General features: G+C 67.0%; 47 protein-coding genes and 4 pseudogenes (2 of these 51 running past the window's edge). 27 read left to right on the forward strand and 24 right to left on the reverse strand.

All coding sequences use genetic code 11. From position 1 onward, the window contains the following. On the reverse strand, positions 1-62 hold the beginning of the coding sequence (locus tag DL991_RS26975; RefSeq protein WP_125787139.1) for a hypothetical protein. Its footprint begins 310 nt before the window's first position; 62 of the gene's 372 nt are visible here — the first part of the coding sequence; the start codon lies at positions 60-62; the stop codon falls past the left edge of the window. Positions 63-519: 457 nt separating this feature from the next. Between DL991_RS26975 and DL991_RS26985 the strand changes: the two are divergent. The 3 genes and pseudogenes from DL991_RS26985 to DL991_RS26990 form a co-directional block, all read left to right on the forward strand. Next, positions 520-699 (forward strand): annotated as a pseudogene (locus DL991_RS26985) (DUF5914 domain-containing protein); the annotation flags it as partial. A gap of 77 nt (positions 700-776) precedes the next feature. Then, positions 777-917 (forward strand): hypothetical protein, encoded by a 141-nt coding sequence (locus tag DL991_RS42690; RefSeq protein ID WP_158634452.1) that lies wholly within the window; start codon positions 777-779, stop codon positions 915-917. Between the two features lie 16 nt (positions 918-933). Then, positions 934-2,526, forward strand: a complete 1,593-nt coding sequence (locus DL991_RS26990) for an NAD(P)/FAD-dependent oxidoreductase (protein WP_125787140.1) — start codon at positions 934-936, stop codon at positions 2,524-2,526. On the opposite strand, the gene DL991_RS26995 is transcribed toward DL991_RS26990, so the two are convergent. Together DL991_RS26995 and DL991_RS27000 are read right to left on the reverse strand one after the other, a co-directional pair. Then, the gene (locus tag DL991_RS26995; protein WP_125787141.1) at positions 2,517-2,978 is read right to left on the reverse strand and encodes an SRPBCC family protein; all 462 of its coding nucleotides are present in this window, start codon (positions 2,976-2,978) and stop codon (positions 2,517-2,519) included. The two genes, DL991_RS26990 and DL991_RS26995, sit on opposite strands and share 10 nt — an antisense overlap. Before the next feature lie 122 nt (positions 2,979-3,100). After that, positions 3,101-3,505, reverse strand: a complete 405-nt coding sequence (locus tag DL991_RS27000; RefSeq protein ID WP_125787142.1) for a hypothetical protein — start codon at positions 3,503-3,505, stop codon at positions 3,101-3,103. Positions 3,506-3,845: 340 nt separating this feature from the next. Between DL991_RS27000 and DL991_RS27005 the strand changes: the two genes are divergently transcribed. Further along, on the forward strand, positions 3,846-5,144 hold the full coding sequence (locus tag DL991_RS27005; RefSeq protein WP_125787143.1) for a phytase: 1,299 nt from the start codon (positions 3,846-3,848) through the stop codon (positions 5,142-5,144). Positions 5,145-5,706: 562 nt separating this feature from the next. Here the strand turns inward: DL991_RS27005 and DL991_RS27010 are convergent. Next, complete coding sequence (locus DL991_RS27010) at positions 5,707-6,294, reverse strand: TetR/AcrR family transcriptional regulator (RefSeq protein ID WP_125787144.1); 588 nt, start codon at positions 6,292-6,294, stop codon at positions 5,707-5,709. Between the two features lie 94 nt (positions 6,295-6,388). Here DL991_RS27010 and DL991_RS27015 point away from each other — a divergent pair, with 94 nt between their 5' ends. The 7 genes from DL991_RS27015 to DL991_RS27045 all read left to right on the forward strand — a co-directional run bounded on the left by DL991_RS27015 (position 6,389) and on the right by DL991_RS27045 (position 12,714). After that, positions 6,389-7,615 (forward strand): amidohydrolase family protein, encoded by a 1,227-nt coding sequence (locus tag DL991_RS27015; RefSeq protein WP_125787145.1) that lies wholly within the window; start codon positions 6,389-6,391, stop codon positions 7,613-7,615. Continuing rightward, entirely contained in the window at positions 7,612-8,466 is an 855-nt protein-coding gene (locus DL991_RS27020) for an alpha/beta hydrolase (protein WP_125787146.1), read from the forward strand. The genes DL991_RS27015 and DL991_RS27020 overlap by 4 nt, the downstream gene beginning before the upstream one ends. Positions 8,467-8,493: 27 nt before the next feature. Further along, positions 8,494-9,777, forward strand: a complete 1,284-nt coding sequence (locus DL991_RS27025; protein WP_125787147.1) for an FAD-binding oxidoreductase — start codon at positions 8,494-8,496, stop codon at positions 9,775-9,777. A 29-nt stretch (positions 9,778-9,806) separates the two neighbouring features. Beyond that, positions 9,807-11,063 (forward strand): barstar family protein, encoded by a 1,257-nt coding sequence (locus DL991_RS27030; protein WP_233599017.1) that lies wholly within the window; start codon positions 9,807-9,809, stop codon positions 11,061-11,063. A 216-nt stretch (positions 11,064-11,279) separates the two neighbouring features. After that, entirely contained in the window at positions 11,280-12,065 is a 786-nt protein-coding gene (locus DL991_RS27035; RefSeq protein ID WP_125787148.1) for a hypothetical protein, read from the forward strand. Positions 12,066-12,265: 200 nt separating this feature from the next. Then, positions 12,266-12,463 (forward strand): hypothetical protein, encoded by a 198-nt coding sequence (locus DL991_RS27040; RefSeq protein ID WP_233599006.1) that lies wholly within the window; start codon positions 12,266-12,268, stop codon positions 12,461-12,463. Next, positions 12,451-12,714, forward strand: a complete 264-nt coding sequence (locus DL991_RS27045; protein WP_125787149.1) for a hypothetical protein — start codon at positions 12,451-12,453, stop codon at positions 12,712-12,714. The genes DL991_RS27040 and DL991_RS27045 overlap by 13 nt, the downstream gene beginning before the upstream one ends. 43 nt (positions 12,715-12,757) lie before the next feature. On the opposite strand, the gene DL991_RS27050 is transcribed toward DL991_RS27045, so the two are convergent. Together DL991_RS27050 and DL991_RS27055 are read right to left on the reverse strand one after the other, a co-directional pair. Then, positions 12,758-13,342, reverse strand: a complete 585-nt coding sequence (locus DL991_RS27050) for a MepB family protein (RefSeq protein ID WP_199754061.1) — start codon at positions 13,340-13,342, stop codon at positions 12,758-12,760. 228 nt (positions 13,343-13,570) lie between these two features. Then, a complete protein-coding gene (locus DL991_RS27055; protein WP_125787150.1) occupies positions 13,571-14,323 on the reverse strand; it encodes a hypothetical protein in 753 nt (250 codons plus the stop codon). Between the two features lie 243 nt (positions 14,324-14,566). Here DL991_RS27055 and DL991_RS27060 point away from each other — a divergent pair, with 243 nt between their 5' ends. After that, entirely contained in the window at positions 14,567-14,962 is a 396-nt protein-coding gene (locus tag DL991_RS27060; protein ID WP_125787151.1) for a hypothetical protein, read from the forward strand. A gap of 20 nt (positions 14,963-14,982) precedes the next feature. On the opposite strand, the gene DL991_RS27065 is transcribed toward DL991_RS27060, so the two are convergent. From DL991_RS27065 to DL991_RS27080, 4 genes are all read right to left on the reverse strand, one after another. Next, positions 14,983-16,053 carry a family 43 glycosylhydrolase gene (locus tag DL991_RS27065; protein WP_233599007.1) on the reverse strand — a complete coding sequence of 357 codons (1,071 nt, stop codon included), beginning with the start codon at positions 16,051-16,053 and terminating at the stop codon, positions 14,983-14,985. Between the two features lie 419 nt (positions 16,054-16,472). After that, positions 16,473-17,432: an NAD(P)-dependent oxidoreductase gene (locus tag DL991_RS27070; RefSeq protein WP_125787152.1), complete on the reverse strand. Its 960-nt coding sequence runs from the start codon at positions 17,430-17,432 to the stop codon at positions 16,473-16,475. Positions 17,433-17,684: 252 nt separating this feature from the next. After that, positions 17,685-18,155, reverse strand: a complete 471-nt coding sequence (locus tag DL991_RS27075) for a hypothetical protein (RefSeq protein WP_233599008.1) — start codon at positions 18,153-18,155, stop codon at positions 17,685-17,687. Between the two features lie 25 nt (positions 18,156-18,180). Further along, positions 18,181-19,524 carry an MFS transporter gene (locus DL991_RS27080; RefSeq protein ID WP_125787153.1) on the reverse strand — a complete coding sequence of 448 codons (1,344 nt, stop codon included), beginning with the start codon at positions 19,522-19,524 and terminating at the stop codon, positions 18,181-18,183. A gap of 305 nt (positions 19,525-19,829) precedes the next feature. Here DL991_RS27080 and DL991_RS43015 point away from each other — a divergent pair, with 305 nt between their 5' ends. Further along, positions 19,830-20,093 (forward strand): hypothetical protein, encoded by a 264-nt coding sequence (locus DL991_RS43015; protein ID WP_199754063.1) that lies wholly within the window; start codon positions 19,830-19,832, stop codon positions 20,091-20,093. 212 nt (positions 20,094-20,305) lie between these two features. Here DL991_RS43015 and DL991_RS27090 read toward each other — a convergent pair whose 3' ends face one another. Next, positions 20,306-21,103 carry a hypothetical protein gene (locus DL991_RS27090; RefSeq protein WP_233599009.1) on the reverse strand — a complete coding sequence of 266 codons (798 nt, stop codon included), beginning with the start codon at positions 21,101-21,103 and terminating at the stop codon, positions 20,306-20,308. Positions 21,104-21,502: 399 nt separating this feature from the next. Beyond that, positions 21,503-22,564 carry a polysaccharide lyase family 1 protein gene (locus DL991_RS27095; RefSeq protein WP_233599010.1) on the reverse strand — a complete coding sequence of 354 codons (1,062 nt, stop codon included), beginning with the start codon at positions 22,562-22,564 and terminating at the stop codon, positions 21,503-21,505. Between the two features lie 169 nt (positions 22,565-22,733). Between DL991_RS27095 and DL991_RS27100 the strand changes: the two genes are divergently transcribed. Next, the gene (locus DL991_RS27100) at positions 22,734-24,494 is read left to right on the forward strand and encodes a pectate lyase (protein ID WP_125787156.1); all 1,761 of its coding nucleotides are present in this window, start codon (positions 22,734-22,736) and stop codon (positions 24,492-24,494) included. A gap of 352 nt (positions 24,495-24,846) precedes the next feature. Here DL991_RS27100 and DL991_RS27105 read toward each other — a convergent pair whose 3' ends face one another. From DL991_RS27105 to DL991_RS27115, 3 genes are read right to left on the reverse strand one after another with little or no spacing between them, the layout of a single operon-like run. After that, the gene (locus DL991_RS27105) at positions 24,847-26,175 is read right to left on the reverse strand and encodes an MFS transporter (protein ID WP_125787157.1); all 1,329 of its coding nucleotides are present in this window, start codon (positions 26,173-26,175) and stop codon (positions 24,847-24,849) included. A 9-nt stretch (positions 26,176-26,184) separates the two neighbouring features. Beyond that, positions 26,185-28,350: an acetate--CoA ligase family protein gene (locus tag DL991_RS27110; protein WP_158634453.1), complete on the reverse strand. Its 2,166-nt coding sequence runs from the start codon at positions 28,348-28,350 to the stop codon at positions 26,185-26,187. After that, the gene (locus DL991_RS27115) at positions 28,347-29,183 is read right to left on the reverse strand and encodes an enoyl-CoA hydratase/isomerase family protein (protein ID WP_125787159.1); all 837 of its coding nucleotides are present in this window, start codon (positions 29,181-29,183) and stop codon (positions 28,347-28,349) included. The genes DL991_RS27110 and DL991_RS27115 overlap by 4 nt, the downstream gene beginning before the upstream one ends. 84 nt (positions 29,184-29,267) lie before the next feature. Here DL991_RS27115 and DL991_RS27120 point away from each other — a divergent pair, with 84 nt between their 5' ends. The 3 genes from DL991_RS27120 to DL991_RS27130 all read left to right on the forward strand — a co-directional run bounded on the left by DL991_RS27120 (position 29,268) and on the right by DL991_RS27130 (position 35,256). Continuing rightward, positions 29,268-29,963, forward strand: coding sequence for a GntR family transcriptional regulator (locus DL991_RS27120; RefSeq protein ID WP_125787160.1), 696 nt, complete (start codon positions 29,268-29,270; stop codon positions 29,961-29,963). A 43-nt stretch (positions 29,964-30,006) separates the two neighbouring features. Next, positions 30,007-30,795, forward strand: a complete 789-nt coding sequence (locus tag DL991_RS27125; RefSeq protein WP_125787161.1) for an LLM class flavin-dependent oxidoreductase — start codon at positions 30,007-30,009, stop codon at positions 30,793-30,795. A gap of 339 nt (positions 30,796-31,134) precedes the next feature. Further along, entirely contained in the window at positions 31,135-35,256 is a 4,122-nt protein-coding gene (locus tag DL991_RS27130; protein ID WP_158634454.1) for a hypothetical protein, read from the forward strand. Positions 35,257-35,617: 361 nt separating this feature from the next. Here the strand turns inward: DL991_RS27130 and DL991_RS27140 are convergent, their stop codons facing one another. Continuing rightward, positions 35,618-36,031 carry a hypothetical protein gene (locus DL991_RS27140; protein ID WP_125787163.1) on the reverse strand — a complete coding sequence of 138 codons (414 nt, stop codon included), beginning with the start codon at positions 36,029-36,031 and terminating at the stop codon, positions 35,618-35,620. Between the two features lie 148 nt (positions 36,032-36,179). On the opposite strand from DL991_RS27140, the gene DL991_RS27145 reads away from it, so the two are divergent. Beyond that, a complete protein-coding gene (locus DL991_RS27145) occupies positions 36,180-37,166 on the forward strand; it encodes a hypothetical protein (RefSeq protein WP_125787164.1) in 987 nt (328 codons plus the stop codon). Positions 37,167-37,318: 152 nt separating this feature from the next. On the opposite strand, the gene DL991_RS27150 is transcribed toward DL991_RS27145, so the two are convergent. Next, positions 37,319-38,695, reverse strand: coding sequence for a DUF4303 domain-containing protein (locus DL991_RS27150; protein WP_125787165.1), 1,377 nt, complete (start codon positions 38,693-38,695; stop codon positions 37,319-37,321). A gap of 107 nt (positions 38,696-38,802) precedes the next feature. On the opposite strand from DL991_RS27150, the gene DL991_RS27155 reads away from it, so the two are divergent. Together DL991_RS27155 and DL991_RS27160 are read left to right on the forward strand one after the other, a co-directional pair. Further along, complete coding sequence (locus DL991_RS27155) at positions 38,803-39,375, forward strand: TetR/AcrR family transcriptional regulator (protein WP_125787166.1); 573 nt, start codon at positions 38,803-38,805, stop codon at positions 39,373-39,375. After that, positions 39,372-40,529, forward strand: a complete 1,158-nt coding sequence (locus DL991_RS27160) for an NADH:flavin oxidoreductase (protein ID WP_125787167.1) — start codon at positions 39,372-39,374, stop codon at positions 40,527-40,529. Before DL991_RS27155 ends, DL991_RS27160 begins: the two co-directional genes overlap by 4 nt. 79 nt (positions 40,530-40,608) lie before the next feature. Here DL991_RS27160 and DL991_RS27165 read toward each other — a convergent pair whose 3' ends face one another. Next, complete coding sequence (locus DL991_RS27165) at positions 40,609-40,980, reverse strand: hypothetical protein (RefSeq protein ID WP_125787168.1); 372 nt, start codon at positions 40,978-40,980, stop codon at positions 40,609-40,611. A 254-nt stretch (positions 40,981-41,234) separates the two neighbouring features. On the opposite strand from DL991_RS27165, the gene DL991_RS42695 reads away from it, so the two are divergent. Then, a complete protein-coding gene (locus tag DL991_RS42695; RefSeq protein ID WP_158634455.1) occupies positions 41,235-41,456 on the forward strand; it encodes a hypothetical protein in 222 nt (73 codons plus the stop codon). A gap of 180 nt (positions 41,457-41,636) precedes the next feature. Here the strand turns inward: DL991_RS42695 and DL991_RS43795 are convergent, their stop codons facing one another. From DL991_RS43795 to DL991_RS27195, 5 genes and pseudogenes are all read right to left on the reverse strand, one after another. Continuing rightward, the gene (locus DL991_RS43795) at positions 41,637-42,122 is read right to left on the reverse strand and encodes a CHAT domain-containing protein (protein ID WP_158632677.1); all 486 of its coding nucleotides are present in this window, start codon (positions 42,120-42,122) and stop codon (positions 41,637-41,639) included. A gap of 49 nt (positions 42,123-42,171) precedes the next feature. Continuing rightward, positions 42,172-44,262 (reverse strand): annotated as a pseudogene (locus DL991_RS27180) (tetratricopeptide repeat protein); the annotation flags it as partial. A 73-nt stretch (positions 44,263-44,335) separates the two neighbouring features. Beyond that, positions 44,336-44,587, reverse strand: a complete 252-nt coding sequence (locus DL991_RS27185; protein ID WP_158634456.1) for an SUKH-3 domain-containing protein — start codon at positions 44,585-44,587, stop codon at positions 44,336-44,338. 127 nt (positions 44,588-44,714) lie between these two features. Beyond that, positions 44,715-45,197, reverse strand: a complete 483-nt coding sequence (locus DL991_RS27190; RefSeq protein ID WP_125787172.1) for an NUDIX hydrolase — start codon at positions 45,195-45,197, stop codon at positions 44,715-44,717. A gap of 699 nt (positions 45,198-45,896) precedes the next feature. Beyond that, positions 45,897-46,523: pseudogene (locus DL991_RS27195) on the reverse strand (helicase HerA domain-containing protein); the annotation flags it as partial. Between DL991_RS27195 and DL991_RS27200 the strand changes: the two are divergent. The 3 genes and pseudogenes from DL991_RS27200 to DL991_RS43025 all read left to right on the forward strand — a co-directional run. Next, positions 46,503-47,386: pseudogene (locus tag DL991_RS27200) on the forward strand (integrase); the annotation flags it as partial. The pseudogenes DL991_RS27195 and DL991_RS27200 sit on opposite strands and share 21 nt — an antisense overlap. Positions 47,387-47,641: 255 nt before the next feature. Then, on the forward strand, positions 47,642-48,418 hold the full coding sequence (locus tag DL991_RS27210) for a hypothetical protein (RefSeq protein ID WP_233599011.1): 777 nt from the start codon (positions 47,642-47,644) through the stop codon (positions 48,416-48,418). 191 nt (positions 48,419-48,609) lie between these two features. Then, positions 48,610-50,373 (forward strand): hypothetical protein, encoded by a 1,764-nt coding sequence (locus tag DL991_RS43025; protein WP_199746699.1) that lies wholly within the window; start codon positions 48,610-48,612, stop codon positions 50,371-50,373. An 83-nt stretch (positions 50,374-50,456) separates the two neighbouring features. On the opposite strand, the gene DL991_RS43800 is transcribed toward DL991_RS43025, so the two are convergent. Further along, positions 50,457-50,588, reverse strand: a complete 132-nt coding sequence (locus tag DL991_RS43800) for a hypothetical protein (RefSeq protein ID WP_255431400.1) — start codon at positions 50,586-50,588, stop codon at positions 50,457-50,459. 546 nt (positions 50,589-51,134) lie between these two features. On the opposite strand from DL991_RS43800, the gene DL991_RS27220 reads away from it, so the two are divergent. The 3 genes in view from DL991_RS27220 to DL991_RS27230 are tightly spaced (each overlapping or abutting the next) and all read left to right on the forward strand, a layout consistent with a single transcriptional unit that may run on beyond the window. Beyond that, a complete protein-coding gene (locus tag DL991_RS27220) occupies positions 51,135-51,527 on the forward strand; it encodes a hypothetical protein (RefSeq protein ID WP_125787174.1) in 393 nt (130 codons plus the stop codon). After that, positions 51,508-52,533 (forward strand): DUF6531 domain-containing protein, encoded by a 1,026-nt coding sequence (locus DL991_RS27225; protein WP_125787175.1) that lies wholly within the window; start codon positions 51,508-51,510, stop codon positions 52,531-52,533. The genes DL991_RS27220 and DL991_RS27225 overlap by 20 nt, the downstream gene beginning before the upstream one ends. Then, a protein-coding gene (locus tag DL991_RS27230) for an RHS repeat-associated core domain-containing protein (protein WP_125787176.1) crosses the window boundary here: on the forward strand, positions 52,530-57,671 show its 5' portion. Its footprint extends 864 nt past the window's final position; the window shows 5,142 of its 6,006 coding nt (coding positions 1-5,142); its start codon is at positions 52,530-52,532; the stop codon falls past the right edge of the window. The genes DL991_RS27225 and DL991_RS27230 overlap by 4 nt, the downstream gene beginning before the upstream one ends.

The following is a 57,671-nucleotide window of genomic DNA, read 5'->3' on the forward strand; positions in this document are numbered from 1 at the left end:
ATCGGGGTGAGGAAGACGGCGAGGGTCTGCACGAGGATCGCGACGCGCAACGGTTTCGGCATTGAGGTTCTCCTTCGGTGGACGTGTTCCCTGTCGGACGAGAGGGCCGCCGGAAACGTGACACCGATGGAAGCCGCGTGGCCCTTCGGTCAGGCGCGGCGGAAGCTGTGCACCAGGAACTGGGTCGTCGCGACCTGCTCGCCCGGGCCGAGCACGAACGACGGGCGTTTCAGGTGAAGGACCCCTTCCCTCCGCTCAGTCCCGAGTACCTGAAGGACCCCTTCCTGTACCTAGGCGCAAGGAAGGGGTCCTTCAGGTACTTCGAGCGGGGCTTACCGGACAGTCCGGATTTCGAGGCGGCCAGCCGGTTCAGCAGGCGGATCCGTCCGTGGTTGGGGACCGAGTGGATCGGGTGCCCGGCGAGGCCTCAGTACCCGAGGAGGGTTGCCACCGTGGGCCGTTGGGCGAGATCGCCGACTCCGAACAGCGGGCAGTCTTCGTGCCACAACGTGATGTCGCCGACTGGGCGTGCCGGTGATCGCCGATTTCACCTGCCCCGAACCCCGCACGGTGCTGATGACCATCGTCGACGGCGAAGGGCGCGGCAGCGTGGTCGAAACCGACGCAACCCCGCTCGGGAACGGCCCCGACGGACGGCCGTGCACCGCCGTGATCGAGGCGACGATAGCCACGTCCGACGCCTTGCGAGCGGGAGAAGTCGACCTCGCGTCGGGCTGACAGGTTTCCGCGATCACCCGGCAGGGTAAGCGCAGGCTGTGCGCATTGTGATCACCGGGGCGACCGGAAACGTCGGGACGGCGCTGCTCCACGCCCTCGAATCCGGCGACGACGACCTGAAGGGCGCCGCGAGCCCGCCGCTGGCCCGCGGCAGGCCCAGCCACCAATCGCAATCCTGACGATCGGGAGGCACGGATGAGCACGGAAGTCTTCGACGCGGTCGTCATCGGCGCCGGCCACAACGGCTTGGTCGCGGCGAACCTCCTGGCCGACCAAGGCTGGTCGGTCCTGGTGCTGGAGCAGGCGGAGAAGCCGGGCGGTGCGGTGCGGACCGGCGAAGTCACCTCGCCCGGGTTCCGGAACGACCTCTGCAGCGCGTTCTTCCCGCTCACCGCCGTATCGCCGGTGATGCGGGGACTGCGACTCGAGGACCACGGGTTGAGCTGGAGGCACGCTCCCGAAGTGCTCGCACACGTCTTGCCCGACGATCGGTGCGCGGTGCTGTCACGGGACATCGAGCGGACGGCGGCGTCGGCCGACGAGTTCGCGCCCGGCGACGGCGCCGCGTGGCGGAGCTTGTTCGCGCGGTGGCAGGACATTCGCGAGCCGCTGCTGAACGCGTTGTTCACTCCGTTCCCGCCGGTGCGCCCGGCTGTGCGGCTGCTGCGGCGGACGGGGACCGCGGAAGCGCTGCGGCTGGCCCGGATGCTCACGTTGCCCGCCCGCCGGTTGGGAGAAGAGCATTTCGACGGCGAGGGTGCTCGACTGCTGTTGGCCGGGAACGCCGCGCACAGCGATATTTCCGTGGACAACGCGGGCAGCGCGGTCTTCGGCTGGCTGCTCGCGATGATCGGGCAGGACGTCGGCTTTCCCGTACCGGTCGGTGGAGCCGGTGAGCTGATCACGGCACTGGTCCGACGGCTTGCCGCCCGCGGCGGCGAGGTCCGATGCCGTTGTCCTGTAACGGAAGTGCTCGTCGCGGGCGGACGGGCGATGGGCGTGCGAGACGGCGACGGGAACCCGATCCGGGCCCGCAAGGCGGTGCTCGCGGACGTCCCGGCACCGACGTTGTACGGCGAGATGGTCCCGTCGGATTGGCTTCCCTCGCGGCTGCTCGCCGATCTCGGCCGGTTCCAATGGGACAGCGCCACGGTGAAGGTGGATTGGGCGTTGTCCGGTCCTGTCCCGTGGACGGCAGAAGGCGCTCGCGGGGCGGGCACCATCCACCTCGGAGCGGATTTGGACGGTCTGTCGGCGTTCGGCGGCGACCTGGTCCGCGGCCGGAGCCCGCGGAATCCGTTCCTGCTGTTCGGGCAGATGACGACGAGTGACCCGCATCGGTCGCCGCCCGGTACCGAGGCGGCGTGGGCGTACACCCACGTTCCCCGCGGGCTGATGGAGAACCGGGAGGCGCTCGACCGGCAGGTCGCACGGATCGAAAAGACGGTCGAGGCGAACGCGCCGGGGTTCATCGACGTGATCCAGGGCCGGTACGTGCAGGGCCCGCTCGAACTGGCGGCCCACGATCCCGGCCTGGTCGGGGGCGCGATCAGCGGCGGGACCACGGCCATCCACCAGCAGCTGTTCTTCCGCCCCGTCCCCGGCCTCGGCCGCGCGGACACGCCGGTGGACCGGTTGTTCCTCGCGGGCGCGTCGGCGCATCCGGGAGGCGCGGTCCATGGCGGCCCCGGTGCCAACGCGGCCCGCGCCGCGCTGGCCAGGGCCGGAGTGCTCGGCAAGGGCTACGCGGCGGTGATCGCCGCGGCGAACCGGGCGGTCTACCGCTGAGTGCCCTTGCGGTCGGTGTACTTCCCGGTCGCCAGATCCGCCAATCGGGCGAGGGCCTCGGTGTTGCGTGGTTTGGCGACGAGCGCCTGAACCGCCTCGGGCAGCACCTTGCCGGGACCACGCACGACGCTTTCCCTCATCCGGACCTCGGTCTTGGCTTCGCCGCGGGGGAGGAGCGTGACCTCGACCGCCGCCGCGCCGAGCGGCCAGCCCCTCGCCTCCAGCGACAGGGAAACGCCGGGCTCGACCGCCTTCACGACCGTGACGTCCTGGATGTGCAAGGGCCACGGTCCGACGCTGTGGTGGATCCGCGAACCGACAGCAGGCCAGTCCTCGTCGACATCACGGATATGGGAGCTGCCGACGACCCAGCTCGCGTACGACCAGCCGTCGGCGAGCACGGCGAAAACGGCGTCCGGCGGCACGTCGACGACTCGGCTGACTTCACTCACGGCGTCCTCCTGTTCTGAGTGGCACCGCATGGGTACCCCGCCGGAGCGACTTGAAGCCTGTGAGCTGACTGAACGGCCAGTCACGCGAAACCGCCAGTTCGGTGCAGGTGGCCGTGAGTGGGCTAGATGTTCTTGCAGTAGTTGTACAGAAAGGTGCCACCGGGGGAGGGGTTGTCCTGGGTGATCCAGATGCAGCCGGTGTACACCGGTTTCCAGAGGCCTCCCCAGTTGGTGTTCGCGTGCAACCAGTGCCACTGGCCGTCGGCGGGGACAAGGCCGTAGCCGCTGCCGCCCGCGATCTGTGCTCCGGAGGAGTCGTAGAACGCGGTGACGGCCCAGACGTGTCGGGCATGGCCGCAGTAGGCGTGGAAGCCACCTGTGGAGCCCCAGTTGTCGAAGTTGAACTGCACGTTGGCCGTATGGCAGTCCGCCAGTACCGTCGCGCGGGTCTGGGTGGCGTTCGCCGGTGTCGCCCCGATGGTCAGACAGCCCGCGAAGAGGACGATCGCTGCGAAAAACTTGCGCATGGTCTGCCCCAACTCGTTGTTGTTCGGTTTTCGCTGAACTCGGAGCGTCCCACTCCGCGACCACGAGCGGTCGGACGGTTGTTCCGCCACAAGGGCGGTAGTTCCTGCCTTTGTGGCCACCTGTGTGCCGGCTGCTCTTCGAGGCTCATGCCGCAGTGATGGACGTCTACTGTCCACAAAGGACACAAGCCGGCCACCCGCACCGGGGGCGGGCGGGGGTCATCGTGAACAGGCCTTGTTCATGTCCTGGTCACCCGGGCGTGCCGCTACTTTCGGGTAACTTGTCACTCGGTGACTTCATAGTGGGCTGTCCGATTCGCTCCAGGGAAGGAACACTTTGATGGCTCAGGCCTCCAGAGCCCGCGTCGTCGTCGGCGGTCTCGTGCTGATCACGGCATTCGCCACGGTCCTACCCCCTTCGGCCGTGGCGGCTGATGCTCTGCCCAGTGTGAAGCCGACGACCGAAACCCCTGCCGTGTACGACGACGAAGCAGGCGGCAACGCGGACGCTGACGACCCGGCGATCTGGCGTAACCCCGCGGCTCCGGATCGCAGCCTCGTCGTCGCCACGGTCAAGGAGGGCGGTCTGCGCGTTTACGACCTCGACGGCCGCGAAGTGCAGTCGGTACCGGCGCCGAAAGCGCCCGGTCCGGACGATGCTCCCGGCCGGTTCAACAACGTCGACCTCGTGCACCGTATGAAGGTCGGCTCCGGTGTGAGCGACCTGGCCGTCGCCAGTGATCGCGGCCGTGACCGGCTGCGGATCTACCGCATCGACGGCGGCGACCCCGGTGCCCCTCTGTCCGACGTCACCGATCCCTCGGCACCGGCGATCTTCTCCTCGTCGCAGGAGGAGATCAACGAACAGCGCACCGCTTATGGCCTCGCCACGTGGACCGATCCCTCCAGCGGCCGCTCGTATGCGGTGGTCAGCCAGCGGGAACGTACCGCTCTCAGCCTGCTGGAGCTGACCGCGGGCGCCGGAGGCACGGTCACCTACCGCAAGGTGCGCACTGTCGCGTTGCCGTCCGCGTTCAGGCTGCCGAACGGCAAGTCGTGGACTCCGTGCGGTGAACCGGGTGAACTGCCCCAGGTCGAAGGTATGGTCGTCGATCCCGCGACCGGCACCCTCTATGCCGGGCAGGAGGATGTCGGTATCTGGCGGGTGGACGCCGACCTCGAAGGCACTCCGAAGCTCATCGACAAGGTCCGTGAATACGGCATCCCCGGAACCTATGACGAGGCGACCGAGGAATGCGTACCCGGACCCAACCCGGGTTACGGTGGCACGCGCCTGTCGGCCGACGTCGAAGGGCTCACTCTGCTCAAGCAGAAGGACGGTGACGGGTACCTGCTGGCTTCCAGCCAGGGGGACAACACCTTCGCCGCCTACGACCGCGAACTCGGCGACGACAACGAGTACGAAGGTGGCTTCCGGGTGACCGCCGCGTCGGCGACCCTCGACGGTACCGAGGAAAGCGACGGCGCCGCCGTCCTCAACGAGCCACTCGGAAGCAAGTACCCCAACGGCCTGCTCGTCGTCCAGGACGGTGACGACAAGCCGGGAGAGACGGGCCGGGACGCCACGAACTTCAAGTTCGTCGATCTCGGACACGTACTCGACGCCCTCGACGACTGACCGGACTCGCCCCGGCGGCGAGACCGCCAGTCCACGGCCGCCGCGCACAGTTTCGGTGCCACCGCCATAGCCAGGACCGATGGCTATGGCGGTGGCGAAGCCCGCGAGCAACGGCCGTGGCTGAGAAGAGACGACCGGGAATCCGCGATCCTGTCAGGACGACGACATGTCGCTGAACGCGAAGGCGTGCCTTCAGCTGGCTTGGCGGTTTCGCGCCGACTTGAGACTGTCCGGTTTCAAATCCGAATAGAGCGCATCGCGCGAGCGCTCATGACGATGAACGTGCGTTGACGAGGGAACCCCGACACCTCCCGTCGAGGCGTGAGCTCCCCGGACCCGGCCCGGCTCGAACGGGCAGCCACCCCCACCGTGCGACGGGCAGGACGCACCCTTACCGGGTAGATGCGCCTTGGGCGGGCTCGTTGTGATGGTAGGTCGAAGACGCTTGCCACAGCGACTGAATTCCCCTTGGTGATACACGTGCCTCCTCCCATCGCAGCCACATCGCTGCTCGGGAGTAGGCGTCGAAAGGGCTCATGTGTGGTGAAAGGCCGCTACCTGTTCAAGGTTCCGGGCATGTCCGTGGAATCTTGCTCATGCGCAGGATCAAGGCGACCGCGTCCTCCGAGTGGACCGCCGGCGTCAGGACCTCTTGGAGGAGCAGGCCACGAATCGCGGCGATGGTGACGGTGGCCATGGTCAGCGCTTCCTTGGCGTCGAGCCCTTCGCGTTCCGCGAGCGAGGCCAGCATCTTGGTCAGGTCGTCGAGCGAGCCGATGAACTCACGAAAGTCCTGTGGGCTGTACGCGGCCAGCCCTACGACGTGAAAGAAGCCGCGGACACGCGACAGCTGCTCCGGACGAGTGTAGGTCCGCCAGATCGCCACGACGAGGTCGTCGAAGGTGCTCTGCCGGGCGGCCTCGAAAAGCGCCTCGTTGTCCCGTGATCGCTGTGCCGTGAGCATGGCCGCCAAGACGCCCGAGAGCGACCCGAAGTGGTATCGCAGGAGAGCGTGGCTGGTCTCGGCCCGGGCGGCGATCTCACGGAGCGACACCTCCGGTGAGGGAAGTGTCTCGTCGAAGGCGTCGAGAAGCCGAGCCAGAAGGCGCTCGCGTGCGTCCCCTTTGCGTTCCGTGCTTGACAAGATCACTCCCACAGTTTATCCATTGGAAAAGAAGCACTGACGACGCCGTGTCGCCTCGCACATGGTCGCAGTCGGCTCGCAACGGTGGAGGGAACGACTCGTGGGACGTGTTCAGGTGGTCGGCGCGACGGTCGTCGACGGATCAGGTCGCGACCCGGTCAACGTTGGCGTCAGCGTCGAAGACGGGCATATCACCCAGGTCGGGGCAGCAGGCGCACGCGGCGAGCGCCTTGATGCCGACGGGCTGACGATGACGCCCGGCCTGATCGACGCTCACGTCCACTTGGGCTTGTCGAGCCCGATCGGGCCGCAGTTCTCGTTCCGGATAAGCGCCGCTGAGATCGCGGCGGACATCTTCGCCACGGCCGGCGCGACGCTCGATGCCGGCTTCACGACCGTTCGCGACACCGGCGGGGTCGACGGCGGCCTCGTCACGACGATCGCGAAGGGCAAGGTCAGGGGGCCACGCGTGCTGTCGTGCGGACCGGTTCAGTGCCAGATCGGCGGGCACGGCTACTACGGAGCCGATTGGGAACCCACCGAGCTGTGGAGCAGCCACCACCTACCCGGCCTGTGCGCCCTGTCCACGATGTCCGGCAACGCGGACGAGCTGCGAGCCAACGTGCGCGAGGCCTTCCGCCGCGGAGCCTCCTTCCTGAAGCTCTGCGTGACCGGCGGAGTGGTCGGCGCCCACGACCGGCTGACCGACACCCAGTTCACCGTCGAGGAGATCGCCGTCGCTGTCCAGGAAGCCGCGGCCCGGGGCACCTACGTGACGGTTCACGCCCACAACAACGACGGCATCCGGAACGCCGTCGAGGCCGGGGCGCGCTGTGTCGAGCACGGCACCGACCTCGATGAGTCCACGGCCACCCTGATGGCCACTCGCGAGGTCGCACTCGTGCCCACGTTCGCCGTCGTCGAGCAACTGCTGAACGACACCGCCGGAGCGGGCCTCGACGAGTCGACCCGCGATCGGGTGCTGGGTGTTCGTGAGCGGATGGCCGAAGCGCTCGCTGTCGCCAAGGAGGCCGGGGTGCGGATCGGGCTGGGTTCGGATCTCATCGGCCCGGCTCAGGGCCGCCGAGGCGAAGAGCTCAGGTTGCGCGCAGAACTCGAGACGCCGATGGAAGCTCTCGTGGCAGCCACCAAGACCAACGCCGAGATCCTCGGCCTGTCCGGCCAAGTCGGGGTCATCGCTCCCGGCGCGCAGGCCGACCTCGTGTTGTGGAACGGCAACCCGGTAGAAGACCCGGAGCTGTTCGCTGATCCCGCCAATGCCGTCCTCGTTCTCAAGGCCGGCCGAATTGTGAAGGACCTTCGATGAGCACCATATGGCAGGGCTGCCTCGCCGACACCGACTATTTCGAGCTGCGTTCCAGCGGAGGGCACGACTACGGCGTCTGGGTCACCACGCCACCGGGCTACGACCCCGCCACGACGCAAGCGCCTGTCGTGTACGTGCTCGACGGCAACTGGGCCGTGGGCCTGACGGCTCCGCTCATCGTCACCCAGAAAGACCCCCTGCAACAGATCCAGCCCTACATCCAAGTCAGCGTCGGCTATGCGGGCGAGGACGCACAGCATTGGGATCGCCTGCGCAACAGGGACCTCGTGCCACCCGGCGAGCCCATCGCCAAGGAACTCATCGATGCCGTGGAGGCGGGATTCCAAGCGGGCGCGAGGACACGCGAAGAATCCGACGCCTACCTCGCCGAACTGCGCGACACCCACGCCGACGAGTTCCTGGGCTTCCTCACCGCGGAACTGCACCCGCGGATCGAACGCGATTACGGCACGGCCGCGAGCGGTCACGGCCTCTTCGGCTACTCCTACGGCGGACTCTTCAGTCTCTACACCTGGCTCACCGGCAGCACGCTCTTCGACAGCATCGGAGCGGGCAGCCCCGGTGTCGTCAGTGAAGACAGTCAGATCTTCGCGCGGCTCGACGAAATGGGCGACAGCCAGCCTGCCGCCAAGCTTCACCTGACCATCAACGACCGAGAGCTTCTCGGAGACCTCGCCGTCTACCAGAGCCTCACGAAGACCGCGGCCACCGTCCTGCACCGCCTGACCGCTAGCGGCGCGGCCGTCACCAGCGCGGTGCTGCGCGAAACGCACGTGACCGGCTTGCAGGCTTCGTTCCTCAGCTACCTCAGGACCTGCCGTGCCCTGTAGACGCTGCTTCAGGAGAGAGGGCGACGTATGAGTGCCGATGTGGTCGTGATCGGGGCAGGGGTGATCGGTTCGTCGATCGCCCTTGAGCTCGCGCGGGCGGGGCACCGGGTGCTCGTGCTCGATCGAGCCCCAGGAGCCGGACAGGGGTCGACCTCGGCATCGAGTGCGATCGTTCGGTTCAACTTCTCCACCACCGCCGGGGTGGCGACGGCGTGGGAAGCGCATTTCGGCTGGCTCGACTGGGCCGGCCACCTCGGGCACGAGGTCGGCGACCTCGCGATGTTCCGCAAGACTGGGCTGGTCATGCTGGACGTCGAGGCGGCTCCGCGTACGTCGTGGCTTCCGTTGTTCGATGCGATCGGTGTTCCCTACGAGGAATGGGACAGCGCGACATTGGCCGAGCGCGTTCCAGGTATCGACGCCGGCCGTCATTGGCCGCCGAAGCGGCTCGACGACGAGGAATTCTGGGAGGACGCGAAACACTCGCTCGGTGGCGTGTACACCCCGGATGCCGGTTACGTCTCGGACCCGAGCCTCGCCGCCGTGAACCTCGCCTCCGCGGCCTCGGCGTGTGGGGCGGAGTTCCGCTTTCGCAGCACGGTGACAGCGGTGGAGAAGGCAGGCGGGCGCGTGACGTCGGTGCGACTGTCGGACGGCACCCGGATTCCCTGTGCCGTCGTGGTCAACGCGGCCGGTCCGTGGTCGGGCGCGGTGAATCGGCTGGCCGGCGTGGGTTCCGACTTCACGGTCGCTGTGCGCCCGATGAGGCAGGAAGTAGCGCACGTGCCGGTTCCGGAGGGCTATGCGGGGCCCGTGGTGGCGGACATGGATCTGGGCACCTATTTCCGCGGTGAAGGAGGAGGTGCTCTGCTCGTCGGCGGAACGGAACCGGAGTGTGATCCGATGCAGTGGACCGACGACCCCGACGCCGTCGACATCCACCCGACAGCCGCGGTCTTCGAGGCTCAGGTGACGCGGGCCGCGCGGCGGTTGCCCGACCTGGCGGTGCCCAACCGGGCGCGCGGCGTGGTGGGCGTCTATGACGTCGCCGACGATTGGACTCCGATCTACGACCGCACCGAACTCGAGGGCTTCTACCTCGCGATCGGAACGAGCGGCAACCAGTTCAAGAACGCGCCGGTCGTGGGGCAGCTGATGACGGAGCTGATCGACCAGGTGGAGAACGGCGTCGACCACGACGCGTCGCCCGTCCGGTTCCGGGCCCCGCACACCGGCCTGGAGATCGACCTGGGTGCGTTCTCTCGTAAGCGCGGCCGGAACACCGCGAACTCGGGCACGGTGCTGGGCTGAGTGTCTCCTGCCGGTAGGGTCGCGGCGTGATGACCAACCGCGGCACCGGGTTTTCACCGGTGCGGCGGTGGACGTGGCCGCATCCGATAGGCCCGCGTTGGCTCATTTGCGGCGAGATCGGTTTCGATGATGCCGAGGACGACGTCCCGTTGGCGGTGTGTGCCGAAATCGAAGGACTGTTCGTCGACCTGCCGCCCCGGCAGCGGGAGCGGTTCACGCTTGTCGGCTGCGCCCCGGAAGGAATGCTCGTCGATCTCCTCGGCCGGCTGCCTGCCGAAGCACTCGGTACCGAACAGGCGTGGCTGGGCAACATCTCCTTGAGTGCGCTTACGCCGCCGGGCACATCGCAGTCGTGGTGGGGAGAGGATCTGTGCGACGTCGTCGTACTCGCACAGCGACCGAATGCGACCGTGCCCGGAAAGATGGACATCGACCTCGGCGGATTCGTCCACGTCGGTCATCGCACGGATGCGGTGGTACGTCCCCGCGACGTCGACGAATTCGTCCTGGCGACCTGGGACGGGACCTCCTGCGGCACCTGCGGGGACATCACGGGTGTGTTCCGCGAGCAAGCAGCACCATCGGTGCGGCAGGTCCGGCTCCTCGGTTGCCGACCGGAACCTCCCCTGCTGGCCGCGCTCGATGCGGTGGGACAGCCGACTCGGGCAAGCCTGCGTCGGCGCCGCGTCCGCGCCTGGGTCCACGCGATCGCCACCGATGGTTCCGCCGTCGAGGTGGTCGGTGCCGCGGTGTCCGGAACGGTCGACTCGGTCGAGCCGTCACCACTCGGTGCCGGATTCCTGGACGTGACCGTCGAGGTGGACGCAGGGGAGCCCTTACCAAAGGGAACTCTCGACATCCTGGAGCACTGGCGCGCTGGACGGCCGACCCGGCCGAACCTGTGGGCCGACTACGATCGTGATCTGCGGCGCCAGTGGTCAGGAGTCGCGCTCGGTCACCTGACGGGCGCGCTGGACCGGCCTGCCGGAACCACCTACGACCTCGACGGCCGGTTCGTGACCGACGTCGAAGGGTTCTACTGCGCTATCGGCGAAGCGATCAACGGCCCGGGCGGGTACTTCGGCTGGACCCTCGACGGCCTGGACGACTGCCTCCGCGGACGGTTCGGCGCCCAGGCTCCGTTTCGACTGGTGTGGCACGACTCGGCCGTTGCCCGCGAGCACCTGGTCGGCGGTTACGACCGGCGTCGGCTGGCTCCGGCGATCACCCTGGAGGACTTGCTGGACCTACTCGCGGAGCACCGCATCGGGATCGATCTGCGCTGAGCCTCGGCGCGCTCCGTTCCGAACGATCTTTGTGCTGTGCGTTTCGTATGTGATCGGCTGCGAATACCGATCTGGTTCTCTGGCGCCAAAAGAGCTCGGTAAGCACGGAACCGGTTGAAGCGGTCCACCTCGTTTCGGAGTCGCATCACGACACCGGCGGGTATTGTCGTTGCGCATTGTGGGGGTGTGGGCGGGAGTGAGGTGACGTTGAGCGCGGTGACGGAGTTCGATGCGCTGCACAGCACGCTACGGAGGCGTGTCGAGGGTGGAGATGGCCATGGGGTGGTGGCTGATCTCGCCGCTGTGCTGGCGATGGCGCGGGCGGGGTTCGATGAGGATCCGGGCTTGTGGGTAATGCGGCTGCGTATGGCGCAGCGGGATGTCGAGCGTGTTCCGGCGAACGCGCGGCTGAAGGCGGACAGCGAGGACGCGACGCGCGCGATCATCGCGTACGCGCGGGCGGGGGCAGCCGATGTTCCCGCGCGACGGGAACTGCTCGGTACCACCCTGAACAACTACTCCATGCAGCTCGAAGCGGAGCAGCGGCTCGACGAGAGCATCGTCTTCGCGTCCGAGTGTCTTGACCTTTTGCGCACCGAGCCGGCAAGCAGCGAGCTCGCGCATGCGCGCACGCGTCTAGCGGAGCTTCGCCTCAGGGTCGGGGACCACACCGGGGCTCTCGCGCTTGCCGAGGAACTCGTCGACGCCGCGCACCGGAAGGGCGAGAATCCGGCGGAGGGTCCCAGTGGTTTGCCTTCGTGGTTGCGGCTCCGGGCGCGGGCGCACGCGGCGCTGGGCCGGGAAGTCGAGGCCCGCGCCGATTTCGAATCCTCGCTCGATTGGGAACGCGCTCGCGTTCGCGCCGGAAAGTTCCTCGCCCACCTCGATCTCGCCGACGCCCTCGACGAGTACGCCGAGCTCCTCAGCGGTCTGGGCGCGGCGGACGACGCTCGCGCGATGGCGGTGTCGGCGGCCGGGACACGCGAGAAGCGCCAGGACTGACGGGAATGTCGCTCCACCTGCCCTCCGGCCGGTGTGGCTTTCGCCGCCGCCTTGCTCTTTCCCGCTTTCGCCGGCGCGGATACCACGGCAGCGTAGTCCGCGGATGCCCATTCGCCGACGTGCTGGTGGCCGGCCGAAGCCATGCAGTGGTGGAGCATTTGGTCACGCGGGAACGATGCGGCTCGCGTGGCATGGAGGCGGTGATCACGGCGAAAGGTCTCACCGCGCTCAAGCAGGCCGCGCCCAGTCACGCCAAGGAGGTCCGGCGCCTTGTCATCGACCGGCTCACGCCCGAAGAACTCGACCAGTTCGCCGACATCGCCACCACGATCCTCGAGAACCCGCGAGCGGATCAGCCACCCGTCTGGCGGCGTAGGCTGGGCACGTGGACTCCGTAGCGGGCGCGGTCGACCGGATGGTCCAGCGTGGATGTGACCTCGTCGAGCTGATCGAGTTCCTCCGGGCACACGAAACGTTTCGGCTGTCTCCGCTGACCCTCATGCGGATCCTGGACGACGCGGCGGGGATCCCGTGGACGACCACACGGCAGGAGTTCGGATCGATGTTCGATCCCGACCTCCGCCCCCTCACCTCACAGACGGAGATCGAAGCCCGCTGGCAAGCCGTCCTCCATGCGCGACGGACCTGAGCTGCCCTGCCCGACGAACCTGGTGTTCGTCTCGCGAGGAGCACTACAGGTCTGGGCAATCCTCCCGCAGAAGCTGTCGCAGTAGATCCGGGGTGAACGGAATCCGGGGCTGTATCTGAACAAACCGTTCGACCTGCCATCGCTTGGTCCGAACCGCCTGCTTGGACTCCACCTGAACCCAAGGCGCGTAGACTCTCATCGCACGTTTGCCGCCCTTTCCCTCGGCCGACATGATGCCGCGACGCACCAGTTCCCGGCTGTTGAATATGAAGAGCCCGCGATGATCCTTGTTGAAGACCGCGATCACGGCCGAGCTGATCGAGTCACTGGTATCGAACGGTGCGATCTCACTGTCCGGATCGGCTCTCGTCCACATCGTCACGAACTGTCCGACCTTGGTGGGCGTTGTTTTGGCGACACGGAACGCGATACTCCGATCGTCGACAGCAAGTCGACATGCGCCGTATTCCGCACTCTCGACTTCCCGGACGGCGGGACGAGTCACTACGAGTCCTGAATCTTCGAACACTTCACGAACCGACTCGACCAGTTGAACGGGAACGTCGCCAAGTGCCGGATCGGTGGCCCATCGATGAGTGGTACCGTCGCCGGTCTCGTCGATGGTCACACCTGGAAGATCCTTCAAGAACACACTCCTTGGCAGAGAGCAAATTCGAGGCAGCCTCACGTATGGTGACATCGAGGCCGCGGGCACGTCTGATGCGGCGTCCTGTCGCCGTTCTGTCAAGGTTTCTTGCGCAGTTGCCGTTGCCGCGCAAGATCTTGGCACCGACTTGTTGCCCTGTTCGAGCTCCTCGGGTTTCACCGACGTGGCCGGGTGCTCTGGATTCTGGGCCTAACCGGCATCAGGGCGGAGGCCGTTGCGGGTTCGGTAGCGCTGTTCGAAGTCTGCCTGGAACGTGGCGGGGACCGCGTTGAGGGGGCGGCGTTCGATGAGGTGGTCGTCGGAGACGTAGAAGTTCCGGTCGCCGAAGTCGTCCGGTTCGCCGGGAGCAGGGGTGCCTGGCGGGTAGTGCAGCACCCAGCCGGTGTCCATCCGGAAGGCCTTGATCCCCTTGGTCGAGCCGCCGAGCTGCTCCCGTCGAAGGTGGTAGTGGACCATGGCGCGTGCGTTGCTCTCGCTGATCTTTCCCTGCCCCAGCCCCAATCCGGTCACGGTGAGGGCGCGGTCGGACCGGTCGACCCAGCCGTCGACCACCAGGTCGGCCGGCCACGCGACTCGCAGCGCGGTCTGTAGTGCAGTGGTGACCTGCCGTGCCAGTTCGGTGCAGCCTTCCGGGCCGCCCGCGAAGACGCTCCTGTTCCATTCAGGAAGGCCGTCGTCCGGCGGCGTCCATCCGGCCGCGACCAGGTTCTCGTGGTCGGCGGGCGACATTCGCCACCGCTCGTCGACGAACTCGTTGCTCACCAGCCCCGCGTAGATATCGGTGACGAGGTCGGGGTACTGCGGGTCCTGCTCCGCCGAGAATTGAACGAAGCGGTTGCCCTCCGCGTGCATGACCAGTTTCGCCGTCGGCGGCAACTCGTACAGCAGTTCGCCCAGGTTCACGGCGAATTCGGCCCAGTTCGGGCTCTCCGGGATGCTCACGGGTCAACTCTTCCTCGGTCGGGCAGTTCGGGGCGAACCGGCTCGGAGAGGTGACCTTGTCGAAGCACCCGCCCCGTACCGGCCGGGTCGTCAAAGACCCTACTGCGTCACCGTCGAGCTCGATGCCGGAGTCGCCACCCCGGCATCCGGTGCACCAGGGGAGATCTGGCCGAGGTCGAAAGCGTCGTCGCCGAGATGGAGGCGTCCGCCCGTCGCGGCGGCGGACACTGAAGGAGCCCGCCGATGAGGTTCGGCGAGCCGTTCTCACCCGGCTACCGGACGCGCACGCCGACCTTGCCGCTGACCGGCGTGATCGTGGCCGGCAAACCTGGCCGCGCGGTCACCCGGGGTGCTGTGGAGTTTCGTGCTCACCACCATCGTGCTGGTGATCAGCTTGACCGTCTTGCTGCGGCACGGGGTCGAAACACGGCAGCGAAAGCTGGAAGAGCCGGGATCCTGGGCCCGGCGGTCGTGTCCTCGATCGGCGGTGCACTCGGCCTGGTCACCGGCCGACCGGCTGTGGAGGCGGCGGTCCTGGCCGACGTGGGTGAACGGCGCGTTCATGGTGGTGGGCGTGATGAACGCGCCGTTCCCGACAAGCCGGGTGTGGTGAAAGCCCTTTCAGCGAACGCCTGGTGAGACGTCCGGATCAGGGGCGCTTAACTGAGGTAGAAGCCGCCGTCGTTGCGGAGGACCGTCGCCACGATCGGGAACCGGCTGCTGCCGTTCCACCAGTGGTAGACCGCGTGGTACTGGCCGTTGGCCGCCTGGAAGAAGTCCATACCGCCTGGGCCGGGGTGGTTGCCGGGCAGGCCGCGGTAGGGGTTGAGGCCCCCGGTGCCGGTGTACCCGAAGTACGGCCGCTCGGCCCCGTTCTGCCGTGGTGTGCAGCGCGTCGACGGGATCGGGCCGGTGCCGCACCTGGCGATGCCGGTCGAATACCGTGCGCTGTCCCAGTTGTTGCCGGAGTAGGCCAGGTACCAGTAACCGTCGGCGGACTTGAACATCGACGGGTTCTCGATCACGTGCGTGCCGCCGCTCATCCGGGTGGTCTCCCAGCCGATGTCGGTGCTCTTCAACGCGTCCCGGCGGGTGGCCCAGTCCGCCATGCCGTTGGAATGGGTGCGCACGACCGAGATGCCGGTCTCCGGGTACGAGGTGATCGCGTCGTCCCGGTAGGCGACGTACATGGCGCTGCCCGAGACGAACGGGTTCGCGTCGATGGCCCAGCGGCCGCTGCCCGGGCACGCCCACTCGACGGGATTGGTGAACGGCCCCCGTGCACTGCCCGAGACGGCGCGGCCGAGGCATTTCTGGCCGGTACCCCGCTTGGACGCGGTGTAGTACATGTAGTACGTGTCGCCGAAGCGGACGACGCCGGGCGCCCAGATGTTGCCCTCCGCCCAGCTACCCGGCCCGTTGGGCAGTGCATCGGCCGACGCGCAGGTGCCCACACCGACGGTGTTGCCGGAGCCGTGCACGAGCACCGGCACGAACAGTTTGCCGGTCACGCCGCACCGGGCGCCGACACCGGCGCCGACCGTGGTGCCGTAAGTGACGTACGTGCCGTCCTTCGCCTGGACGGTGTCCGGGTCGGCGAGTGGGAACTTCGACTCGGCGGCCGCGGTCGAGACACCGTCGGCCGCACCGGCCGTATTGACCGCCATGACAGCTGTCGCGGCGGTCGTGGCGAGCACGCCCGCCACAAGTAATCTGGTCCACTTGCGCATGCTGAATCCTTTACTGGGCAAGAAGAGTGGTGTCGGTCAGGAGGAGCACCCGGCCACCACGATCGAGGCGGCAAGCCCTGCCGCCTCGATGTCGAGCACGATTCACCGGGGTGACCGGTTGCTCTCCCGGTTACTTGTGGACGGACAAGTGCGCCAGTTGCAAACTATGTGACCCCAATCGCCAATGCGACTGAAAACGCCGAAACTGCCGGTCGATGGGTCCGTACGGCCTATCCCGGCGGTGCCGTTCGATCTGTCGCCCTGGTGTACGGGCCGCCACGCGTACGCAGACTGGGCCGACCCGCGCTTCGGCCACTACCAGCAGACGACACGCCCGTCCCGGCTCACGCCCTCGACGTTGCCTCGATGGGCAGGCAAACCGTCAGATCAGCGTCCGGTTGCGGATCAGGTTGTGGTCATCATGGCTCATGATGCCGGGGTGGCGTTCGGAGGGCTTCGGTGAGGTCGTCGGGCTCGACGCCGAGTTCTGCGCGGGCGATGTCCGGGTCGAGGGCCATGGTGGTGGCGTGCAGGTTGCTCCATTGTGTCGGGTCGAAACCGACGGTGAATCCGTGGCGGCGTTGTCTGATGCCTTCCGTGCGGATCAGAAGTCGGATGGCGCTTGGACGGAGCTTCCAGATGCGTTTCGGAGGGTGGCCGGCAGCGGTTGCGAGGCGGGTGAAGAGGTCGGCCCAGGGGATGTTCGCGGTGACGATCGGATAGTCGCCGTTGGCGCGACGGTCCAGCGCCGCTACGACTGCTTGCGCGACTTGGGTGACGGTGACGACGGCGGTGGTGCCGGGGTAGGCGAGTATGCCCGCGTTGCCGATGGACATGCTGTGCAGCATGGGTTCGAGAGGTGATTGCCGGCCGGGGGTCGTGCCTGCGACGTAAGGGAGTTCGAGAACGGCCACGGAAGTTTCCGCGTTGACCGCGGCGCGTGCGTGCTCAGCTTGTTCGATTCTGCTGGCGATGTAGGGGCTGAGTTCAGCCAGGCGGAGTGCCGGCTGTTCGCGCTGCAAGGTCGCGTAGAAACTGCCGAGGATGACAGCGCGGTCACACTGCGCCCGGCAGCCGGCGGTGAGCAACCTGACCACGGGTGCGACGTTGGTGTCATGGAAGAACGCGGTGATGTCGACGCCGCGCGGTGCGGCGACGGCGGCGGCCGATGCGACGACGATGCCCGTGTGCCCGGCGACGATCGTGTCGAGCCGATCTTCGGACAGATCGGTGAGGTCGCCGAGTTGGACTGTCACGGCGGCGGGGAGGTTCGTGGGTGGCGTGCGGACCAGCACCGTGACGTCGTGCCCGCGTGCCAGTAGTTCACGCACGATGTGCTGTCCGATGAAGCCGGTTCCGCCTACCGCCAGGACCTTCATGGGACTGTCCTTTCATCGGTCGCGGTGAGTGCGCTGAGAGGCGTTGTCGTCATGCCGGGCATCGGGTGGGTTTGTCCTCGGTCGTCAGCGCCCGGACGATCGTGACGCCGCCCAACCCGGTTTCCTCGACGACTTCCCGCAGGGCCGCCTTCGGGGAGGTAAGCGGCGACACGGATTCTCGGCGGGACGGTGATCAGCGGAACGATCCCTCCTTCGTCTGAGCACGGCCTGAGCTCGTCCTCTCAGCCGGGATCACCGCGGTGGCCGGTACTTCCGGGTGAACCGGACGCCGTTGAAGGTGTGGGTGCAGCATGGGCAGGTCGGCTCCAGATCGCCGGCACCCAGTTCGGGGTTGACGACCTGCAACCGGTTGTCGTCGTCCACGTAGAGGCCGCTGTAGTAACTGGCTTCGCCGATCCGCACGTATTCGCGTCGTTCGTGCGGCTGCCGAGCGACCAGCCAATGGATCGGGTCGGCGGAGTCGAGCCGGGCGGCGGCCTCGTCGCGCACCTCGTCCCAGTCCGCGCCGATCTTGCCGAGCAGGAACCGGAACAACGGCGTGTAGTCCAGGCCCCGGCGTTCCCGTCGTCCCATGGACCCGCGCGTCAGGTCGGAGACGCGTTCGGTTTTCGTGTTGCGCTGATGTCGGTAGTCGCCGCCGTGGTCGTGGTGGACGGACCTGGCCCGGGTGTTCACGCGGCGGTACAGCGGCTCCTTCACCACGCCGGCCTCCACAAGGTGCTCACCGTCACCGGCTGTCGGAATTCAGGTCGGTGCCCCGGGTTTCGGTGCTGAGGAGCAGAGCGACGAGGGTGACGGCGATCGTGCCGACAAGGTACAGCACGACCGCCGTGGGGCCCTGTTTTTCGGCCAGCCACACGGCGATGAGGGGCGCGGGCGCGCCGGCGATGATCGAAGAGCCTTGGAACACCAGGGAAGCACCGGCGAAACGGCGGCGGGTCGGGAAGAGTTCGGCGATCCAGGCGGCTTCCGGTCCGGCCAGGAGTCCGTGCAATGCCGCGCCGACACCGACGCCGAGATAGAGCAGAGGCAGATTGCCGGCTTGGACGACGGCGAAGAAGACCGGTGCCCACACCGCGAGGCCCGCCGCCGGGACCAGCATGGCGATACGCCGTCCGACGAGGTCCGACCAGTAGCCGCCGGCCAGCATCCCCGCGAACTGCAGCAGTGACCCGACGGCCACGGCGAGGAGGACGTCGGACTTGTCGTAGCCGAAGGTCTTCGTGGCATAGGCGACCACGAAGACGGTGTAGACGTAGAAGGCCACGTTCTCGCCCAGCCGCACGCCGAGACCGCGGAGGACGGGACCGGGGTGGGCGAGTGTCTCGAGGATGCTCGACCGCTCCCGGACGGCGTCCGCGGATGCCGTGGCCCGTGCCTGCGCCTCCTGGAACACCGGCGACTCGTCGATGCGCCGCCGGATCCAGAAACCGATGACCAGAAGCGGAATCGCGAACAGGAAACCGACGCGCCACCCCCATTGGTCGAAGGCGTTTTCGGGCAGTACCAAGGCGATCCCGCCGACCACGGCCGTGGCCAGCACCGTGCCCAGCGGCGCTCCCGCCTGCGGCCACGCCGACCAGAAGCCGCGCCGCTTCGGGCTTCCGTACTCGCTGACCATCAGCACCGCCGCGCCGAACTCGCCGCCGAGGGCGAAACCCTGGATCAGCCTGAGCGCGACCAGCGAGATCGTCGCCCCGATGCCCGCCTGAGAGTAGGTGGGGAGCAGCCCGATCGCGGAGGTCGACAGCCCGAGAAGCAGGAAAGTGGTCACCAGCATGGGTTTGCGGCCGAGTCGATCGCCGAGATGCCCGAAGACGATGCCGCCGATCGGTCGCGCGACGAAACCGAGTCCCTGCGTCGCCAGCGCGAGCAGCAACTGGGCGAACCCGTCGCCACCGGGGAAGAACAGCGGCCCGAGCACGGTGGCCGCCAGGATTCCGTAGAGCGCGAAGTCGTACCACTCCAGCACCGCGCCGGCGGTACTGCCCGCCAGTACCCGCCTGAACGCCGACCGGCTGACACCGGACCTCGGATCGGCCGTTTCGTGCGAGGCGGGCACGTTCGTCACTTTCGCTCCTCGTCGAGTCGGCCGGATAACGGCGTCCGATATGCGAACACAGTGGAACACTTATCGGACATGGAGGAAGATAGACCGCGGTGGCGGGATCGCGCAAACAAAAAGGGTCACCGTCGAACTGTTGGGGAATGTGGCGTCGTACGCCGACGACATCCTCGAACGCATCCCGGAGGCCGGTGCCGACGGCGACATCCGCGGGCTGACACTCGGGTCCTGCTCGTCGAATGTCGAAGCGGCGCTGCCGATGGTGCGGCACGGTATCGGCGCCGGTCACCGCCCTCGAATATGCTCGCGCCATGGCGGCGCGCGGCTACGTCGACCGCATCTCCAGCGAGGTCGCCGCCGAGTACGTCGCCGAGCTGGACCGGACGCAGAACCGGGCCCGGCGCAGACTCGGCTCCGCGCCGGTCCTTTCCTGCTCGGCGTACAGGCTCGCGCCGACACCGGCGAACGGCTCGTCGATCATGTCGCGGAAGCCCGAGTTCGTCGCCGGGTCCCGTCGGTGCGTCGCGGCGCTCACTGCGCCGGCTTCGGAGCGGCGGCGGCCGAATCGACGGTGATCAGGTCCATGCCGGCGATCCGCAACAATGGACGGTCGTCCGCCGACCCGTTTTCCGGACAGCGGTTGGTGAGCCTGTTCGGGACGATGGCTTTCCGACAGTGTGACGCGCGTGGTCCGTTAGGCCGGCTCGCCGCGGATGAGGGTTCTGCTCCTTCGAGAGCTCGGCCATGGCACGGGCCGGGCGGTGCGGCGCCCGGCCCGTGCGTGCCGTCAGGCCAGGCGGACCTGGAAGACGGCGACCCGGGCGTCATGCCCGTCCACGCGCATGTCCACAGTCTTGGTGTCGATGAACTGCTCCTGGACGACGCCATTGCCTGCCAGCCAGTTGATGCGGTCGATCCCGGTGCCGAAGCACCGGCGCTCCGCGTCCAGGCTGGTGGCCTTGTAGTAGTTCGGGTTGTTGGTATCCGCGGTCCAGAAGACCAGGCGCCCGACGTTGTGGTGCGCGAGCACGCGACTGGCGTGGATTCTCTTGTGCTCGTTCCACTCGTCGCGCAGGTCGGTGCGCTGGTCGCCGTTGTACGCGTTCGCGATGTAGTGCGAGTTGATCAGCGCGAACTGGAGCGTCGGGTGGCTCTGGTGGCGCACCACGACCTCGTTGATCCAGCGCGGCGGGGTCACCCCGCTGATGCCGCCGTGCACATACGTGGTCTTCGCGCTCGCCACCTCCCACGGCTGCGGGATCGAGATCGGGATCCGGAACGACGAGTTGTGCCGCAGGAACGCGTTGTTGTACAGCGGCCCGAAGTAGTGGTCGATCATCGCGGGCTCACCGGTGTCGCCCTCGTTGATTTCCTGCCAGCCGACCAGAGGCCGCACCAGGGGGTCACAGTTGCGGACGGCGTCGATCGCGGCCTCGCGCGCCCCGAGGTTGTCGCGGCCGATGTTGGCGGTGACGATCGGCAGCCGGATCCATCCCGTCGCGGCGGAGGCCGTGTCGGTACCGGCGGCCAGGACGCCGAGTGCGGCACCACCACCGAGAGCGAGTGCCTTGCGTCTGTTGAGCATTCCGGACACAGCAGATTCCCTTCTCGCGCTATCACTGCGGGACACAGCCCGTCAAAGTGTCACAGAATGTGGTGCGGTTGTGACCCCCGCGCGCCGAAACTGCCGCTTGCCGGTCAGCGCTTCGGATGGAGGCGGGCCGCAGCCTTCCGTGACGGCGGTGGGAGACGGCTCCGAGGGCCATCGCCATTTCATCGCCATTGAACGACTGAAGCCCCGCCCCTCCGAGGCGGGGCGGGGCTTCTGACCTGCGAAAACAAATGATGCGCGATACTGGGATCGAACAGTGACCTCTTCCGTGTCATGGAAGATCGATCTAAGAGTTACTTCGTATCTGCCAGAGCTGTTGGTTTCCGGTTGAGCGTGACCGCCCGGCGCTTGCCGACTCCGGGCGGCGGCCGGTCAGGGTAGGATTTTGCCCGCTCCTGCTCCCGCGGTCACACTGCCCTTCACCGTGCTCGCGGACTCGAGGCTGTAGGAGTACGGAATTTTGGCCACCGTTCCGCTCGCCTGCGGTGAACCGGATCCGGTGAAGAGGTTCCCGCGTTGCACCAGGGCACCGGCCGGTGAACCCGCGTAACCGACCAGTGTTGGTTCGTCGACGTTGTCGAAATGGTTGTTCTCGACCAGTACGCCACCGTTGCAGGTGGACGCGACACCGTATTCGTTGTCTCGATAGTAGTTGTTGAACACGTGCACCGGATTGGCGAACCGCACACGCGGATGCCGCGTCCCCGAGCCATCGAAGTAATTGTGGTGATAGGTCACCCGCAACTTGCCGATATCCTGGCTTCCGTTGTCGTCACTGTGTCCGAGCAGCATCGATTTGTTGTGCCCGTGCACGCGGTTCCAGGACACGGTGATGTAATCCGAAGCACGCTTGATGTCGACGGCGCCGTCGTATCCGTTGGTGAACGTGTTGTGGTCGACGACCACGTTGGTCGAGGCCTTTTCGATGTTGATCGCGTCGTCGTCCCAGTCCCGGAAGGACAGGTTCTGGATCACCACGTTCTTGGATCCGCTCAAGGTCAGGCCGCAACCGTCGATCGTCGCGCCGGCATTGCCAAGAATGGATTTGTTGGACCCCACCTTGAGCATGCCGGAGCAGGAAATGGTGCCGGAGACCCGCACCACCGCCGCCGCGGTTCCGCTGACCGCCGAGCTCAACGCGGACGCCGAGGTCACCGTGATCGGCGGCGCACCACCGCCGCCGGGGGTGCCGCCGTTCTGGCTCGCCCAGCCGATCGGTGCCGCCTGTGCGGAGAGTTCCGCGTTGGCGCCGGTGGTCACCACGGTCGTCGAAGTGATTACAGTCAAGGTCAGAATCGAAAGAAATCGAAAAGGACGCAAATTCATCACGCCGCCTCCTTGCGGTCGATGAAAACGGAATGTCCTAAGAGGATTGATGCGGATCCGCTGACGAAACGTCGAGAACAGGAGACCAACGAATCGGCGTCGCGTCAACCCTCGATCGTCGATTCCCGGTTCACACTGATGAATCCTGAGGCCAGCCGCACAGCGATTCACCGATATTGCTCCAGGCGGACGATCCGGCTTGACGGGAGCGCTCCCAGCTATCACGATGCGTTTACAAGTGTGGACGTCGTTCAGATATGTGAATCGAGATGTGATCATGATCCTTACGCGCCGCAGCTTCGGACTCCTCGCCACCGCAGTGCCGGTGGCCGTTCTCGCGGGCGGACACCAGGCCGTTCACGCCGTGCCGGGAATTCCGGCGGCCATGCGCCGGGCCTCGGCGTTCTTCGACGAACAGCTCTCCTATCGCGGCGCCTATGTCTGGAGCTACCTGCCAGACCGGTCCCAGAGCTGGGGCGAGATGGCGGCCAACCGGACCATGTGCTGGGTACAGCCGCCGGGAACGCCGTCGATCGGGCACAGCCTGCTCGACGCTTACCACGCCACTGGTGTCGAATCCTTTTACCGCGCCGCCTCGCGCACCGGTCTCGCCTTGGTGGCCGCCCAGTTGCCGGTCGGCGGCTGGAACTACGTGCACGACTTCGCGGGTACGAAGTCGCTGCGCAAGTGGTACGACACCGTCGGTGCGAACGGTTGGCGACTGGAGGAGTTCCAGCACTATTACGGCAATGCGACTTTCGACGACGCCGGCACGTCCTCCGCCGCTCAGCTCATCCTGCGTCTCTACCTGGAACGCGGCGATCACCGATTCCACGCGCCACTCGATCGCGCTCTGCGCTTCGTGGTGAAGGCGCAGATCCGCGGAGGGATCGCCGACGGCGGCTGGCCGCAGCGTTTCCCCCGGTTCGCGGGGGCTGTGAAAGACACGCCGTGGCCCGAGGTGCTGCCGCCGTGGCTACCCGCCGACATCCGGCACGGCATGGAGGATGGTGACTACACCGGCCACGTCACCTTCAACGACGACGTCCTCGGCGAGAACATCAAGTTCCTGCTGATGTGCATGTCCACTTTGGACAAGCCAGGGCTGGCCGAGCCGATCCGGCGCGCGATGGACTGCCTGCGCCGCCTGCAGCAGCCAGGGCCGCAGGCGGGCTGGGCGTTGCAGCACCTGACCAGTGCGTCGGGCGGCAGGCCGGCGGGTGCTCCGGCGGGTGCGCGATCCTACGAACCCCGCGCCCTGGCCACGCACACCACACAGACCAATGTGCAGCAGCTGTTCCACTACTTCCGGCTCACCGGCGATCGAGGGTTCCTCGACCGTGTTCCCGAAGCCATTGCGTGGCTGGACAGCTGCCCGCTCACCGCGCGACAGCATGCCGAAAACCCGTTGCTGGCCGGGCGAACCCATCCCACCTTCGTGGATCTGGAGACCAACCGGGCGCGGTTCGTCCACCGTTTCGGCTCGAACGTCCGCAACGGCGCCTACTACACCGACAACGACCACCGCGCGACGCTGAGCCATTATTCCGGCGGCCGCGTGATCGACACCGCCGCTCTGCGCGCCACCTACGAGCAACTGCGCACGCTCACTCCGGCGCAGGTCGCCGACCTGAAGGCACGCTCGCCGCTCAGCGGCGTCTCGGTCCCGCTCCCTCGCTACTTCACCCCGCGCGAGCCTCAGCTCACCGACCTCTTCCTCGGCGCGCCGTCACAGCTGCCGGTCGTGTCGGACGCGGAGGCGACGGCGCTGGCCGACGGGCTCGGCGGCAACGACTACTGGCTGACCCCGGCGGACGCGATCACCAACCCGTATCACGGTCCCTCTCCGGCTACGCCTTACGTCGGAAAGGCGTACATGAGCAAGCACGTGGGCGACCTGTATGACACTTCACCCTACGATCCACTCACTCCGCCCGAGGAACCGCCGTACCGGCCGAAGGAGCGGCCGCCGGTGATCAGCGCCGGCACCTATGTGGCCAACATGGGCAAGCTGATCTCCTGGGCCGCGGCCGAATAGGTGCCCCGGCACCGCGATCATCGAGCCTCCAGTACGCAGTGCGTCCCGCGGTAGATCGTCGGCATGCACTTGTTGCAGTGCACGCACGGCGAGCGGGCGGGGGTCGTGAGTGTTTTGGGTTGTTGGAACGAACGCCTGGCGCAAGCAAGGGGGCCTTCATGTACTGGGGGAGGGTGTGAAAGGGCGGTTTCCTCGTCAGAGCTGAGGCAAGGGGGTCCTTCACGGACCGGCCGCTACCCAAAACACTCACGACCCCCGCGCCACGTTGCCTTACCTCTCAACCGGTCCGCAGCAAATGGGTCGCGCGGCGCGGTCGAGGCGGGGCGCACCTCGACCGCGGCCGCGCGGTGTTTCAGGGGGACATCGGTGCGGTCGTGGTGGTTCCAGGCTGGATCTGCGTGGTGGCTGGCTCTGCTTTGTTCTTGAGCGTGAGCGCGGCGATCAGGGAGAGCGCGGCCGCGGTGGTGATGTAGACGGCCGGGACGATGCTGCTGCCAGTGGCCTGCACGAGGGCTTGGAGTATCAAGGGTGTGGATCCGCCCATGAGGGAGATGATGACGCTGATGCCGATCGAGACGCCGGTGTAGCGGACGGCGGTCGGGAACAGTTCGGCCGCGGCGATGCCTTGCACGGCCAACATCGGTGACAGAAGAACGGCGACGATCACCAAGGCGGTGAGGGCCGACGTGAAGCTGCCGCTGCCGGCGAGGTGGAACACCGGGATGGTCAGCACGGTGACCGCGAGCGCACCGCCGACGAGGAAGGGCTTGCGGCCGTAGGCGTCGGACAGCCGGGCCCAGATCGGGACGAGGACGGCGGCGACGGTCAAGCCGATCAGCATCGCGGTGAACATCTGCCGCGACGTCAGCCCGGCGGTTTTGACCAAGTAGGACGGGAAGAAGCCGACCAGCATGTAGGTGGTCGTGGTGAGTCCGACGGTCAGGCCGCAGACTTTCAGCAGCGCTCGCCAATGCAGACGCAGCACGTCGCGGACGGGGCTGTGAGTGGTCTGGCCTGCCCGTCCCGCGCTGGTGAATTCGGGCGATTCCGCCAGTTTCGTGCGCATGTACAGGCCGACGAGGCCCAGCGGCAGGGCCACGAGGAACGGGAGGCGCCAGCCCCATCCGTTGAGCGCCGCCGGGGTGAGGACGCTGCTCAGAAGTGTCCCGATGAGCGCGGCGAACACCTGGGCGACGAGTTGGGTGAAGCCGTTCCAGCCCGAGTAGAAGCCTCGGCGTCCGGGTGGCGCGTACTCGGCCAGAGCGGTGACGGCTCCACCCATTTCCGCGCCGGCGAAGAAGCCTTGGGCCAGGCGCATCACGAGCAGCAGCGCGGGGGCGAGCAGGCCGAAGGTCTTGTCGCCGGGGATCGCGCCGATGAGGGCGGTGGCGATCGACATGCCGATGATGGAGATCGACAGGGCGCCCCGGCGGCCGGCGCGGTCGCCGTAGCGGCCGAACAGGATGGCACCGATCGGGCGGCTGACGAACGCGATCCCGAACAGCATGAACGTCGAGACGAGCGCCGTTCCCTCGGATGTTCCGGAGAAGAACGTCGTCGAGATGCTCACCGCGAAGTAACCGTAGAGGCCGAATTCGAACCACTCGATGAAGTTGCCGATCGCGATCGCGGTGACGACCCGGGATCGTTTGGTGTCGATGTCGTGCGCCGTTGAGGACATCGGTGCCTCCTAGTCGAGGACGATTCTGGCATCCGCGACGAGGCCGCCGCGATGGCTGTGGGTGACGATGATCGGATTGAGGTCGACGTCGACGAGGCGGTCGGCGAGGTCGCTGGTGAGCCGGCCCAGCCGGCACAGGGTCGTGGCGAGGCCGCCGACATCCGCGGTGGGCCCGCCGCGGAATCCGTCCAGGATCTTCGCGCCGGTCATCCGGGTGATCGCCTCGTGAGCGGTGGCGTGGTCGAGCGGGGCGGTCAGGACGCTGGGGTGGCCGAGCAGTTCGACCAGGGTCCCGCCGAGCCCGACGGCGACTGTGGCGCCGAGTCCGGGTTCGACGCGGCTGCCCATGAACAGCTCGATGCCGTGGTCGAGGTGGGGAGCGACCAGGACGCCGGTGACACGGGCATCCGGGCGGGCATTCCGGACGTTGTCGTTGATGCGGCGGTAGGCCGCGCGCAGTTCGGCCGGGGAAGCGATGCCGAGAACGACGCCGCCGATGTCGCTCTTGTGTGCGATGTCCGGCGAAACCACCTTCGCGACAACAGGGAATTCGAGGTCGAGTGTGTCGAGCTCGGCTTCTGCCGAGATGTGGCTGGTGGGCACGACGGGCAGGCCGTAGGCGGCGAGGATCCGTTCGGTCTCGGCGGGGGTGAGCAGCCCGTGCCGGTCGTGGAGCCGATCGAGGAGCGCCGCGGGATCCACGGTCGGGCCCGTGGTCGCCGGCGGCGTCCACGGGCGGTTCGCCCTGCGATGCCACCAGGTGAGCGCGCGAACCGCGCACAACGCGGCCCGCAGGCCGCTGAGCACGGGGACGGATCCAGCGGGCGACCGGCGCTGAGAATCCGGTTCGCCGTGCTCGGGCGGAACCGGAAACTCGGAGGCGATGACGACCGGCTCCGCGACGTCCGCGGCCGCGTCGGCGACCGCGCTCGCCCAGCTCCGTTCCAACGTGTTCGAGTGGCCGCTGCCGCTGAGACTTTGCTGGACCAGCACCAGTCCGACAACGGGGTCCGACGCCAGGATTCGCACGCAGTCGGCGAGGTTCTCGGTGCCCGGTTTCCCGGAGCGGAAGCCGGCGCCGACGTCGACAGGGTTGTGGGCGCTGGTTTCCACAGGTAGGGCCAACGCGTCGTTGAGCCGGTGGATGGTCTCGGGCGCCAGCGAAGCGATGGGCATCCCGAGGCGCTCGGCAAGATCGACGACGACCGAGAGTTTCCCGCCCGACATCCCGGCGACCGCCACGCCGGGGCCCGTCGGGCCTTGCCCGCCGAGGACCGCGAGCGCCCGGACCGTCTCGCGCAGTTCTTCGAAGTCGTCGACCGCGATGACGTTGAGGTCGTCGAACAGGGCTCGATAGGCGGCTCCGGTGCCTACCATCGCCCCGGTGTGGCTGCCCGCCGCGGCGGCGCCCTTTTCCGATGTTCCCGCTTTGAGGGCGACGATGGGTTTGCCGAGGGCGTTGGCGCGGCGCGCGAGGGTGCGGAACTTGTCCGGCCGGCGCAGGGCTTCGACGAACATGGCGACGACGGTGACGTCGGGGTCCTCGACGAGGTGTTCGAGGATGTCCTCGGCGGTGGTGACGGCTTCGTTGCCGGTCGAGACGATGCTGTGCAGGCCGACGGCCTGGCCCAGCTGCATCATGCTGACCGAGACGGAGCCGCTGCCGGACAGCACGGCCAGCCCGCCCCGGCGGATTCCGGGCGGGATGTCGGCGCCGTAGAGGGCGACCGGCCCGCGCGAGTGGTACATCCCGAGACAGTTCGGACCGATCAGCGCGGCCCCCGTCTCGCCGCACAGTGCGAGCAAGTCGGCTTGCAGGCCGTGGCCTTCGGCACCGGTCTCGCCGAATCCGCCGGAGTGCACGACGAACGATCGGACGCCGGCGGCGATGCCGTCGTTCACCGCGCCCAGTACCTGCCGTGCGGGGGTGTTGATCAGGCACACGTCCGGCTTGTCGGGCAGGGCCCGCAGATCGGGATAGCAGGGCCGGCCGAAGATCGAGTCGTGGCGGGGGTTGACGAAATAGGTCGCGCCAGTGAACCCGAGGTGGGCGTTGTTACGGGACAGCCGTTGCGCGAAGTTCAGCGGACCTGGCCGGGGCGACGCCCCCACCACCGCGATCCGGCGAGGCGCCGTGAACGATTCCCACTGGGTGCCGTCGATGCCGCCCTTCACCGCGTCACGCTCGGCTGCGAGGCTTCCGGCCCTGCGCTGTCCTTGGAGCGCGACCATGCCAGCGCCGCGCGCAGCCCCTGTGTTTCGCGGAGCTCGCGGAATCGGGCGCGGTCCGCCGTTTCCGTCAATTTGCTGACGATGAAGTCGCTGGAGATCATGCTTTCGACGACACCCATTCCCTGCATTTCCAGTACCCGGCTCATGATCGTCTTGGTGTGGCGGAAGGTCTCGGCCGGAACGCGGCTCAGCCGTCGCGCGAAGGCCATTGCGCGGTCTTCGAGCTCCTCCGCGGGTACGACCTCGTTGACCAGGCCCAGGCGTTCGGCGTCGGCCGCACCGAATGTCTCGCCCAGCAGTTGGATCTCCTTCGCTTTGCGCAGCGGCACGAAGTACAGCAATCGCGGATGAGCCACGAGGGAGAACCGGACCTCAGGCTCGCCGAAGACCGTGTTCTCGGCAGCGACGATGAAGTCGCAGTAGTTCGCCAGCTCGAATCCACCGCCCAGGCAATAGCCCCGCACGGCCGCGACGATCGGCTTCGGCGAGTCACCGATCGTCGCCATCGCCGCGCGCTGCCTGGTCATGCCTTCCCATTGCGCCCACACCGGCTCCTGCACCGCCATGTCATCGGAGGCGCCCAGATCGAACCCCGCACAGAAGTGCTCACCGGCCCCGGACAGCACGATCGCGCGGACCTCGGGATCGGCATACGCGGCGTCGAGTGCGGCGAACAGCTCCGCGTAGACAGCTGGATCGAGCACGTTGAGCCGCTCCGGACGGTTGAGACTGAGATGGGTCACCTGGTCACGCCGGGTGACGAGAACTCGCGTCATGGTCACGCTCCTACGACTGGTGCGGGAGAGCCGCACCAAACTTTTGATTTTTGATCAAAAATCACGTGAGGTACGCTAGGCGACATGACCCGTGCTGCACAAGACCCGCTCGACACGACCCGGGTCGAGGTCCAATCGGTGGAGGAAGCGGTGGTCAACGCCCTCCGCGACGACATCGTGCAGCTTCGGCTGACGCCGGGGACGCGGCTGCGGATGGCGGTGATCGCCGACCGGGCAGGTGTCAGCCTCACTCCTGCCCGGCAGGCGCTGCGGCGACTGGAGGCCGAGGGCTTGGTCGTCTCGCATCCTCGGCTCGGCAGCCGCGTCGCGCCGCTGACGGAAGAGGACGGCGAAGTCGTGATGACGGTCTGCGGGGCCCTGGAGCGGCGCTTGATCGAGATCGGCGTCCCGAAGCTCACCGAGGAGGACCTCGACAAGATCACCCGGCTGTCACAAGCGCGCGAGGACGCCGTCCGGGCCGCGGACGAGGAGGCGTTGGTCGAGTCGTCTTTCCAGCTGCGCGATCTCGTCTACCGACGGGCCGATCGGACCCTCCTCTACGAGGAAGCCATGGCGTGGCGGAGGCGCCAGCAGCGTTACCTCCGCTACGCGCGTCACGTCGTCACCGGTAGCGGTGTCGAATTCGGCCGTGAGTTCGAGGCTTTCACCGCTGCCTGCCTCGCCCGCGACGCGGCAGCGGCCCAGACCGCACTGCAGCACATCGAGCGGCGCTTCCACGAATGGCTGCGCAGCATGCTCGCCAACGAGCAGCCGCGATAAGACGCCGGGGCGGGCGAGCTGAGAGGGGGCTAGCGTAGAGACCATGGCCGAGGTTCGTGTTGGTGTGGTGTTCCGTCCGCAATCGCCGCCGGAGGAGCTGCGGGAGACCGTCGTCGCTGCCGACAATGCAGGTATCGACGAGTTGTGGCTGTGGGAGGACTGTTTCCTCGAAGGTGGTCTCACCAGTGCCTCGGCCGCGCTGGCGTGGAGCGAGCGGCTCACCGTCGGGATCGGGCTGATGCCGGTGCCGCTGCGCAATCCCGCCGTCGCCGCCATGGAGATCGCGACGCTGGCGCGGATGTTCCCCGGCCGGTTCGTCCCGGCCGTCGGGCATGGGGTGCTCGACTGGATGGCGCAGGTCGGCGCTCGGGCCGCGTCGCCGATGACGTTGTTGCGCGAGCACGCCGACGCCGTCCGGCGGCTGCTGCACGGCGAGACCGTCAGCGTGACCGGACGCTACGTGAACCTCGACGCGGTGACACTGGACTGGCCGCCGTCGCAAGTCCCGCCCCTCATCATCGGCGCGCGGGGGCCGAAGACCGTCGCACTGGCGGGTGAAGTGGGCGACGGCGTGCTCCTGGACTCCCCGCTCGCCACCCCCGAGTACGTCGCTTCGGAGACAGCCCGCGCCACGGAGGCCGCACGGGCCGCGGGACGGCCGGCGCCGCGGGTCGTCACCTTCGCGGAGATCGAACCGAACGTGCCCGCCCTTGGCGACGTTGCCCGCGCTCTGATCGCCGAGCTGGCTGCCGCCGGTGCCACCACCGTCATCCTGCAAGGCACGTCGCAGCACCCCGACCCGGGCCCGCTCATCGCCGCGCTGTCCCGCTGAAAGCCGCCCTACGGAGCCGCCGCGCTGCCCGCAGTCCTCGGCCGGAAAGCCGCCCGGCCGGCATTGTCCACCCGCACGCCCGCCGACCCGGACGGCCGGCAGCAAACCACCATCCCGCCAGAAAACGTGCCGCACGCCCGTCACCACCCTGCTGCGCCTCGGACCACACGTCAGGTCATCGCGCCCGCGCAACTCATCGTCCACATGACCGACACGATCCAGGAGATAGCCCGTCTCTATCCGCCCCGCTGAATGTCAATCGGTTCACGCGAATGAGTGAAAGCTCGTCAAGCTATGTGCGGCTGCGGGGACTATGGCGGCAATCTTTGGCTGAGTGACGTGATCTGGGGAGGTTTCGTGTCGCCTGATGCGCTGCATCGCACTGTTCTGGTTGTGGACGTGGAGAAATTCAGCGGCCGGAAGAACCTGGAACAGAGGAATGTGCGCAACGCCGTCTATGCGGCCTTGGCTCATGCGCTCGGCTCGCACTGGAGCGCCTGCCATCGCGAAGACCGGGGTGACGGTGTGCTTCTTCTGGCACCGCCGGATATTCCGAAGCAACTGTTCGTCGAGCAGGTGCCCGGTCGCCTGGTGAACGCGTTGAACAGGCACAACCGGGCGTACGGAACCGGCGAGCAGATCCGGCTGAGGATGGCGGTGCACGCTGGGGAAGTTCTGCTCGACGCGCACGGCGCGACCGGCGTCGCGATCAACCACACGTTCCGGTTGCTCGACGCGTCGCCGTTGAAGGACGCCCTCGCCGGGTCGGCCGGCGTGCTCGCGGTGATCACCTCCGACTGGTTGTTCCGTGAAGTGGTCTGGCACAGCGCTGCTGATGAGACCCGCTATCGGCCCAAACGCATCCAGGTCAAGGAAACGAAGACGGTGGGGTGGATCTGCCTGCCGGACGACCCGTACCCGCCCGACGTCAGCCAGGCGGAGTGGCCGGAGGATGTCTGCCCCTATCCGGGTCTGCGTGCGTTTCAACCTGACCAAGCGCGTTGGTTCTTCGGCCGCGAGGCGACCTTGTCGGTGTTGATGGACAAGATCGATCACCGCAGCGGGCCGGTCTTCGTCGTCGCACCGTCCGGTGTCGGCAAGTCGTCGCTGCTTCGAGCAGGCGTGATAACCGCGGTGGCCAACAGCGGGCGCCCATGGCTGTTGCTCACCCCGGCAAAGGAGCCCTGCGAGATACTGGCACAGCAGGTCGCGCAGCTCATCGACGGAAGCGTGGATGGCGTGCTCTCGGCAGTCAGATCTGATCCTGCCGTCCTGGCGAGCATGCTGCCTGACGGGACTGTCATCGTGGTGGATCAGTTCGAAGAGGTGTTCACCCTGTGCGCCGGCGAGGCCGAGCGGCGGTGTTTCATCGCCGCACTGATCGCGATGCGTGCGGTTCTCGGGGTGCGGGGCGACTTCTACGACCACTGCCTCGCTGACGATCAGCTCGCAACGTTCCTGCCGGCAAGCCAGTTCAACCTCCAGACGATGACTCCGGCCGGGTTGCGAGCGGCCATCGAGCGGCCTGCTCGGCAGATCGGCGTCGACATCGAACCGGGTCTGGTCGAGATCCTCCTGCACGAGATCGGGACGGATGCGGGTGGGCTCCCACTGCTGGCCCACGCATTGGCCGTCACCTGGCAACGGCGCACGGGCGACAAGCTGACCTTGGCGGATTATGACCGGGCCGGGCGGATCCAAGGCGCGATAGTGGCTACCGCGGACGAGGCCTACGCGCGTTGTTCCACGGCCGAGCAGCGCGTGATTTTCCAGCACATCCTCATGCACTTGGTCGTGGTCAGGCACGACGCGCCGCCTGTCAGGCGGCGCGCGGATCCGGCCGACCTTGTCAAGGGTTTCGACGCACCGCGGGCCGCCGAGACAGTTCTCGGCTGGCTGATCGAAAAACGTCTGGTCACGCTGGACGACAACGCCGTCGAGCTTTCCCACGAAGTGTTGCTGCGGGCGTGGCCGCAGCTCGGCACCTGGATCGAGACCGGCCGCAACGATCAGGTCATCCGGCAGCAGTTGATCGAGGCCGCCGAACAATGGGAGAGAGAAGGGAAACCGGTCGGATCGCTGTATCGCGGCGATCGGCTGGCCAGCGCAAGGGGGTGGCAGTCCAGGAGTGAGCACCGCGCCGCCCTCACGCCGCTCGGAGCGGCCTTCCTCAGCGCGTCGATCCGACACAAAAGCCGGCGGGCCAGAGTTCGTCGAACCGCGGTCACCATGCTGGCCGTTCTTGGCCTTGTCGCGTCCAGTGCCGCTGCCTACGCCTTCCAGCAACGCGACATCGCCCAGGAACAACGTGACGCCGCGATCTTCAACAAGGTCACCGCCGAGGCGAACCGGATACGGAACATTGACGTGTCGTTGGCGGCCCAACTCGATCTCGTCGCCCACCGCATGCGCCCGGCCGATCTGGACACGAGCACCCACTTGATCGTCGACGCGAACGCGCCGCTGTCCGCCACGTTGCCCTCGGGCGCCAAGGACGTCAGTGTGGTGGCGTTCAGTCCCGATGGGCGAACGCTGGCCACCGGCAGCGGCAGCGGTGACAGGCTCGTGCGGTTGTGGAACGTCGCCGATCTGGCCCACCCGGTGCTACTGAACGAAACCATCAGTCACGGCGAAGCAACCCGTGCGCTGGCGTTCAGCCCGGACGGGCGCACTCTGGGCACTGGCGGCGCTGACAACACAGTGCGGCTGTGGAACGTCACCAACCCAGCCGGCCCTGAGGCGCTCGGCCTGCCGATTACGGGGCACACCAAGACGATCCGGTCGTTGGCGTTCAGTCCTGACGGGCGGACGCTGGCCAGCGCGGGCGACGATCGGACCGTGCGGCTGTGGAACGTCACCGATCTCGCTCAGCCCACGGCACTCGGCCCACCGATGGCCAGGCACACCGACACCATCAACTCCGTGGTGTTCAGTCCTGATGGCCGGACTCTGGCTACCGGCGGCGATGACCGGACAATGCGACTGTGGGACATCGCCGCGCCGGACCGAGCTAGACCCTTCGGGCGACCGTTGACCGGACACACCGGGGCTGTCCATTCGGTGGCGTTCAGTCCAGATGGACGGACGCTGGCCAGTGCGAGCAACGACCGGACAGTGCGGCTGTGGAACGTTGCCGACCCGGCTCGCCCGGTGGTCCTGGGCCTGCCGATCACGGGGCATGCCAGCGCAATCCGGTCGTTGGCGTTCGGGCCCGACGGGCGGACGCTGGCCACCGGCGGCGATGACTACACCGTGCGGCTGTGGGACGTCACCGATCCCGCCCGCGCGGCGCCCATCGGCGCGCCGATCACCGGGCATGCCGACGGCGTCCGGTCGATGGCGTTCAGCCCGGATGGCCGCACCTTGGCCACCGCCAGCGGCGACCGGGCGGTAAGGCTGTGGAACATACCCGACACTGTCCTAAAAGGACATACGAGGGAAGTCAACGCGTTGGCGTTCAGCCCGGACGGGCGCATCCTGGCTACCGGCGGCGGCGACCGGGCCGTTCGGTTGTGGACACTGGCCGATCGGCGGCAGCTGGGCCAGCCGCTCACCGGCCACCAAGACGACATCAACGCCTTGGCGTTCAGCCCGGATGGCCGCGTGCTGGCCACCGGCGGCGGCGACCAGACCGTGCGGCTGTGGGACGTCACCGATCCCGCCCGCGCGGCGCCCATCGGCGCGCCGATCACCGGGCATGCCGACGGCGTCCGGTCGATGGCGTTCAGCCCGGATGGCCGCATCCTGGTCACCGGCGGCGATGTGAAGGACGAGAACACCGCGCGGTTGTGGAACGTCGCCGACCCGGCTAAACCCGTGCTGCTGGCCCAGATCGTGATCGGGCCGGACGCCAACGCCTTGGCGGTGGCGTTCAGCCCAAACGGAAGAACTCTGGCGACGGGCACCGAATACAGCGACGTCGCGGTGTGGTTGTGGAACATTTCTGATCCGGCCAAGCCCACGCTGCTGGCCGGCCCCCTCAAAGGGCACCAGGACGATATACGCCGGGTCGTGTTCAGCCCGGATGGGCGGACATTGGCCAGCGGCAGCGACGACGAGCAGATGCGGCTGTGGGACGTCACCGATCCTGCTCACGCCACACTGCTCGGCGAACCCCTTGTCGGCCATACCAACCCCGTCTTGGGGGTGGCGTTCAGCCCAGATGGACACACGGTGGCCAGCGGCAGCGGCGACAACACCGTGCGACTCTGGCGGACAGCCGACCGGACGCAGTTGGGTCAGCCGCTCACCGGACACCAGGCCGACGTCAACACGGTGGCGTTCAGCCCCGATGGCGCGATCCTCGCCACCGGCAGCCATGACCACACCGTGCGGCTGTGGGACATGACCGTGCCCCACGCCATGCACAGCATCTGCGCCATCACGGGGAACACACTCACTCGCGAGATGTGGGACAAGTTCGTGTCGGCTGAGCTGTCGTACAGTCCGCCGTGTTCCTGAGACAGGGGTCGACCTGGCTCAACTCCAGCGGTCACGGAGCGCGGGACCGACCACCTTTGGGTGCGATCCGCGCCGACCGGGCGCGTCTGCCGGGAAAGTCTTCCTGACATTGGCATGCACCGCATTCGCCCAGTGACGCGGTGTCAACCGACGGCCCCGCTTTGCACGAGGGCGCGCTCAACTCCCTGCGCGTCCTCTATACCGAAGTTGCCCCATAGCGGGAGATCCTCGCGCCCGATGCGGCCTGGGACCGTGCGTTCACCACCCCGCAGCCCGCACTGCGGCGGAAGCGGATGTTTGTCCAGTACCGATGGTGCGGTGTCCACAGATGCTCGTGGTGTGCGCTGGTGAAGTGGCCGATTCAGGCAAGGTCTTCGAAGGAGTCCTCGCCTGGGCGCCAGCACATCCATTGGCCGTCGGTGAAGCCGGTCAGGTTTGCGATCTCGGGTCCGGTGAGTTCGGCTAGCGTCGGGTGCAGGGCGAGACTGCCCGTGTCGAGTTCGACGCTCAGTCCCGTACCGGTGGCTTCCTCGGTGGAGACCACAGTTGCGGTGATCAGGGACCGTAGCGCGTCGGCGTAGCCGGGCCTGCCGTCGGTGTACGTGCCGTTGACGACGGTGACGGTCGGCATGGCGTCGCAGGTCAGGATGGGCAGATCGCCGCCGGGTCGGTCGAAGTGCAGCTGGACGTAGTCATACACGAAGTTCACCGAGTACAGCCGCGACCCGACCAGCCTGCCCAACAACTCGTTCGGCAGGTACCCGTGTTCTGACATGGCGCCATCCTGCCGGAACGACCTCGTGCCATCGGGATGACGGTCCACGTATGTTCGATAACCCGTCCGCACCACACGACAATTGTCGTAACCTGGCCTGATCCGCATCAGGCGGACCCGCGACCGTGGCGACCGGGCGGAGTGTGGAGTGGACGAACGAACCCGAGACATCGTGCTCGGCTTGACAGCGAACCCGGCTTTGCCCGATCACCTGCGTGCCCGCCTGCCCGCCCGGCCCACGGCACCACCGCGCGACACCATCTGGCACGTCGACACTGATATCGAGCAGGCAGCTGATCCAGCCACCTCGCTGGACGACGTGACCGCGCTGCTGGACCACGACAACATGGCGATTCGATGGACACTCGCCGAGCGGCCGGATCTGCCTCTTGACGCTCAGCAACGGCTGGCGGCCGATCACATCCCCGGTGTCCGCGCAGGCCTGGCCGCCAATCCCGTGGTGGCGGAGCCGATCGTGCGCGAGCTGGCGAACGACGTGTCCGCGGACGTACGGCGGGGCGTGGCGCACAACCCGTCGGTTCCGCTGGACGTGCTCATGCTCGTGGTCGAGTCGACCAGGATTGGGCCGGTCCTGTTGCCCCGCGTCATGGCGGCGACCGACGAGGAGCTGCGTCTTCTCGTAGCGTCACCGTCTCCACGAGCCCGGATGCTGGTCGCTCAGCGAACCGCGCTGCCCTCAGACGTCTTCGAACTGCTCGTGGCAGACGACGATATCCATGTTGTCAAAGGGATCGCCCCGCATCCCGCGCTGTCCGCGAACCGGCTACGGGCACTTGCCGCGCGGCACGGCCCGAGCCTGTTCCGGAGGTTGGCGACGAACCCCAACTGCGACCCTGAGCTGCTGCACCACATGGCGTGCCACGCCACCGCACGGCGGGTGTACCGCGCGGTCGCCGAACACCCGAACACTCGCGCTGAGACCCTTCTGCTGTGCCTCGGCGACGACACCGCGCGGCAGTGGGCCGCGGAACACCCGAACCTGCCGACCCGCGCCCTGATCGACCTTGTGAACGACCCGGACCTGGCCCGACACGCGGCCGCCAACCCGGCACTACCCATCGAAGTGATGGAGTCGTTGATCGCTACCTATCCCGGGGATCTCCCGGAAAGCTGATTCCCCGAACGCTCATCGGCATGAGCGGGAAGCCACGGAAAGCGCTCCTCGCGGCATGACAGGACACGGGCCTAATCCAGATCGCCGCCGTTACAGTCTGTCGAGCTTGCCAGGCGAAATAGTGGATAGCTGTTGTCACGCGGGCCTTACGGTCAGATCGGCTCGTCTGCGCGCTGTTCGCGTAGCCAATACGCGGCTACTTCACGTACCTCCGCCGCCGGGTCCTCCGATGCCTCGCGGACCACGTCCGCCAGGTGACGGGAATCTCTCCGCCACCACAGCAGCGACAGAACCGCCAAGCGCCGTACGGATGCGTCCTGGTCCAGCCGGATGGTCTGGCAGAGCAGCGGCAACACCCGCCGGCCGACGTGCCGACCGAGCCGGCGTTGGCCGAGGACCTGCACGGCGTGCTGGCGAACGATGACGTGTGGCGAGGTCAAGCCGGCAACCGCGGCGTCCACCTCGTCTGCCGCGATGTCACAGTATCCTTGCCCGGGCGCGAGCCGCCGCCCCAGCGCAGGCACGTATTCCGGCCAACGCTCGATGAAGCCCGTCAGGGGCTGATAGTCCAGCATCAGCGGGGTGACCGCGTCGTCGCGGAAGCTGGTGTACGGCGCGGCGACAGCACTGACCACCACGTCCGCTGGAAGCCTTTCGACCTGGTCGAGAACAATGTCGAGGCGACCGACGCGGGACAGTGCTACCGCGACCCACTCCTGGTTCGCTCCGTCGGTCTGCCCCAGCGCGGCTCGCAACGCCTGGATGACCCCGTCATCGGGACTGCCGATGTCCGCCAACAGCTTCGCCGCCTGCCACGCGCGGTCCGACGTGCCGAGCAGGGAGATCAGGACCGGGAAGCCCGTCGGGCCGAGATCACGCAGGGCCGATTCGACGGTGTCGGGGTCGAGGGGACCGTCGAACGTTCCCAGCAGGGAAGCCAGGTACGCGGCGCGCTCGGCCGGCGGGAGCGCGGCGACGTCGGCCAGCGCGACCGATCGCTCGTCCAGTTCGGGAAAGTGGCGACGCACCTCGCCGGTGCTCAAGACGCGCCTGATCAGCGTCCCGCGGTATTCGTCGTCGAGGAGCACCACCACGAAGTCCGGGTGGGTGTTGCCGTTGCGGCGCAGCGTTGTCCGTGCCTGCCGGCAGACGCGGACCAGCATCGTCAGGTACCGGTCGAAGGTCTTCTGCCAATGGCGGGTCGTCCCGGAGCACGCCTCCGTGGTGAGCGCCTTCTCCCAGCGTCCGGCCATGCCTTCCGGGAGCCAGTCGTCGTGGTAAAGGTCCCAGTCCGGGGCACTCCACCGCAGATCCGCCTGGTGCTCGGCGGGCTCACGAACCAACGCCTCGACACTGTTGATCCCGACCAACGGGAGCGCGATCGGACCGTCTTCCTCTCGATAGATGTGATCCAGCACCGCCGCGTAGAACCGCTCGCCGGGATGATCGTTCATTGCCGAGACAACGGACTGCACCACGCCCTCGCGCAGGGTCCGTTCGAACTCGGCCCAATCCAAGTTCACCGTCACGCCGTCATCGTGGCAGACGGCCACCCACCCGACAGTCGCTCGTCGACATGAGGGGACACGTTCAATCAGTGATTGATTCGATGATGGAATTATGGTGTGCTGCGGGTATGCCCAGCACCGACGTCACCACCCGGGAGCGACTGCTGACCGTCGCCGAGCGAATGTTGCTGGAATCCGGTTACGACGCGGTGTCCGTCCGCGCGATCAACAGCGCGGCCGGGATGAATCCGGCGGCCGTGCACTACCACTTCGGCTCGAAGGACGCCTTGATCGCCGCGCTGCTGGAGGCCCGGCTCGCGCCGATGTGGCAACGGCGGCTCGACGAGATCACGGAGCGACGGCGGGGCGGTTGGGTGCCCACGGCGGCGGAATTGGTCGATCTCGTCGTGACTCCCCTCGCCGAGCTGGCGGCGGACCCGGTCGGGCAGTTGCGGTTGCGGCTGCTGGCACGGTTCGTACTGGGACGGCAGGAGCCGACTTGGACCTCGCGGTGGTTCGGGCTGGGGCCGTGGATCGAGCTGTTGCGGGACGCGCGGCCGGAGCTGTCGAAGGCGGGCGCGGCGCACCGGTGGCTGCTCGCCTTCGGCCTGGTGCTGCAGTTCTTCGCGGGCGAGATGCCGGGCGAGGTGCCGGCCGGGACGCTGCGCGCGTTCCTCACCGCGGGCTTGGCGGGGTCATGACCGGCGTCTTCGCGCCCGCGCGGCTGGGCCCGGTGCGGCTGCGCAACCGGATCATCAAAGCCGCGACCTTCGAGGGAGCGACCCCGGACGCCGTGGTGACCGATCGGCTGATCGAGTTCCACCGGCGGGTGGCCCGCGGTGGCGTGGGGATGACGACGGTCGCGTACTGCGCGGTGTCCCCGGAGGGCCGGACCGACCGGCACCAGATCTGGATGCGCGAGGAGGCGGTGCCCGGTCTGCGCCGGCTCACCGACGCGGTGCACGCCGAGGGTGCGGCGGTGAGCGCACAGATCGGGCATGCGGGGCCGGTCGCGAACGCGGCGTCGAACCGGTCGCCCGCGCTGGCGCCGGGGCGGTTCCCGAATCCGCTGGGGATGCGGATGACGAAGGCAGCCACGGAGCACGATCTGAATCGGGTCGTGCGCGCACACGCGACAGCGGCGCGAGTGGCGATCGAAGCCGGCTTCGACGCGGTCGAAATCCACTTCGGACACAATTATCTGGTCAGTTCGTTCCTCAGTCCGCGGTTGAACCGCAGGCGGGATTCCTACGGCGGATCGCTCGAGAACCGGGCCAGGCTGGCATTGGAGATCGCGCGGGCGGTCCGGGACGTGGCGGGCGACCGGATCGCGGTGACCGCGAAGCTCAACATGGACGACGGGGTGCCGGGCGGATTCTGGCTGGACGAGAGCGTGCGGGTCGCGCGGTGGCTGGAGGCGGACGGGTCCGTCGACGCGCTGGAGCTGACGGCGGGCAGTTCGCTGCTGAACCCGATGTACTTGTTCACTGGGGACGCGCCGGTGCGGGAGTTCGCCGCGCGGTTCCCGCGGCCGCTGCGGTGGGGCATCCGGGCGGCCGGTGGCACCTTCCTGCGCAGTTACCCGTTCCAGGAGGCATACCTGCTGGAACGGGCACGCCAGTTCCGCGAGGCGCTGGACCTACCGCTGATCCTGCTCGGCGGGATCACGCGGCTGGAGACGATGGAGCAGGCGATGGCGGACGGTTTCGAGTTCGTCGCGATGGCGCGAGCCCTGCTGCGCGAGCCCGACCTGCCGCTGCGACTGCGGTCCGGGGCCCGCTCGCTTTGCGTGCACTGCAACAAGTGCATGCCGACGATCTACCGCGGGACGCACTGCGTACTGGACCCTCGATGAGCGCGGCGACGGGGCACCTATTCGGCCGCGGCCCAGGAGATCAGCTTGCCCATGTTGGCCACATAGGTGCCGGCGCTGATCACCGGCGGCCCCAGCTGGTGCCTTTGCGGCCCCAGTCGGCAGCCGGGCGCGATGCTGTGGTCCTCGCGGCCGCCCGGCGTGCTCCGATCATCTCTTTGAGAGTGGGGTGGGTGGCGGTGGCGAGTTCGAGATGCTCGGTGTGTTCCTGGTTGGCCAGGCGTAACCGGGCGTTGTCCTTGCGCAGGGCGGTGAACGCGTCCGCCGCCACGGCTGAGTCGGCGGCGGTTGTTTTGGCGACCGCGAACTCGGCGACGATGTCGGGGAAGTTGCGGCGGAAGGTGGTGTTGGCCAGTCCGAGCCGGGTGGCGACCGCGAGTGTGCTCGGCGAGCGCCCGGCCTCGTCGCGATACCGGTCGATCGCGGCGTACACAGTGGACGCGGTCGGCAGTGTCGGGCGGTGAGGTCGGCCAGCAGCCGTGGCGGCAGGGCCGGGCGGCGAGCGGCTTCGGCGGTGAGCAGTTCGGCGATGTTGCTGGGCGTGAGGGCGACGTGGCGGCAGGCCAGGGGCTGGCAGTCCAGTGTGGAGGGGCGCGAGGTGCCGCGGGAGTCGTTGCGGGGCATGCACAGGGCCTTGTCGGGGTTGAACGCGCAGGTGATACAGGAGCTGGGGTAGATGTGCGGGTCGTGCCGGGTCATGATGCGCCGCAGCCGTGCGGTGTCGGTGACCACGGCGCCGGTGAAGCCAGTGCGGTCGGCGAAGCCCGTCAACCGCGCGGCGGCGTCCTCGGCGGCCGGGCCGGTCAGGTCATGCTCGTGGCCGGTGGCCATGGCCACGAGGTGTTCCCCCCGGGTGAGTGCCTGCTCGGCTTCGACCTCGGCGCGGAAGCCGGAGTCGCTGGTGCCTAATGGTGCAGTCGGGTATTGGAAATCTCGGAATACTGGTCACGATCTTCTTGCAGGCGGAGCGCCGGCACCGCGGTCAGCGGCCGGTGCCACTCCACGCTCGATCCAGCGGCATCGTCACCGCGCGAAACCCTGTGGGGTGCCAGAACTCTGCGCCGCACTGGGTTTCCTGTCCGCCGCGCCTCACAGGCCGTAGTGGATCAACGGGGCCCACAGGTCCGGGCGATCGGGGTGACGACTACGGAGGCCGCGGCCGACCTGGTGCAGAGCGACGGCGGCGTCATCCGCGTCACTTGTAGACGGCATGTTGTCGTAGAACGACTGTGCCGCGAATCCGGCCGCGTTGTCTTCGAGCGGCCACAGGCTGGCCACGACGTGCCGGAATCCGGCCAACTGGAACGCCGAAGCCAGGTGAATGGACTCGTTCACGTTCAACACGCCGCCCTGGGCGGTGGAGCACGCCGACAGATACGCCAGCTCGGCGTCAGCGAGCCGAAGTCTGCTGATGGCGGAGACGGACAGGAGGTCGTCGTGCAGCCGGAGGCCACCGCGCGACGGCGTTTCCAGGTCCGCCGTGGCGTGGCAGGCGAAGTGCGCCCAGGTCATCTTCGGCAACGCTGCCAGCACTCGGGTGGTGGTGGCGTCGCGGTCGCGGAGCAGTGAGGTCACCTTCTGTTGCGCGACCAAGGCTTCGGTCTCTGCTGCGGCCTGGCAGGTCGGGCATTCCCGGCGTGTGTTTCAGGCCGACGACAAGTTGCCGTCTGGTTTTGGCCGCCGGACGCTTCCTCGTCTGTGCGAGTGCCCGGAGCGTGGTGGTGTAGGAGGACACCACGGCGTCAAGCGCGCCGGGCTGTCCGGGATGTCCGGCGGCGTGCAACGGAAAGAGGCCGAGCACGCCGATGGGCAGCCACCACACCCTGGGCGTCGAGTTCGACGTGGGCAGCTCACCCAGCACCGGAGCGACGACCTTGTCCCACAGCCAGACGAGGATGGCGGAGAGTTCCCGCTGCCTGCGCAGTCGCGCGGCCATGCTCGGCCGCCCGTGCATGAGCGACAGCAACGTTCCGGCACGGGATCGGGCGTCTTCGCCCGTGAGGCCCGGCAGGCTAATCATGATCGGGTCGCCGGTCGCGCCCACGATCACCGCGTCGCCGCGGTCTTCGCCGGCGTTGACCAGCACCACGTGCCCGTTCTCGGCCGCGGTGCGCAGTTCGGCGAACGGGACGGTGGTGAGGAACCGCTCGAAGCCCGGCCGACGGCGGATCCGGCCCAGCAACTCGTCGTGCTCGGCCCACAGGCGAAGCCGATCGCCCTCTGGGGCATCGAGCTTCTTCCGAAGTGCCCGGAACCGTTCCGCGAGCCCAGGGTGCACCGCCCCCAGTTCGGTCAGATCTGTGCGAGCGTCGAGTTGCGCTCCGAGCAGCAGCCCTCTGCCGAGTTCCGCGATCCTCAGCGCCCCCGTGGGGTCGGCGGCCGCACAATGGGCGGCGAACGCCTCTCCGACCAGGCCGAGGTGCTCACTGAGCCGTGCCTCCTGGTCGGCCGTGCCTGCGTGCCGCGGCACCACCGACGGCAACAGTTCCACCGCTGTGTCCAGCGACTCCACCGCGATGTCGAGCGCGTTCATCGCCAATGCCAGCCCGCCAACCGCGTAGTGGGCGGTCACTTGTTCCAGCGGAGGCGAGGTGGAGGTCCTGCGCAGGTTGTCCGCAATCGTGGAGAGGAACCTCATGTCGCCTGTGTGACCTGGTTGGTCCAAGCGCAGGCGGTGCGAGATGGCGACGTTGACGATGGCGCTCCCGATGGAAGGATGGTCCTCCGGTGTGCACGCCAGTGCCTCCTCACCGAGGGCGATCGCGCGATCGAGATCACCGGGTATCCCGGTGTTGCGGTATCGCCGCCGGTAAGTGAGACCGAGGTTCGACAGGACCGGCACCCTGATCGTTCCGGTGACGACGGGCAGTGCCTGTTCGCCGAGTTCGATGGCACGTGCGGCGTCGGAAGGTGATGCGGAACTCTTATAGATGGTCAGATAGGTGATCGCGAGATTGTTCAGCGTGTCCGCCGCCGCGGGGGTGGACAGGCCCACCGCTCGTTCGCCCATCTCGATGGCGAGATCGAGATGGGCTTTGTCCCCCGACCGGCCGTGCTTCCAGAGGTAGGACACGCCGAGTGCCGACCAGTTGCCGACCTCGGCGGGATGCCCTTGCTGCAAGGTCGAATTCGCCAGTTCGAGCAGCTCCAGAGCGTGATCCAGATCGGCCAGGGCGCCAGCGTGGTCATAGCGCCTGCTGTAGGCCGTACCCAGCTTGGAGATCATTCCGGCTCGATCCGGGTCCTTCCTCGGCAGCCGCGTGAGCATCCGTTCCCAGGAGTCGATGACGCGGTTCAGGTCCTCGGCTCGCCCGGATCGGTCGTACCGCAGCTGATAGACCTCTCCCAAGGCATACGCGCGTGCGGCCAGTTCCGAGTCGCTCTGGGGTGTGGCTGCCAGCGCTCGTTCGTAGTGGTGAATGGCGCCGTCGAGATCGTCGGGATTCTGCAGTGTTCTGTACTGCGCGTAAAACGAGTCGCCGACGAGGAAGAGTCTTTCCGGTAGCCCTGAGTGTGCAGCCGAGATCGTGGCGAGCCGCTGCTCCGCCCGCCTCAGATCCGCTGGATCCGACTCGCGGTCGTGCCGCTCCAAATAGGCGGTGACGAGGAGCGACCGCCACTCGTCCCGATCGGCGTGGCTGGTGGATCCCTTGGCGCAGACGGTTTCGAGCAGGTGGACGGCGGCGTGCAGCAACACCGCTCCGCCGCCGTCCATCCCGGCGAGGAGGAGCGCATCCAAGACTTCGAGGCCCGCAGACTCTTGCGGACCCCGGTCCTCGCAGGAGTAGTCAACGAGTACCGATACGCCGCCTGAGCTGCAGCGACGACTTTTCGAGCCCCACAGCGACCGAGATGTCCTGACCGTCCATCTCTACGTTCAGCCCGCCGAACTCGGCCAAGAATTCCGCTGCGGCCGGATGCATGCGCACTTCACCACTGGCCTCCAGTCGCTGCCGCCAGTCGGCGACATCCACAGCCCGTCCAGGACGCCAGCCAGCGGCGCGCAGATCCTGTTCCGCCTGGGGAGAATCGGTCCACAAGCACGTCACCAGCCCGTTCGTCCTCTGCACCGACTCGGCGCCACGAGACTCAGCTCGACCATCCTGTCATGCCGCGAGGCGGGCGTGGCCCCTTCACTGCCCGCCTGTGCCGCTGGACTTTCGTGGCTCAGCGCGCCTTATGGTGGCGGCGAGTGGCGGGCGGTCGTGATCGGAGATCGGCCAGTGCCCACGGCTGCCGGCCGTGTCGCAGGTGCCCGGCGAGGAGGTATCCGATCCCCTTGGGCGTGAAGTTCGCGTCGTGAATGGCGGTTGGGGTGAGCTCGATGCAGTTCCAGGAACAGCCGCTTGGCGCCGGAGGGAGCCGATCAGGGAAGTTCCCTGAAACCGGGTTGGCCCTGTCGATGTGCGCGATGAACACGTATTCGTCGTTAACGCCAGTCTTGTCGATGTCGATGAGCGCGCCAATGGTCGTGTTGAGGTTCGTTTGCTCGCGGAGGGCACGCTGCAATGCGTCCTCGAACGGCCGGTCGGTGTTGTCGACCATGCGGCCGGGCAGAAGATGTTGATGGGTGCTGTCCGGCATGTCTTGCCGTAGGGCGAGGAGGTATCCGTTCGGCGCCTTGATGACTGCGCTCAAGCGAACAGACATGGATGGCTCCTCTCCTACCGGGTCTGCTCCATTGCACTCCGGTGGGCAATTCTCGCTCATGCCGCGAGTCGCAGTCGTTCCGGGTAGTGCCTGCCGAGCGGTGGAGCATCTAGGCAACATCAATCTGGCGAACCTGGACTGGGTGGAGTTCACAGGGTGGTAGATGGAGACGGCGTCTTTCGTGGGTTGCAGGCGGGCTGTCGAGCTCGGCAAGGCGTATGTTGCCGAGTCTGACATGGACGTCGCGGGTTAGGCATCATCGCGATTGGCATCAGCACGGTGAACCGCTTCAACCGACCAGGCGATCTATCTCAACGGTACGAATCCCGCATTAGATGCGATATGGCACATTTAATACATCGAGACGTGGATGTGGTCGTAGTGGCAGCCGGTGAGGTTGTTCGGGTTCGGGCAGCCGTAAGCCCTGAATTGGTAGGCACTCCACGTCGGGGTGTCAGCTGACCAGTACCTGCCCTGCCAGATGAGATTAGCGGATGCCGAGTCCGGCCTGGTGGGCGATGAGCCAGCCTGCGATCTGGGATCCCTCGGCCACTGAGGGCTGGCTGTGGGGATTGAACATGATGTCGCAGGCGCGGCCTTGGGGATGGTCGGAGGTTGGGTTGGCTGGTCGGTGGGCGAAGCAGCCGAGCCTGTTCCCGGTCATTCCGTTGGCGCGCAGTGTTTGCACGAGGTGCAGTGTGAGTGGAGTGATGCGTCCGCCGCTGGTGGGGACGGATGGAGCCGGGACGCGAGGTCGGCCGCGACCGGATCACCGGTGCCGGTCAGGGTCGCGGAGAGGTCGGGTAGCAGTGGTGCCTGTCGGCTCCAGGTCCGGGGATCGCTGGTGATCCCGGCTTGCTGGTAGGTGGCCAGGATCGCCCGGTCGAGGACGGCGCGCTGGTGCGCGGACAGTTCCATGCCGAGCAGGACGCCGATCACGGTGTGCAGGAACAGGATGCGTCGTGTCAGCGCGTCCTTCGGCGCGGTGCGGCGTCCGTCGGGCCGGGTCGCGATCGGCAGGTCGAAGGGGTTGATGCGGACCGCGGGGTCGCCGAGGCGGATGTAGGTGCCGCCGATCGCCTCGCACAGCCGGCGGTATTCGTCTTCCGGGTCGATGATCGCGACTTCGACGCCCCGGTAGAGCGATCGGAGCGCTTCGAGTTTGACCAGGTAGCTTTTTCCGGCGCCGGACCGGCCGAGGACGACGCTGTTGTAGTTGTCCGCGGCGAACCTGTTCCAGTGCACCAGGCCCTGGCTGCCGATGTTGAACCCGTACAGCACGCCGTCCGGTGCGGCGACGCTGGTCGGGTCACCTCGGGCGAGTTCGAGGTCGAGAACCTCGTCGCGACACCGGTGCAGGCACTGCGCGCGTCGATGCGGTTGTACGAGAGCGGGCTCGGGCTCGCTGGGTTCGTGCTGGGGTTGCTCGACTTTTACACCGGTTCTCGCTGGGGAGAGCTGGTGGGTCAGCAGCGGCACGAGTACGACAACGAAGCGCGGGCGATCCAGATCCGTGAGCCGTTAAAGGAGGTTGGCGGACGCCTCTTCAAAGGTGGTCGCCGGGTCGACACCTCGAGACTGGCCGATCTCGGGCCTCGGCCGACTCGCCCGGTGACACCGCGGCGACAGGGCGGTCGGGCGAAGAAGGGCCGGACCAAGACCCCAGCAGGTACGCGAAGCGTGGAGTTGCCGCCGAGTATCGCGGTCTTCTATGAAGAACTGATGGACAGGCACAGCTTTCCGTTCGTGCTCTGCAGCGCCGAAGGTGCGCCGTTGCGGCGGTCGAACTTTCGCAACCGCTATTGGCGCCCGGTCTGGGACGGCAGTGATGCTGAGCACACGCGGTCGGCGGAAGCGGTGCAGCCGATCCTGCCGACGTTCACCTTCCACGAGGGGCGGCACAGTCACAGCACCTGGCTCGCCGAGGACGGTATCCCCGAAGTCGCCCGCAGAGCACGATTGGGTCAAAAGATGAAGGCATCGCCAGGGTCTACGACCATGTGACCCCGCTGATGCGCCAGCAGATTCTGCAAGCGCTGGAGACGCGCTGGGTCGGGTCATTGGTCGCGCTCACGCCGCGTGAGCGGACGAAGCTGGGGGAGTGGTTCCCGCACCTGCATGCCACGTTCGGTGACATGCGGCTCGAGACCGCTCCCAAGGCCATCGGATGCCGTCTTGAGAACGACTGAAGCCCCGCCCCTCCGAGGAGGAGCAGGGCTTCTGACCTGCGAAAACAGATGGTGCGCGATACTGGGATTGAACCAGTGACCTCTTCCGTGTCAGGGAAGATCGAACCAGCTCCTGACCAGGCGTTTCCTCTGTTTTCGCAGGTCTACAGTCTCTCGTTCCTCCTCGTTGGGGCGGCTTCGAACGCGTTGCGGCGCGTTCCGGTCGCCTGAATATCGCCAGTTGATCTTGGATTGCTGGTTACGAGGAGTTACGTCGTGTCTGCCAAAGCTATTGGTTTTCCGGTTGAGCGTGATGCTGTTCTGCAGCTGGTCACGGTGATCGTCGGCGTCATCGTCGGACTGACGTTCCTGTTCGGGTTCGGCAACGTCCTGGCGTTCGGTCTCCGGCTGGGTGTGCCTGGCTGGGTTGCTCCACTGGTAGCGCCTGCTGTGGACCTGTCGGTACTGGCGCTGCTCATCGCGATCCGACAGTTGTCGTTGCGTGGAGCCTCTGCCGAGGTGATTCGACCGGCGCGGCGTCTGCTGCTGGTCTCCAGCGTCGTCACGTTGGCCTTGAACGTGGCGGAACCGCTCGTCGCGGGGGAGATCGGCCGGGCGCTGTTCGATGCGGTCGGACCGCTCCTGTTGATCGGCTGGGCCGATGTCGGCCCAGCGCTACTCCGTGAGCTGGCCTCCGCGGCGCCGCCTGCAGAAGAACCTGCAGTTCTGGCGCCGTCACCGAACCGCCTCGCTCCGACGGTGCCTGAAGCTCCCTCGGACACGCGGCCTCAGGAGATCGATACGTCCCCGCCGCCTACGAAGCGGTCGAGCTTGTCGAAACTCGACGACGACCTCGTAGGGAGAGCCGTCGAGGTGGACCGCCGTCATCGCGAGGAGCACCAACGTCCGATCTCGGCGGAAGGCCTGATGCGACACTTCGGCCTCGGAGCAGAGCGCTCACGACTGCTGATGCGCACGGTCCGCGCCCGCTGGGACTGCGCGAATACAGTCCATGACGATGGCAGAGATCCTGGCCTCGATCGACGGATGTAGGCGCTCCACCGACGTCCGCAGGATCGACCAGCGGTGCAACCCGTGCCCACCCAGTCACCCCTCGGTCTGTAGAGCGACGACTGTCTGTCAAACCCGAATCGCGGATAGCGCAACCTCATTGATGTCCACAGGCTAATTTTCTTGCCGCACGACGTCTGGCTTGATCCACCCAGTTCCCTATTATGGCGCAGATGAGGGGAAAGATCGCTTTCGATGCGCGTCTACGGCCGACGAGTTCGGCGGAGTCCTTGCCTTGGCTGGCCAGGACGGTGACGCTGTTGCGGGTCGGTGCGGACGGCGTGGTCACTCAGGCCAAGACGGATGCGGACAAACGTGCGATGCTCGGTGCCGCTGAAGATCGTGACCTGCTGGTTGTGGCTTGGCCTGGCGAATGGAGTCAAGATCTCTTTGTTGTCGACGACCTGGCTGCGGCCAGGCTAGCTCTCGGCCTCCCGCGTCGGAGAGTGGTGACGCCTACTGCACCCGCCGATAGCCCTCCCGAACCTCGCCTAGATGAAGATCGGCCCGTAGCCGAGTTGCGTGATCTGTGGGGGCGATTGGCCGAACTGCCGGATCTGCCTGAAGAGGGAAAGCGGCAGCTTATCGACAAGGCGGCTAGACGGGTGCTGGATCGGGAGATCAAACCCCTGCTCGCTCGGGTAGACCTCGACCTTGAGGTGCGGCAGCGCCTGCTCGCCGGCGTGGAGTGGTGGGGTGCGGCGGACCTTGTCGCGGATGACTGCTGCACAGCCGCAGAGGCTCTTGAATTGCTGAACCGATTTCCGGCCAAGGCCAGTGTTCTCGCGGCTGCGTTGCGCCGGGCGGACATCGAGAAGGAAGCCGTGCATAAGATCGCCGCGCTGTCCTACGACGACGCTGCGGAGCTGTGGTGGGATACCGAGAGGTGGTCCGCTCCAGCGAGAACGCGAGTCGCTTCGAGCGTTCTTGAAGCGGTTCTCGGTTCGCCGCCACCTGAACAGGTGTCCGAAGCGCCAGGCTGGGGCAGTAGGCGTGACCAGGATTCGCTGCTTAGGGGCCTGATCGGTGAACTGCCGTCCAGTCGACGGGAGGAACTGCTTCGCGATCCCGAGCATGGTTCACGGGTTCGACGTGCGTTCCTTGCCGCGGAAGAGCTTGACGATGCCGAACTGCTTGAGTGCCTGCCAGAATTGAAGACAGCTCAGGCCGATGAGGTCGTGGTCTATTTGAAGCGGTTTCCGCGGTTCGCGGAGTTGGCGCGAGATGAAGTAGGCGATAGGGTCGCCAGGTTGATCGCCGAGGGATGGGATCCAGTACGGGTTGCTCGAGCGGGCGAGTGGACTGATCTTGTCGCGGTCGCTCGCGCTGCTACAACGTCCGCCTGTATAGATGCGTTGATACGTGCGGCCTCTGTCGATGGCCAGACCCCGCGGAAGCCTGCCCACTACGAACTTGTCGACGCGATCGTGGGAAATGCGGCGTCATCGTCGTCGCATATCCGGTTCCTGCTTGACCGCTTATCGGATGACCATGTTCGTGACATCCACGAGTCGCTACCTGCTCGCAGCCGCACACGTCGACTGTGCGCCGAAATCCTCACTGCCCGAAATCCGCCCGCCGCACAGTCAGTGAAATCCGTGTCATCCGTCGAACCCTTGCCAACGGACAAGGAACTCGCGGCGGTGGCAGACCCGGTAGCGGTGCTCGCCGACCTGCTTGGTGACCGCAGTAGAAACCGGGAGGTTGTTGTTGCTCATGTCCTTGGGTCCGCGCATATGACCGACGAGCTCGCTTGGCGTATGCCCGTGCGTGACCTTGAGCGCCACCCTGTCTATGGCCCGCGGCTCGCGGCGAAGGTCGCCGAGATTTGTGGCGATTCGCCCGGTAGATGGGAGGCGTTTGCCGCCGCGTGGAGAACGCAGACACAACTCCTCGCCACGACGTTGTTTAAGCGAATCGAAGCAGGCCGAGACTGATCACGTCTTCTGTGTTAGGGCTCGACGTCGCTCATGACTTCGGCCTGTACAAGGCGGAGGTCATCCAGTCGCACCACGGCTACTTACGAGATCTCGCGCAAGCCGCTTGGGCGGACGGGCACGTGTCCGCGGGAGAACGATGAGATCTGGAAGCGGTAGCCGACCTTCTCGGCCTCGATGTCGATGAGGTCGATGTGGTTCTCCGCGAGGAACAACCCACGCGGGTGGAGCGACCGCGGTCCCGGTCGTAGAGGTCGGTATCGGAGGGCTTGTGCTGCGCCCTGGTGACCGGATCGTTCTGACCGGAACGATGCGCCGTCAGCGCTGCGAACTCACAGCAGAAGCGCTGGCCCTCGGCCTTCAGGTGATCAGCTCGGTGAGCAGGAAGACCCGAGTCGTTGCCGCCGCGGACCCGGATTCGTTATCCGGCAAAGCGAAGGACGCGCGGGCTCTGGGAGTCAACCCCATCGCTCATTGGACCAACACCCGCCCGACCATGGGCAGGTTCCCGGCCGGATAACTGGCGCCGAACGAGTTCGTCGGCATGATCGATCGGGCTCGGCGGACTGATCTACGAATATCAGCAGGTCGCATGATGTGACACAGTTCTCGGCCCCCACACGTGTCCGTCGCACGTGTTGTCTCCATAGCTACGCCTATAGGTGAACGCCCGACGGCTGAGTGATGAATGGCTGGCTGAGTGTGTAGCGCAGCCGGGGTGCCTCCGATGATCAGAACGGTTGTTCAAGGGGGAGGGCACGATGGTTCGTCGCGCGCTGGTGTGTTTTCTGCGGTTTGTCCTGGTGTTGTCGCTGACGGCGGGCGTCGTGGCGGCATTGCCTGTCGCTACTGCGGTGGCTGCGGGCAGTGGGGGCGTGGATAAGCCGCTCAACAGTGTTCCTGATCAGCCCGATGTGGATCCGGCGAAGGTCTCGGTTCCTTCGGAGGAGACTCCGAAGCTGCCAGCAGCGGGGTCTGCAGCGCGGAAGTCGGTGGATGACGCGCTGGCGGCACGCGACGAGGCTACGGCCCGTGTCCGGCAGAAGCTGACGCCGGTGCGGGTGGAAGGCGCGGCAGCCCTGCCCGTCGAGGTGAAGGCGGCGCAGCGTCAGGCGGCCGCGCCGTCATGCGGCGATGGGGGCCCGCCCCTATGACCTGAAATGGGAGAACCTGGGCGTCACCGTGCAACCGTTCTTGCCCGCCGGTGGCCGGGTGAAGCTCCGGCTGACGATGGTAGGTGCGGGAGACCTGCCTGCGGGGTCGGCTTTCGTCAGTTATCACCTGGGTGGTGCGTCCGGGTTGCCGTGGGTGAAGTATGACGGGAATCCCTCGCAGGACATCACGGTTCCGTTCAGACAGGGGCAGGCGCTCGAACTGGAGGCGCCGCTGGCGGGGTTGAAGCCGGGAAGCCATTTCGTCGCCTGGGATGTGTTTGTCAAGGGGTATGGCTGGCTGAGTGAGAAAGGGGTCTGTTCGCTCAGCGTCTTCTACAACGTCGCGAACCGTGCTCCGAATATCAGTGTGCTCGGCCCGCCGAACGGCGGGACGTCCCTGACCCGGTCACCGTCGCTGGCCGCGGTCGCGAACGATCCGGACGCTTATCCCTTCGCTAATCCTCGCTATCTGTTCACGGTGTGCTCCGACAAGGAGATGACAACGCACTGTGAGACGAGTGGCTGGCAGGATCACTGGGCGTATCAGGTGCCGGACGGGTATGCCCGCTGGAACCAGACACTCTGGTGGAAGGTCGAGGTAACCGACGGTGCCCTGAGCACCGTCACTCCCGCGATGGCAGTCATAGTGGTGCCGCCCGCGCCGGACCAGTGGCGCACCGTCGGCAGCGGCATGAACCTCAGCACGGTGCGTGGCACGGTGCTGCCATTCGGCATGTACACGCGCCAAGCCGTGGATGTGGAGGTGCGGACCGAGTCGACACCGAAACTCCGGGTGAGCCGGGGTTACTCCAGCGCGGCGACCACCGCCGGGCTCGTGGGCGCGATGGGCCGCGGCTGGATGAGTTTCTTCGATTCCCAGGCCAGCTGGAACACGGCGGAACAGTCGTTGACGATCACGTATCCGGACGGACGGCAGCAAGTATTCGGAAGGAACCCGACGGAACTTTCGCGGCTCGGGGTGACACCGGGTCCAGCAACACAGTGAAGCTGGTATGGGGGACCTATGAGGTCAAGGCCGGCGATGGCGAGGTGCTGCGTTTCAGTGCGAGTTCCGGCCAGTTGCAGGAGATCGTGGTCCGTCCCGCGACCTACAACAAGACGATCAGCATCACCCGCGACGACCAGGGGCGGATCGTCGGACTCGGACAGTTCAACTCCGGACGCCAGGTGTCCGTCGAATGGTATCCGCCGGGTGGTGAAGGAGGCTGCCGCAGCCGCGAGCTGATCAAGTCCATCACTGGCGAGGCACCCGCACCGGGTGAGGCACCCATCCGCGTCGAGTACCGCTACACGGCCTGCGATCGCCTGGCCGAGGTTTGCAAGGTGGGTGTGGGGTGCGAGAAGTACGCCTATGACGACCAGGCCCGGCTGATCGGCGGCGCGACTCGGGCCGGCCGCCCGCTGGACCGGGTCACTTACCGTGCCGTGGGGTCGCCGGAGGTTTCGCGCGTGGACACGGCGGCGGACTCAGACCAGAGCACCACTTTCACCTACTACAGCTTGCCGGTCTCGGAGCCTGCCCAGTCGGACTACCTCGAGCACGTGAACCGTCGGGGCGGGAGAACGGTCCAGACCTTCGACGGCAAGGACGAGACCTACCTGTTCGACAGACTCAACAGGCTTTACGAGTTGGATCACGCGCCGATTCGCGCGAATCCGCAAACGGTGGTGTACCGCTTGTGGAACTACAGCCCCTACACCGGGCGGCTGGAAACCTTCTTCGACGAGAACTTCCACACCACGCACATCATCCCCAACCCGAACGGCGATGTGGCCACACGATGGACGAACCGGAAAGTCGACGATGTCGTCGGCGCCAATTACCGGTACAACTACACCGCTCCGCTGGACGATCCGCGATACGGAACCATGCTCACGAGCTATCCGTATGATCAGTCCACAAAACCGTATGAACCGGAAACCTATGAGTACGCCGCGCATAACGGCCTCGTTGTCTCGAAGACCATGGCGCACGAGACCGGTGCCCCGGCGGGAACGGAACGGTACAGCTACACCCAGGGAACGGAAGCGCCGGAAGACCTCCTTTTCAGTGTGACCAACGCGTCGGGCACCGTGATCTACGACCGCAACCGCGCGGGCGACGTGATCGAGATCCGCAACACCGTGACGGGAGCGCGGACCGGATTCGAGCGGGACAACCTCGGCCGGATGACTGCCAAGGTCGAGTACTCCGCGGCGTTCCCGCAGGGAGTCCGGACCACGTACCGTTACGACGCGGCCGACAACATCGTGGGCGAGGTCTATCCGGAGACCACCGACGCGGTGACCGGCGAGAAACATCAGCGCGTCGTGACCCGAGAGTTCGACCCGGACGGGTTGCTGCGGTCGGAGAACAACGTCGACGCACCGGCTTCTGCTCGCTGGCGTGCCGCGCATCCCGACCGGGCGGCCGCCGACCCCTACACGCGGACGACGACCTTCCGCTATCACCCTGACGGAAAACTCGCCGAACGCGTCGGTCCAAATAACGCGAGTTTCAGCTACGAGTATCACCGCGGTCGACTGGAGAACGTATGGCGACCGGACGGCAATCTCGATGTCCACCTGTACGACGCGAAAGGACGCCTGACCACCGTCGAACGCCGCAGCACCGACGGCGTGATCCGGGCCATGGCCAAATACGGCTACGACCCCGCTGGGTACAAGATCTCCGAGATGGACGCGGCTGGACGGGTCACGCGCTACACCTACAGCTGGGACGGAATGCCCATCCGGGCCATCCGGGTCGTCCCGGCCACCGCGAAGGCGGCCGAGCGGGAGATCGAACTTTGGAAGCGTTCCTATGACGCGCTGGGCAATGTCACCTCGGAGACATCGGCTGCGGGAACCCGGACCACCACAGGGAAATACTCTCCGGCCGGGAAGATGCTCGAGCAGGTACTCGACCCGTCAGGAGTGAACCGCAAAACCACCCACACCAACGATCTGTGGGGGAGGCCCATCCAGATCGCGGTATCGGACAAGGACCGCGCCCAAACCACAAAACTGACCTACGACGCCGGTGGCCGCGTCGCCGAGACCCGGGTGGTCACCAGCGCGGGCGATCTCGTCACGAAGAAGACCTACGACGAGTACGGACGCGTGCTCACCATTACCGACCCCCGCGGCGTCGCCGGTGCGCAGCTGGAGGCTTACACCTCCGCTGTTCGCTATGACGAGATGGGCCGTGTCGTGGAGGAACGAGGGCCACCACGCGAAATCGAGAATCATGGCCAGACCGCGGCGGTCCTCGCCCCGATCACGACTCGGGGCTACAACGCCTTCGGCGAACAAGAGCATCTGCGCGACGCTCGTGGCGGTGTCACTACCGCCGAATTCGACAAGCTCGGCCAGACCGTCGCCTTGCACAGCCCGGTCTATCAGCCCGCGGGCGGGCCGCCGACCGATGGTGTGGTCCGCTACGAATATAACCAGCTCAACCAGATCACCAAGAAGATCGACGCCGTGGGTGGTGAGATCACCTACGCCTACGACCCCTACGGCAATCTCACCACCCAGTCGGGACCCAAGGTCGGGGACGCCGTCCCGGTCACCGTGTTCACCTACGCACCCGGTGGCCTCGTCAGCCGCATGACCGGGCCGACGGGAGCGGTCGTCGAGTTCGAGTACGACGTGTTCGGGCACGTCACCACGAAGACCAATGTGGTGCGCGTACCGGATGGCCCGCCGCTGCGCTACAGCACCACCTCCGTGTTCGACGACGCGGGCCGGATGACCTCCCAGACCGATCCGGCGAACAGGACCACCCGCTATACCCACAACGCCGTCGGTGAGGTCACCGGGGTCGACCCCGGTAGCCACGGGGACCAGACCTTCGAATACGACTTCGCCGGTAATCTCGTGCGCCAGACCGACGCCCTGGGCCGTGCCCTCACCACGACCTACGACCAGGTAGGCCGTCCGACCACGACCACCATCATCGGCGCCAAGGGCGAACGACTGCCCGGCGCCATCACCGAATACGACCTCGTCGGCAACCCCATCGCCGTCACTTCGGCAGAGGGGCGCCGTACCGAAAGAACCTACGACGCGGCCAACGCCGTCCGGTCGATCGTCGAACACCCCGCCGCCGCCGGTGCCGCGGTGACCACCACCTTCGGCTACGACCTCGCCGGAAACCGCACCCGCGTCACCGACGCCCGCGGCAACAGCACCTGGCAGACCTACACACCCTGGCAGCTGCCCGAACGGGAAATCGACCCCGCGACACCGGCGTACCCGGCTGAGTCCGACCGCACCAGGGCGATCACCTACGACTCATCCGGCCTGCCCATCACCGAACAGCGCCCCGGCGGCATCGTCATCCAGCGCACCTTCGACCCAGCCGGAAACCTCACCGGCGAAACCGGTACCGGGCCGAACACCCCTACCGCCACCACCAGCGTGACCTACGACCTCGCCGGACGTGTCCTCTCCGCGGGGCACCCCAAGGGGCGGCAGACGTTCCGTTACGACGACCGGGGTCTGCTGCTCGACTCCGACGGACCTGCCGGAAAGGCGGCATTCCGTTACACCGCCGCAGGGCAGACCAGCGAGCGCACCGACGCCACCGGGAAGACCGCCTTCACCTATTACGACACCGGCACCGTCCGCACGCAGTCGAACCCGGACACCGGCGGCACTCTGACTTACCTCTACGCCGCGGACGGGCAACTCGACACCCAGCAACTCGGTGCGGTGGCCGGCCGCAAGATCGAGTACGACGCCTTCGGCAGACTCTCGAAAGACAACCTTGCCAAGCCCAGCGGCACCGTCGACACACTCACCTACACCCTGGACCGCGACAACAAGATCACCGGCAAGTCCAGCACCGCCGACGCCGCCTACGGCGGCACCTACGACTACGACCGCGCCGGACGGCTCACCGGATGGAACCCGCGAAACGGCGCGCCCGCCGAGACCTACGAACTCGACCAGGTGGGCAACCGCCTGTCCACCACCGTCACCCCGGCAGGCGGAACTCCGTCCGTGGCCGAACGTTCGACGTTCGACGCCCGCAACCAGCAGACGACACGCGAGATCCCGGCGAAGGCGACCACCGGATACACGTATTCAGCGCGCGGCACCCTCGCCCGCGAAACCACCACACTGGTCTCCGGCACGAGCTCGGCGACCGACACGATCTTCGACGCTCTGGACCGCGTGACCAGCGACCGCGGAACACAGTACGAATACGACGCACTCAACCGCGTGGCGAGCCGCAACGGCGTGGCCTTCGCCTACGCCGACGGCAATGACGACCCCGTGGTCGTTCCCGCGACTGATCCAGCTCAGACGGAGACAGTCGGCCGTGACCTCAAAGGCAAAGCCACAAGCGTCAAGACTGCTCAAGTACTCACGATTCCCTGGGCGGACGCGCACGGCGACATCCGCGCGCTCGTCGATCCCGCGACCGGCGACATCCGCGCCCGCAAGACGTTCACCCCGTACGGGCGCTCTGGTGAGGTGAGCGGGCCACCGAGCACGCTGGGATTCCAAGGCGACTGGACCGACCCCGGCACCGGCCGGGTGTCGATGGGAGCCCGGTGGCTCGACCCCGACACCGGCCGATTCACCAGCCGGGACACCGTTCCGCTCAGCCAGGACACCGCGGCGGGCACCAACCGGTTCAGCTACGGCGCCGGCGACCCCATCAGTACCATCGACCCGACCGGTCACACCGCCTGGCCATGGGACCTCGGGCTGGGCGGCGTCCTGGACGACATCGGCCGCGCGATCGGAAGCTGGGGAGACGACGCCGCGGCCCTGGGAAACTGGATCTGGGGCGGAGTCAAAGCCGCAGGCGAATGGGCATCAAGACTGCCGCCCTGGGTGAAGATCCCCGCCAAATTCGGCAGCAGAGCCATCCCATACGTCGGATGGGCACTGCTCGGACTTGACATCATCGACATGCTCGACACAGCCGAGTTCACCGGGGCACGGCCGGTCGAGATCCCTGCCATCGCGAAGCCGTACGTCGTCCCGATCGTCGCGCCCGCGCCGCCCCCGGTACCGCCGCCACCGCCGCCGACCATCGTCAAGACGGTGACCAAGCGGGTCCCGGTCACCTGGATGGAACCGGAGAAGACCACCTACGTTCCCGGCTACCGCATCACCAGCTAC

The organism is Amycolatopsis sp. WAC 01375 (assembly GCF_003947325.1).
Taxonomy (GTDB): Bacteria; Actinomycetota; Actinomycetes; order Mycobacteriales; family Pseudonocardiaceae; genus Amycolatopsis.

Bases quoted from the DNA above. Each gene is read 5' to 3' on its own strand.
- DL991_RS26990 (WP_125787140.1), top strand. From the start codon at position 934: ATGAGCACGGAAGTCTTCGACGCGGTCGTCATCGGCGCCGGCCACAAC.
- DL991_RS27000 (WP_125787142.1), bottom strand. From the start codon at position 3,505: ATGCGCAAGTTTTTCGCAGCGATCGTCCTCTTCGCGGGCTGTCTGACC.
- DL991_RS27005 (WP_125787143.1), top strand. From the start codon at position 3,846: ATGGCTCAGGCCTCCAGAGCCCGCGTCGTCGTCGGCGGTCTCGTGCTG.
- DL991_RS27020 (WP_125787146.1), top strand. From the start codon at position 7,612: ATGAGCACCATATGGCAGGGCTGCCTCGCCGACACCGACTATTTCGAG.
- DL991_RS27025 (WP_125787147.1), top strand. From the start codon at position 8,494: ATGAGTGCCGATGTGGTCGTGATCGGGGCAGGGGTGATCGGTTCGTCG.
- DL991_RS27030 (WP_233599017.1), top strand. From the start codon at position 9,807: ATGACCAACCGCGGCACCGGGTTTTCACCGGTGCGGCGGTGGACGTGG.
- DL991_RS27060 (WP_125787151.1), top strand. From the start codon at position 14,567: ATGAGGTTCGGCGAGCCGTTCTCACCCGGCTACCGGACGCGCACGCCG.
- DL991_RS27065 (WP_233599007.1), bottom strand. From the start codon at position 16,053: ATGCGCAAGTGGACCAGATTACTTGTGGCGGGCGTGCTCGCCACGACC.
- DL991_RS27070 (WP_125787152.1), bottom strand. From the start codon at position 17,432: ATGAAGGTCCTGGCGGTAGGCGGAACCGGCTTCATCGGACAGCACATC.
- DL991_RS43015 (WP_199754063.1), top strand. From the start codon at position 19,830: ATGGCGGCGCGCGGCTACGTCGACCGCATCTCCAGCGAGGTCGCCGCC.
- DL991_RS27090 (WP_233599009.1), bottom strand. From the start codon at position 21,103: ATGCTCAACAGACGCAAGGCACTCGCTCTCGGTGGTGGTGCCGCACTC.
- DL991_RS27100 (WP_125787156.1), top strand. From the start codon at position 22,734: ATGATCCTTACGCGCCGCAGCTTCGGACTCCTCGCCACCGCAGTGCCG.
- DL991_RS27105 (WP_125787157.1), bottom strand. From the start codon at position 26,175: ATGTCCTCAACGGCGCACGACATCGACACCAAACGATCCCGGGTCGTC.
- DL991_RS27115 (WP_125787159.1), bottom strand. From the start codon at position 29,183: ATGACGCGAGTTCTCGTCACCCGGCGTGACCAGGTGACCCATCTCAGT.
- DL991_RS27120 (WP_125787160.1), top strand. From the start codon at position 29,268: ATGACCCGTGCTGCACAAGACCCGCTCGACACGACCCGGGTCGAGGTC.
- DL991_RS27125 (WP_125787161.1), top strand. From the start codon at position 30,007: ATGGCCGAGGTTCGTGTTGGTGTGGTGTTCCGTCCGCAATCGCCGCCG.
- DL991_RS27140 (WP_125787163.1), bottom strand. From the start codon at position 36,031: ATGTCAGAACACGGGTACCTGCCGAACGAGTTGTTGGGCAGGCTGGTC.
- DL991_RS27155 (WP_125787166.1), top strand. From the start codon at position 38,803: ATGCCCAGCACCGACGTCACCACCCGGGAGCGACTGCTGACCGTCGCC.
- DL991_RS27160 (WP_125787167.1), top strand. From the start codon at position 39,372: ATGACCGGCGTCTTCGCGCCCGCGCGGCTGGGCCCGGTGCGGCTGCGC.
- DL991_RS27190 (WP_125787172.1), bottom strand. From the start codon at position 45,197: ATGTCTGTTCGCTTGAGCGCAGTCATCAAGGCGCCGAACGGATACCTC.
- DL991_RS43025 (WP_199746699.1), top strand. From the start codon at position 48,610: ATGAGGGGAAAGATCGCTTTCGATGCGCGTCTACGGCCGACGAGTTCG.
- DL991_RS27220 (WP_125787174.1), top strand. From the start codon at position 51,135: ATGGTTCGTCGCGCGCTGGTGTGTTTTCTGCGGTTTGTCCTGGTGTTG.
- DL991_RS27225 (WP_125787175.1), top strand. From the start codon at position 51,508: ATGGGGGCCCGCCCCTATGACCTGAAATGGGAGAACCTGGGCGTCACC.